The 57,671-nt window shown below is 45.2% G+C and carries 56 protein-coding genes (1 of these 56 running past the window's edge); 30 read left to right on the plus strand and 26 right to left on the minus strand.

From position 1 onward, the window contains the following. Positions 1-231 precede the first annotated feature (231 nt). Positions 232-939, minus strand: a complete 708-nt coding sequence (sfsA, locus tag C7Y66_RS07740; RefSeq protein ID WP_106545115.1) for a DNA/RNA nuclease SfsA — start codon at positions 937-939, stop codon at positions 232-234. Positions 940-1,040: 101 nt separating this feature from the next. Between sfsA and C7Y66_RS07745 the strand changes: the two genes are divergently transcribed. Continuing rightward, the gene (locus C7Y66_RS07745) at positions 1,041-1,805 is read left to right on the plus strand and encodes an HpcH/HpaI aldolase/citrate lyase family protein (protein ID WP_106545116.1); all 765 of its coding nucleotides are present in this window, start codon (positions 1,041-1,043) and stop codon (positions 1,803-1,805) included. A gap of 210 nt (positions 1,806-2,015) precedes the next feature. Here C7Y66_RS07745 and ftsH read toward each other — a convergent pair whose 3' ends face one another. Continuing rightward, on the minus strand, positions 2,016-3,962 hold the full coding sequence (gene ftsH / locus C7Y66_RS07750) for an ATP-dependent zinc metalloprotease FtsH (protein WP_106545117.1): 1,947 nt from the start codon (positions 3,960-3,962) through the stop codon (positions 2,016-2,018). Between the two features lie 178 nt (positions 3,963-4,140). Here ftsH and C7Y66_RS07755 point away from each other — a divergent pair, with 178 nt between their 5' ends. From C7Y66_RS07755 to C7Y66_RS07765, 3 genes are all read left to right on the plus strand, one after another. Beyond that, entirely contained in the window at positions 4,141-4,389 is a 249-nt protein-coding gene (locus tag C7Y66_RS07755) for a hypothetical protein (RefSeq protein ID WP_233222571.1), read from the plus strand. Between the two features lie 47 nt (positions 4,390-4,436). Further along, positions 4,437-5,672, plus strand: coding sequence for an AI-2E family transporter (locus tag C7Y66_RS07760; RefSeq protein WP_106545118.1), 1,236 nt, complete (start codon positions 4,437-4,439; stop codon positions 5,670-5,672). A gap of 341 nt (positions 5,673-6,013) precedes the next feature. Next, on the plus strand, positions 6,014-6,244 hold the full coding sequence (locus C7Y66_RS07765; protein WP_015154149.1) for a DUF2949 domain-containing protein: 231 nt from the start codon (positions 6,014-6,016) through the stop codon (positions 6,242-6,244). A gap of 232 nt (positions 6,245-6,476) precedes the next feature. Here the strand turns inward: C7Y66_RS07765 and C7Y66_RS07770 are convergent, their stop codons facing one another. Next, positions 6,477-7,628: an alanine--glyoxylate aminotransferase family protein gene (locus C7Y66_RS07770; protein WP_106545119.1), complete on the minus strand. Its 1,152-nt coding sequence runs from the start codon at positions 7,626-7,628 to the stop codon at positions 6,477-6,479. A 498-nt stretch (positions 7,629-8,126) separates the two neighbouring features. Between C7Y66_RS07770 and C7Y66_RS07775 the strand changes: the two genes are divergently transcribed. Next, on the plus strand, positions 8,127-10,448 hold the full coding sequence (locus tag C7Y66_RS07775) for a PhoD-like phosphatase (protein ID WP_106545120.1): 2,322 nt from the start codon (positions 8,127-8,129) through the stop codon (positions 10,446-10,448). A gap of 102 nt (positions 10,449-10,550) precedes the next feature. Here C7Y66_RS07775 and glp read toward each other — a convergent pair whose 3' ends face one another. Beyond that, complete coding sequence (gene glp, locus C7Y66_RS07780) at positions 10,551-11,816, minus strand: gephyrin-like molybdotransferase Glp (RefSeq protein ID WP_106545121.1); 1,266 nt, start codon at positions 11,814-11,816, stop codon at positions 10,551-10,553. A 198-nt stretch (positions 11,817-12,014) separates the two neighbouring features. Here glp and rpmG point away from each other — a divergent pair, with 198 nt between their 5' ends. The 3 genes from rpmG (at position 12,015) to C7Y66_RS07795 (ending at position 14,688) form a co-directional block, all read left to right on the plus strand. Beyond that, positions 12,015-12,209, plus strand: coding sequence for a 50S ribosomal protein L33 (gene rpmG, locus C7Y66_RS07785; RefSeq protein ID WP_015154144.1), 195 nt, complete (start codon positions 12,015-12,017; stop codon positions 12,207-12,209). 2 nt (positions 12,210-12,211) lie between these two features. Next, positions 12,212-12,427: a 30S ribosomal protein S18 gene (rpsR, locus tag C7Y66_RS07790; protein WP_015154143.1), complete on the plus strand. Its 216-nt coding sequence runs from the start codon at positions 12,212-12,214 to the stop codon at positions 12,425-12,427. Positions 12,428-12,630: 203 nt separating this feature from the next. Further along, positions 12,631-14,688 carry a ribonuclease catalytic domain-containing protein gene (locus C7Y66_RS07795; RefSeq protein WP_106545154.1) on the plus strand — a complete coding sequence of 686 codons (2,058 nt, stop codon included), beginning with the start codon at positions 12,631-12,633 and terminating at the stop codon, positions 14,686-14,688. Between the two features lie 46 nt (positions 14,689-14,734). Here the strand turns inward: C7Y66_RS07795 and C7Y66_RS07800 are convergent, their stop codons facing one another. Continuing rightward, on the minus strand, positions 14,735-15,223 hold the full coding sequence (locus C7Y66_RS07800; protein ID WP_015154141.1) for a TIGR00725 family protein: 489 nt from the start codon (positions 15,221-15,223) through the stop codon (positions 14,735-14,737). Positions 15,224-15,502: 279 nt separating this feature from the next. Here C7Y66_RS07800 and C7Y66_RS07805 point away from each other — a divergent pair, with 279 nt between their 5' ends. Continuing rightward, positions 15,503-16,018 (plus strand): response regulator transcription factor, encoded by a 516-nt coding sequence (locus C7Y66_RS07805; RefSeq protein WP_015154140.1) that lies wholly within the window; start codon positions 15,503-15,505, stop codon positions 16,016-16,018. 49 nt (positions 16,019-16,067) lie between these two features. Here C7Y66_RS07805 and C7Y66_RS07810 read toward each other — a convergent pair whose 3' ends face one another. The 4 genes from C7Y66_RS07810 to C7Y66_RS07825 all read right to left on the minus strand — a co-directional run bounded on the left by C7Y66_RS07810 (position 16,068) and on the right by C7Y66_RS07825 (position 21,068). Next, a complete protein-coding gene (locus C7Y66_RS07810; protein ID WP_106216027.1) occupies positions 16,068-16,715 on the minus strand; it encodes an acetoacetate decarboxylase family protein in 648 nt (215 codons plus the stop codon). 176 nt (positions 16,716-16,891) lie between these two features. Beyond that, positions 16,892-18,802: a molecular chaperone DnaK gene (gene dnaK, locus C7Y66_RS07815; protein WP_015154138.1), complete on the minus strand. Its 1,911-nt coding sequence runs from the start codon at positions 18,800-18,802 to the stop codon at positions 16,892-16,894. 350 nt (positions 18,803-19,152) lie between these two features. Next, positions 19,153-20,139 (minus strand): zinc-dependent alcohol dehydrogenase family protein, encoded by a 987-nt coding sequence (locus C7Y66_RS07820; protein ID WP_106545122.1) that lies wholly within the window; start codon positions 20,137-20,139, stop codon positions 19,153-19,155. A gap of 203 nt (positions 20,140-20,342) precedes the next feature. Beyond that, on the minus strand, positions 20,343-21,068 hold the full coding sequence (locus tag C7Y66_RS07825) for a DUF4198 domain-containing protein (RefSeq protein ID WP_106545123.1): 726 nt from the start codon (positions 21,066-21,068) through the stop codon (positions 20,343-20,345). Between the two features lie 585 nt (positions 21,069-21,653). Between C7Y66_RS07825 and C7Y66_RS07830 the strand changes: the two genes are divergently transcribed. The 5 genes from C7Y66_RS07830 to C7Y66_RS07850 all read left to right on the plus strand — a co-directional run bounded on the left by C7Y66_RS07830 (position 21,654) and on the right by C7Y66_RS07850 (position 28,805). Beyond that, positions 21,654-22,595, plus strand: a complete 942-nt coding sequence (locus C7Y66_RS07830) for an SDR family oxidoreductase (RefSeq protein ID WP_015154135.1) — start codon at positions 21,654-21,656, stop codon at positions 22,593-22,595. Positions 22,596-22,797: 202 nt separating this feature from the next. Further along, positions 22,798-23,163: a hypothetical protein gene (locus C7Y66_RS07835; protein ID WP_106545124.1), complete on the plus strand. Its 366-nt coding sequence runs from the start codon at positions 22,798-22,800 to the stop codon at positions 23,161-23,163. A gap of 166 nt (positions 23,164-23,329) precedes the next feature. Continuing rightward, the gene (locus tag C7Y66_RS07840) at positions 23,330-25,633 is read left to right on the plus strand and encodes an ATP-binding protein (protein ID WP_199197301.1); all 2,304 of its coding nucleotides are present in this window, start codon (positions 23,330-23,332) and stop codon (positions 25,631-25,633) included. Between the two features lie 331 nt (positions 25,634-25,964). Continuing rightward, entirely contained in the window at positions 25,965-28,451 is a 2,487-nt protein-coding gene (locus tag C7Y66_RS07845) for an ATP-dependent Clp protease ATP-binding subunit (RefSeq protein WP_106545126.1), read from the plus strand. A 57-nt stretch (positions 28,452-28,508) separates the two neighbouring features. Continuing rightward, entirely contained in the window at positions 28,509-28,805 is a 297-nt protein-coding gene (locus C7Y66_RS07850; RefSeq protein ID WP_106545127.1) for a hypothetical protein, read from the plus strand. Positions 28,806-28,911: 106 nt separating this feature from the next. On the opposite strand, the gene C7Y66_RS07855 is transcribed toward C7Y66_RS07850, so the two are convergent. Together C7Y66_RS07855 and C7Y66_RS07860 are read right to left on the minus strand one after the other, a co-directional pair. Then, complete coding sequence (locus C7Y66_RS07855; RefSeq protein WP_106545128.1) at positions 28,912-29,835, minus strand: cation diffusion facilitator family transporter; 924 nt, start codon at positions 29,833-29,835, stop codon at positions 28,912-28,914. A 484-nt stretch (positions 29,836-30,319) separates the two neighbouring features. Beyond that, entirely contained in the window at positions 30,320-31,240 is a 921-nt protein-coding gene (locus C7Y66_RS07860; protein WP_106545129.1) for a cation diffusion facilitator family transporter, read from the minus strand. Between the two features lie 382 nt (positions 31,241-31,622). On the opposite strand from C7Y66_RS07860, the gene C7Y66_RS07865 reads away from it, so the two are divergent. From C7Y66_RS07865 to C7Y66_RS07875, 3 genes are all read left to right on the plus strand, one after another. Next, positions 31,623-31,976 carry a hypothetical protein gene (locus C7Y66_RS07865; RefSeq protein ID WP_106545130.1) on the plus strand — a complete coding sequence of 118 codons (354 nt, stop codon included), beginning with the start codon at positions 31,623-31,625 and terminating at the stop codon, positions 31,974-31,976. Positions 31,977-32,042: 66 nt separating this feature from the next. Beyond that, complete coding sequence (locus tag C7Y66_RS07870; RefSeq protein ID WP_015154127.1) at positions 32,043-32,732, plus strand: response regulator transcription factor; 690 nt, start codon at positions 32,043-32,045, stop codon at positions 32,730-32,732. Positions 32,733-32,930: 198 nt separating this feature from the next. Continuing rightward, the gene (locus tag C7Y66_RS07875) at positions 32,931-33,830 is read left to right on the plus strand and encodes a hypothetical protein (protein ID WP_199197303.1); all 900 of its coding nucleotides are present in this window, start codon (positions 32,931-32,933) and stop codon (positions 33,828-33,830) included. A 78-nt stretch (positions 33,831-33,908) separates the two neighbouring features. Here C7Y66_RS07875 and aroF read toward each other — a convergent pair whose 3' ends face one another. From aroF to rpsO, 3 genes are all read right to left on the minus strand, one after another. Further along, a complete protein-coding gene (gene aroF, locus C7Y66_RS07880) occupies positions 33,909-34,967 on the minus strand; it encodes a 3-deoxy-7-phosphoheptulonate synthase (protein ID WP_106545132.1) in 1,059 nt (352 codons plus the stop codon). Between the two features lie 269 nt (positions 34,968-35,236). Then, positions 35,237-35,707 carry a PAM68 family protein gene (locus C7Y66_RS07885; protein ID WP_015154124.1) on the minus strand — a complete coding sequence of 157 codons (471 nt, stop codon included), beginning with the start codon at positions 35,705-35,707 and terminating at the stop codon, positions 35,237-35,239. A 15-nt stretch (positions 35,708-35,722) separates the two neighbouring features. Then, positions 35,723-35,992 (minus strand): 30S ribosomal protein S15, encoded by a 270-nt coding sequence (rpsO, locus tag C7Y66_RS07890; protein WP_015154123.1) that lies wholly within the window; start codon positions 35,990-35,992, stop codon positions 35,723-35,725. A gap of 157 nt (positions 35,993-36,149) precedes the next feature. Here rpsO and C7Y66_RS07895 point away from each other — a divergent pair, with 157 nt between their 5' ends. Then, a complete protein-coding gene (locus tag C7Y66_RS07895) occupies positions 36,150-36,536 on the plus strand; it encodes a hypothetical protein (RefSeq protein WP_106545133.1) in 387 nt (128 codons plus the stop codon). Between the two features lie 26 nt (positions 36,537-36,562). On the opposite strand, the gene C7Y66_RS07900 is transcribed toward C7Y66_RS07895, so the two are convergent. Together C7Y66_RS07900 and surE are read right to left on the minus strand one after the other, a co-directional pair. Next, positions 36,563-37,606, minus strand: coding sequence for a bifunctional riboflavin kinase/FAD synthetase (locus C7Y66_RS07900; RefSeq protein ID WP_106545134.1), 1,044 nt, complete (start codon positions 37,604-37,606; stop codon positions 36,563-36,565). Positions 37,607-37,682: 76 nt separating this feature from the next. Next, positions 37,683-38,486: a 5'/3'-nucleotidase SurE gene (surE, locus tag C7Y66_RS07905; RefSeq protein ID WP_106545135.1), complete on the minus strand. Its 804-nt coding sequence runs from the start codon at positions 38,484-38,486 to the stop codon at positions 37,683-37,685. A 184-nt stretch (positions 38,487-38,670) separates the two neighbouring features. Here surE and pheS point away from each other — a divergent pair, with 184 nt between their 5' ends. The 4 genes from pheS to C7Y66_RS07925 all read left to right on the plus strand — a co-directional run bounded on the left by pheS (position 38,671) and on the right by C7Y66_RS07925 (position 41,461). Beyond that, positions 38,671-39,672 (plus strand): phenylalanine--tRNA ligase subunit alpha, encoded by a 1,002-nt coding sequence (pheS, locus tag C7Y66_RS07910; RefSeq protein ID WP_106545136.1) that lies wholly within the window; start codon positions 38,671-38,673, stop codon positions 39,670-39,672. Between the two features lie 207 nt (positions 39,673-39,879). Beyond that, entirely contained in the window at positions 39,880-40,059 is a 180-nt protein-coding gene (locus C7Y66_RS07915; RefSeq protein WP_106545137.1) for a proteinase inhibitor I4 serpin, read from the plus strand. 63 nt (positions 40,060-40,122) lie between these two features. Further along, positions 40,123-40,443 carry a hypothetical protein gene (locus C7Y66_RS07920; protein WP_106545138.1) on the plus strand — a complete coding sequence of 107 codons (321 nt, stop codon included), beginning with the start codon at positions 40,123-40,125 and terminating at the stop codon, positions 40,441-40,443. A gap of 136 nt (positions 40,444-40,579) precedes the next feature. Further along, positions 40,580-41,461: a thermonuclease family protein gene (locus C7Y66_RS07925; protein WP_106545139.1), complete on the plus strand. Its 882-nt coding sequence runs from the start codon at positions 40,580-40,582 to the stop codon at positions 41,459-41,461. A gap of 147 nt (positions 41,462-41,608) precedes the next feature. On the opposite strand, the gene C7Y66_RS07930 is transcribed toward C7Y66_RS07925, so the two are convergent. The 5 genes from C7Y66_RS07930 to C7Y66_RS07950 all read right to left on the minus strand — a co-directional run bounded on the left by C7Y66_RS07930 (position 41,609) and on the right by C7Y66_RS07950 (position 45,425). Then, the gene (locus C7Y66_RS07930; protein ID WP_015154115.1) at positions 41,609-42,178 is read right to left on the minus strand and encodes a hypothetical protein; all 570 of its coding nucleotides are present in this window, start codon (positions 42,176-42,178) and stop codon (positions 41,609-41,611) included. A 7-nt stretch (positions 42,179-42,185) separates the two neighbouring features. Further along, positions 42,186-42,524 carry a hypothetical protein gene (locus tag C7Y66_RS07935; RefSeq protein WP_146149753.1) on the minus strand — a complete coding sequence of 113 codons (339 nt, stop codon included), beginning with the start codon at positions 42,522-42,524 and terminating at the stop codon, positions 42,186-42,188. Between the two features lie 48 nt (positions 42,525-42,572). Next, complete coding sequence (locus tag C7Y66_RS07940; protein ID WP_106545141.1) at positions 42,573-43,142, minus strand: HdeD family acid-resistance protein; 570 nt, start codon at positions 43,140-43,142, stop codon at positions 42,573-42,575. 159 nt (positions 43,143-43,301) lie between these two features. Next, positions 43,302-44,486, minus strand: a complete 1,185-nt coding sequence (locus tag C7Y66_RS07945; RefSeq protein WP_199197304.1) for a tetratricopeptide repeat protein — start codon at positions 44,484-44,486, stop codon at positions 43,302-43,304. A gap of 264 nt (positions 44,487-44,750) precedes the next feature. Beyond that, a complete protein-coding gene (locus tag C7Y66_RS07950; protein WP_106545142.1) occupies positions 44,751-45,425 on the minus strand; it encodes a fasciclin domain-containing protein in 675 nt (224 codons plus the stop codon). Positions 45,426-46,135: 710 nt separating this feature from the next. On the opposite strand from C7Y66_RS07950, the gene C7Y66_RS07955 reads away from it, so the two are divergent. The 6 genes from C7Y66_RS07955 (at position 46,136) to C7Y66_RS30950 (ending at position 52,093) form a co-directional block, all read left to right on the plus strand. Then, entirely contained in the window at positions 46,136-46,414 is a 279-nt protein-coding gene (locus C7Y66_RS07955; RefSeq protein ID WP_106545143.1) for a GlsB/YeaQ/YmgE family stress response membrane protein, read from the plus strand. 239 nt (positions 46,415-46,653) lie between these two features. Then, positions 46,654-47,445 (plus strand): glutathione S-transferase family protein, encoded by a 792-nt coding sequence (locus C7Y66_RS07960; RefSeq protein ID WP_106545144.1) that lies wholly within the window; start codon positions 46,654-46,656, stop codon positions 47,443-47,445. 118 nt (positions 47,446-47,563) lie between these two features. Next, positions 47,564-49,300 (plus strand): ATP-binding protein, encoded by a 1,737-nt coding sequence (locus tag C7Y66_RS07965; protein WP_106545145.1) that lies wholly within the window; start codon positions 47,564-47,566, stop codon positions 49,298-49,300. A 531-nt stretch (positions 49,301-49,831) separates the two neighbouring features. After that, a complete protein-coding gene (locus C7Y66_RS07970) occupies positions 49,832-50,824 on the plus strand; it encodes an RNA polymerase sigma factor, RpoD/SigA family (protein ID WP_015154107.1) in 993 nt (330 codons plus the stop codon). A gap of 510 nt (positions 50,825-51,334) precedes the next feature. Next, positions 51,335-51,913, plus strand: coding sequence for a hypothetical protein (locus tag C7Y66_RS07975; RefSeq protein ID WP_106545146.1), 579 nt, complete (start codon positions 51,335-51,337; stop codon positions 51,911-51,913). A gap of 36 nt (positions 51,914-51,949) precedes the next feature. After that, positions 51,950-52,093 carry a hypothetical protein gene (locus tag C7Y66_RS30950; protein WP_158265885.1) on the plus strand — a complete coding sequence of 48 codons (144 nt, stop codon included), beginning with the start codon at positions 51,950-51,952 and terminating at the stop codon, positions 52,091-52,093. Between the two features lie 12 nt (positions 52,094-52,105). Here the strand turns inward: C7Y66_RS30950 and C7Y66_RS07980 are convergent, their stop codons facing one another. The 5 genes from C7Y66_RS07980 to C7Y66_RS08000 form a co-directional block, all read right to left on the minus strand. Beyond that, complete coding sequence (locus tag C7Y66_RS07980; RefSeq protein ID WP_106545147.1) at positions 52,106-52,597, minus strand: DUF192 domain-containing protein; 492 nt, start codon at positions 52,595-52,597, stop codon at positions 52,106-52,108. A gap of 85 nt (positions 52,598-52,682) precedes the next feature. After that, complete coding sequence (nblR, locus tag C7Y66_RS07985; protein WP_106545148.1) at positions 52,683-53,366, minus strand: response regulator transcription factor NblR; 684 nt, start codon at positions 53,364-53,366, stop codon at positions 52,683-52,685. Positions 53,367-53,439: 73 nt separating this feature from the next. Continuing rightward, entirely contained in the window at positions 53,440-54,357 is a 918-nt protein-coding gene (locus C7Y66_RS07990; RefSeq protein ID WP_106545149.1) for an NAD(+) kinase, read from the minus strand. A 184-nt stretch (positions 54,358-54,541) separates the two neighbouring features. Continuing rightward, on the minus strand, positions 54,542-55,522 hold the full coding sequence (locus tag C7Y66_RS07995) for an SDR family oxidoreductase (RefSeq protein WP_106545150.1): 981 nt from the start codon (positions 55,520-55,522) through the stop codon (positions 54,542-54,544). Between the two features lie 185 nt (positions 55,523-55,707). Further along, positions 55,708-55,818 carry a PetM family cytochrome b6-f complex subunit 7 gene (locus tag C7Y66_RS08000; protein ID WP_106545156.1) on the minus strand — a complete coding sequence of 37 codons (111 nt, stop codon included), beginning with the start codon at positions 55,816-55,818 and terminating at the stop codon, positions 55,708-55,710. Positions 55,819-56,037: 219 nt separating this feature from the next. On the opposite strand from C7Y66_RS08000, the gene pdxA reads away from it, so the two are divergent. Both pdxA and C7Y66_RS08010 read left to right on the plus strand, forming a co-directional pair. Further along, complete coding sequence (gene pdxA, locus C7Y66_RS08005) at positions 56,038-57,261, plus strand: 4-hydroxythreonine-4-phosphate dehydrogenase PdxA (RefSeq protein ID WP_106545151.1); 1,224 nt, start codon at positions 56,038-56,040, stop codon at positions 57,259-57,261. Between the two features lie 93 nt (positions 57,262-57,354). After that, on the plus strand, positions 57,355-57,671 hold the 5' portion of the coding sequence (locus C7Y66_RS08010) for a hypothetical protein (protein WP_015154099.1). It continues 196 nt past the right edge of the window; 317 of the gene's 513 nt are visible here — the first part of the coding sequence; it begins with the start codon at positions 57,355-57,357; its stop codon lies off the right edge, out of view.

Consider the following 57,671-nt stretch of genomic DNA (forward strand, 5'->3'; position numbering starts at 1 on the left):
AGATACATATATCTTTTTACTATTCACAAATAAATTTAAAAATTAAACATATAATCTTGCTGCTTTAATATTTAAATTTTGGATGATTTTGATTATCGATCGCAAGTCAAAAAAAATGCAGGCAAAAAATTAGTTCTCATTGGTTATTATCGATCGATTACCATGAAAGATTGTAAAGATGAAGTCATAGATTTCAATCAAGTTAGAGTTAACTGCAAATTATCGATACATTCATATTTTTAGATCTGCCAAACCCAAATAGCGCACTCCAACCGGAGTGACCTCAAAGCGGCAAGGCAAAACCTCCAAACCTAGTTGCATAGCTTCACGCAACAGTTGACCGTAGACTGGATCGGCAGCATCACCAGGAGCAAACTGCGTACAGTCACCCCGGTTAATAGCATAAAACATGACTGCCCTTGCGTGAGGCAAAAGCGCGCTCAATTCTCGTAAATGCTTTTGTCCTCGTATCGTTTCGGTATCAGGGAACATAGCTAATCTTTGCTGCGCCCATGTCGTGCTTTTAACTTCAATATAAATCGGGCGATCGCCAGTCAATAAAAAGTCTACGCGACTTTTACGATCTGCACCATAGGGGACTTCACAGCGAATTTGGCTATAGCTACCGAGTTTGGGAAACAGTTTTTGTGCCAGTGCCAGCTTGACAATACGATTGGGTAAAGCAGTATTCACAACTACCCAGGTAGGCTCGTTGTCGTTGACTTCAATCGCCTCCCAAGTATAAGGTAATTTGCGCGTAGTAACCGAGCTATACGACACTAGTACCCGACTTCCAGGCGTACAAATCCCCGTCATCGGACCAGTATTTGCACAGTGTGCCGTTACCACTTCCCCCGTTTCCAGCTCAATATCAGCCAGAAAGCGCTTATAGCGTTTGAGCAAAATTCCAGCATGGAGAGGTGGATAGGTGTAAAGCATAAAAGAAAGGGAGCAGGGGAAAAGAGCTGAGGGAGCTGAGGGAGCTGGGGAGGCTGGGGGAGAAAAGACAAATTACCAATTACCAATTACCACTACTCACTATGTATCAAAACCAACTCAAACACAAATTACACCAGGGCGAGGTTGTCTTGGGATTATTTACCAACTGCGCTTATCCGGCATTTATCGAAATTTGCGGACATGCAGGTTTGGATTTTGTTGTTATTGATTTAGAACACGGTTCTCTTAATACTCTAATAGCGGAAGATTTATGTCGCGCTGCTGACTGCGTGGAGTTAGCACCAATTATTCGTGTCAGTCAGAACAATCCAGCCCAGATCCAAAGAGCGCTTGATGTTGGTAGTGCGGGGGTACAAGTGCCGCAAATCGAGACGAAAGCCGATGCGGAAGCAGTAGTAAAGGGAGCAAAGTTCAGTCCATTGGGGGCGCGAGGGTTGTCACTCTATACCCGTGCCGGGGTTTACACAGCCGCCGGAACGCAAAGAATCGAGCAGTTAAATGAAACATCTTTAGTTGTCGTTCAGGTCGAAGGCAAACAAGGTATTGATAACTTAGCAGAAATTGCCAGCGTTCCCCACATTGATGTTATTTTTCTCGGTCCTTACGATTTGTCGCAATCTTTAGGAATTGCCGGACAAGTACGAGATCCCCGTGTCGTTGAGTTGATGCGGACTGGAGTAGAAACTATCCGTCAGGCTGGCAAAGCAGCGGGGACATTTGCCGACACTCCAGAAATTGCCCAGCAATGGATTGCAACTGGCGTGCAGTTTGTGGCTTTAGGTGTAGATGTAGGAGTTTTCTTGCGTGCTTGTCAGGCGTTGGTTAAAGCCGTGCGATCGCAGTAAACTTTCATTGATAGTGGTTTGTAATTAGGTAAAACAGACGATCTGTAGGGGCGCACGGCTGTGCGCCCCTACAAATGTCATGCACGCAATCGAGAATTGCTATGAATTAAATTTCATTCAAAGGCAAATAAAAAACGATCGCCCCCAAAAGAGCGATCGCTAACTGATAACAATGTAGAGACGTTACATGTAACGTCTCTACATTGTTATCTACACCAAAACAGATTGCATCAAAGGCTGATCTTGAGGTAGTTTACCCGATCGCAACCACTCTTCCATATCGGCTGGAGCTTGAGCGCGGTTGAGTCGTTCCCGCAGTTCTGCACCTTCAAGAATTTCTTTCTGTAATAACAACTGAGCTGTTTCTTCCAATAACTCCTTATTATTGGACAAGGTAGCCAGCGCGATGTGATGCGCTCCATCAACTATTTCTTTCACCTCGCGATCGATCTCCTCGGCAACTCTCGGACTGACAGAACGGCGAGGATTGCCATATCCACCGAGAAACTCTTGCTGAGTCTTTTCAAACGCTACAGGTCCCAATTCATCGCTCATACCATACAGGGTAACGGCACGCTCTGCCAAGTCAGTAGCTTTTTGAATGTCGTCACTCGCACCAGTCGAGACTTTACCAAAGATTAACTCTTCTGCCGATCGCCCGCCTAATAGCGTAGCAATCCGACCGCGAATTTCATCCTCTATCATCAAAAAGCGGTCTTCTTCCGGCAACTGGAGAGTGTAACCCAAAGCACCAACACCGCGAGGCACGACAGAGATTTTCTCGACTCTACCCGCACCTGGCATCAGAGCGGCGATAATCGCGTGACCGACTTCGTGATAAGCAACCGTCTTTTTCTCGGTTTCATTGAGTACCCGCGATCGCTTTTCTAAACCACCAATAACTCGTTCGATTGCTTCGTTAAAATCCGCTTGAGTAACAGCATCGCGATTTTGTCGTGCCGCTAATAGCGCCGCCTCGTTGACTAAGTTAGCTAAGTCAGCACCAGCAAAACCGGGAGTCCGGGTAGCGATCGTACCTAAATCGACATCCTCGGCTAATTTAACGCTTCTCGCGTGGACTTTAAGAATCGATTCTCGACCGATTTTATCAGGACGGTCTACCACTACCTGACGGTCAAAACGACCAGGACGACGTAATGCAGGGTCTAAGACTTCAGGACGGTTCGTTGCAGCAATGATAATGACACCCGTATTGGCATCAAAACCATCCATTTCAGTAAGTAACTGGTTCAGGGTTTGTTCTCGTTCGTCATTACCACCAGGGAAACCATTCGCACCACCGCGAGACTTACCCAAAGCATCTAACTCGTCAATAAAGACGATACAGGGAGATTGTTGCTTCGCCTGGACGAACATGTCGCGTACTCGCGCCGCACCGACACCGACGAATAGCTCGATAAATTCCGAACCGGAGATACTGAAGAAGGGGACACCAGCTTCACCCGCGATCGCTTTTGCTAGCAGAGTTTTACCCGTCCCAGGAGGACCCACTAAAAGCACGCCTTTGGGAATTTTCGCGCCTAAACGGGTATATTTACTAGCATTTTTCAGGAAATCGACAATTTCTTGTAGTTCTGCCTTGGCTTCGTCAACCCCGGCTACATCGGTAAACTTCACGCCAGTACTACCTTCAGAGTAGATCCGTGCTTTACTTTTACCAACAGTTAAAGCTGCGGGACCGCCACCGCCTTGACGGTTGAGTAGAAAACCCCAAATCCCAAAGAAAATTAATGGAGGTACAACCCAACTGAGAAGAGTACCGATCCAACCACTATTACTTGGTGCTGGAGCAGTAAACTTAACATTATGATCGCGCAGGATCTTAGGTAAATCTAAGTCAATTGCGACTGGCGTAGTCGTGAGAACTTGGTTTGCCGGAAGGCTACTTTCCGGTTGGTTAGGATCTGCTTTAAGAGTAAACTCAATGCGATCGCCCCCTACAATAGCTCTATCTACCCGATTTGCTTCTACTTGTGCAATAAAGTCACTATAAGCAACTTGTGGCTGTCTAGCTCCAAAACTGGGAACAATAAAGTTGAGCAGTAATAGAACAGTCAACAAAATGAGTAAACTACCACCAAACTGCCGGACTCTAGGCGGTTTGAACTGGCGATTATTATTGGTTTCAACAGGCATTTTGATTAATTTTTATGCATCATTTTGTACGTATTGTAAAGATTTTCTACACTCTAACTGGTTCGGTGACTACCCCATATATCTATCGCAACAGCCGAACTTTTTAGAGGGAGTAGGGAGTAGGGAGTAGGGAGTAGGGGAAGATAAAGAGGCAATTACATCTTATCTTTTTCAACAAATGGCAAATATATTTAAGGACTTGAGAGAAAGTTATATGAATGCTTTTGAGGGATGGAAACAACAGTTATGGTTTATTGCAGAGCTGATGATTATCTCTGCCGCTCTGTCGTATCTGATTAAATATGGTGGTGCTTACTTGCCTTTGAGTGGTACATCAAGCCAAGCACTATTTATAGTATTATTACCTACCGTCGTTATCGCGATCGCGCTCTATTTGCGATATCTATTTCATAAAAAGCAGGGGTAAACAGCGAGAGCAACTACCAACTACCAACTACCCATTACCTATTACCAATGAACCTCGGTCAATGGCTCGGTTTATTAGCAATCGTTACTTCCATTTATATTCTGTGGCAAATTCGCCAAATTCTCTTATTATTATTTGCCGCAGTTATTTTATCGACTGCCTTAAATCGGTTAGCCAGAAGATTTCAGCGATCGGGAATGCGGCGATCGCTTGCTGTTATCTTATCAGTTGGTATATTTCTAGCTGGAGTTATTGGTTTTTTCTGGTTAATTGTTCCACCATTTATCGAGCAGTTCCAAGAGCTTACAGTCAGGGTTCCTAGAGGTTTAGATCGATTCAACATTTGGATAGAGCAATTAGGAACTCGCGTTCCCCAGCAAGTAGCTCCATACTTACCAAATGTAGATAGTCTTAGCAAACAAGCACAGCCATTCTTTGAGCGCGTCTTGGGCGGTTCTTTTGCTTTCGTAACTAGCTCTTTAGAATTTATTATCAAGTTTTTACTTGTATTAGTATTAACGGGGATGATGTTAGCTAATCCCCATGCTTACCGTCAGGGTTTTGTGAGATTATTTCCTTCATTTTATCGCCGTAGGGTAGATGGAATTTTACACGAATGCGAGGAGTCGTTAGGCAAATGGCTGACTGGTGCTTTAATTAGCACGAGCGTAGTTGCACTAATGAGTATGGTGGGACTATCAGTGTTGCGAATACCAGCAGCTTTGGCATTGGGAGTTTTAGCAGGGTTTCTCAATTTAATTCCCAACGTCGGTCCCACTATCAGTGTCATTCCACCTATGGCGATCGCGCTGTTAGATACGCCGATCAAATCCGTACTCGTATTCGTTCTCTATTTTGTGATTCAACAAATTGAGAGTAATTTTTTGACACCATATATCATGGCGCAGCAGGTATCTTTACTACCAGCCGTGACTTTACTAGCTCAAGTATTTTTTGCCACGTTCTTCGGCTTTTTAGGTTTATTACTGGCGCTACCTCTAACTGTAGTAGGCAAAATTTGGTTTCGCGAAGTCTTGTTAGAAGATGTACTAGACCGCTGGCAGTGGGGTGGAAAGCAAGATACTACTGGACTCGATTCATTGTGCGGGTTGCACGATCCCACCATGACAAAGGAAAATCTTTCAAATTCAGATGATGTAACTAGTCAAGAGCGATCGATTGTAGATGAATCCACAGGAGTAGATAGTAGAGCAGCAGAAGAGCAAGGGAGCAAGGGAGCAAGGGAGCAGGGGAACAATCCAAAATCCAACAACAAACTCTAAAATTAATTCACGTACCACCTTGAGCGCACCACACACCACTTCTCATCACTCAATTCCAACTTTTGGCTGACTAATCTATTCCTTTTCGTAGGTACGAATTTTTTTCTCTAGAAATATAACTGAAATGTGAAGAGGTTTAAATTATTTTTAATCATTGCACTAAGTTAAGTGAAAATCATTTAAGTTGCGCTACAATTCTATTCCACCCCCGATTTGTAACTGTGCAACAATAATGTAAATCCTAGACTAAGAGCTTGCTAATTAAGTAAGAATACTCATGACAGTCTGGGAAAAGTGACAGATAAAAGACTGGCTACTACTTACTCATTACTTAGTCTTTGATGCTTAATAATCAGTTGGAACAAAAAGGTGAAGTCCAAATGTCACCAGCAAAGTACATGCAGTTTCTGCAATTTCTACAAGAAGACTTATCAATTTCGGCAGCATCGATTGATATGGCTACCCGCCATCGAGAACAAGATCCTGGTCCTTTGCCAATGATCTTATGGCAATACGGCTTAGTCACGCTCGAACAACTAGATCGAATTTATGATTGGTTGGAAAGAGCGTAGCAGTGCCATGAACGATTTAGTCAAATTCAAGCGTGTCACAGTAGAAATTTTAAATAGCAATGCACAAACTAAAATTTCTTTTTTGGCGAAGTTGTAGAAATTTTACTCATAAATTTAAACTTACACAAAGAGAGCGGGATGAATTATCAACCCGCTCTTTTGATTTAAGTTGTCATCTGTCATCTGCCATTTGTTGTCTAGCCAATGACGAATGACAAATGACGAATGACGACTAAGAAGCAAATACGCGAGCTGCTGCTGCTACGCCAGCTCCAGGGGTAAAACCTTCATACCCCAATTCGCGTAAAGCGACTTCTAAAGCACCAATTGCACTGAGAATATCGCGATCGCTCACAAAACCTAAATGTCCGATGCGGAAGATTTTCCCCTTCAAGTGGTCTTGTCCGCCTGCTAGAGCGATGTCAAATTTCTTCTTCAAAATCGAGCGAATTTGTTCGGCATCGACTCGCTCTGGTGCTACAGAGGTAATTGCCGGACTCGCGCAATTATCCGCTGCAAACAAAGGTAAATTTAAAGCTTTTACAGCTTCGCGAGTCGCTTGAGTCAGGCGCTGATGACGAGCAAAAATTGATTCTAAACCCTCTTCTCTCATCATCTTTAACGTTGCGTGCAGTGCCACAATTAAATTCACTGGCGGCGTGAAGGGAGTCGTATTTTTCGCGGTCGATTTACGATATTTACCCAAGTCTAAATAGTACTTGGGTAGTTTAGCGGTTTTGTAAGCTTCCCAAGCCTTAGCGCTAACAGCAACAAATCCTAAACCAGGAGGAATCATGTAACCTTTTTGCGAACCCGATGCAATAACATCAATACCTAAAGTATCCATCGGGACGTTATACGCACCCAAGCTGGTGACAGCATCGAGAATCATTAAGGCTTCGCCGTGTTCCTTAACGTGACTGACGATCGCTTCTAAGTCGTTAAGTACGCCTGTAGAAGTTTCGCTGTGGGTGAGAATGACGGCTTTAATTTGCTTGTCCTTATCCGCTGCTAATTTCTGGGCAAATACTGCGGGGTCGAGGGGTTGTCCCCATTCAGCAGTAATTTTCTCGACTTGAAGACCGTAAGCCTCGGCAACTTCTCCCCAGCGATCGCCAAACTTACCATTGCATCCTACCAAAACGCGATCGCCTGGGCTGAGAAAATTAATGATTCCTGCTTCTACTGCCCCAGTGCCGCTGGCTGTTAGCATCAAAACGTCACTCTCGGTTTGGTGCAGCCATTTTAGATTTGCTGTCACTTCTGCCAAGATGTTACTAAATTCGCTGGTGCGGTGTCCGATGGGATGTTTGGCGAGGGCGAGTAACGCTGCTTCCGGTACTGGCGTGGGACCAGGAATCATCAGCATTAACTTGTCGTTCATCATAAGTTTGTCCTACTATCTATCGAGGTGAATCCATTGGCTACACGTCAATCCAAGCGCGATCTCTATTTCGTGACTTGTGGTTTGCGATCTGTAGTTTATAACTCGTAAATCGATCTTATAGACGAATCTGGCGATTGCAATTGAGGAATCTTGGTTTTTTGTATGAATAAATTTAACGATTCATAAGCTGAATTACGAATTCTTACGGCGTTTGGTTGAGTTTTCCTATCATGGCAGCCTTTCATTTTATCACCCGATCGCCGAAAACCTGCTAAAAAGCGATCGATAAGCCAAGAGGCAGAGGACAGGAAGTAGAACGTTGGACATATACTATTGGTCGCAGGTATCAAATATATCTGAGATGTCTGTATATTTGGTAGACCCAGAACGAAACTTCTGAGTGCGTAACATTTGCAGGGGCGCACATCTGTGCGCCCCTACAGATCGCGTGTTTTACCCAATTGAAAACCGCTATTGACGAGCGAATAATTTGCCATGACAGATCGAGCTTGGGATAATTTAATACAAGCATTACCAATTGTCTTGGCGGGTCCCATTCTACGACACGTAACTCCCGAATCTGTCACAGTTTGGGTAGCACTCAAACAACCTGCTGAGGTAGAACTGACGATTTACGAAACGGCAAATCAGGGTACGGCGCTAGGAACGAGCATACTGCAAGGGAGATCCCCGACCGTAGCATTGGGCAAGTTTCTGCATGTGGTGGCGGTGACTGCTAAGTCTAATGGAAACAATCTGAATAGCGATCGCCTCTATGCTTACGACCTTCGATTTTCGTTCGACGACCCACAGCAAAGCCCAAAAACCTTACAACAAGCTTTGCGATCGATCGACTTTCCTACAGTCACCATGAGCTACTTCGCCCATCAAAAACCTACCTTTGTTCTGCCACCGCATCGTTTAGAAGATTTACGCATCGTCCAAGGTTCTTGCCGCAAACCGCACGGGGGTGGATATGATGCCTTACCAATTCTTGACAGCTTAATTGAGGATAGAGCAGCTCAACCTCAACACCGTCCCCACCAACTGTTTCTCACGGGCGATCAAATCTATGGCGATGACGTTGCCGAACCTTTTTTGTGGGTTGCTAGTCCTCTAGGCGATGCTCTCTTGGGTTGGGAAGAAAAGTTACCTGTGGGTTGGCGAGAACCCGATGATGTAGAGTATTATACACCGCAACAGCTACCTTTTGGACGACGAGCTGAAGTTGCCACCACTCACGCAGGTTTTACAGCTGGACTCCGCAACAAACGTGGTAAGGTCAACAGTCACTTACTGAGTTTAGGCGAGTACTATGCTTGCTATTTGCTAGCTTGGTCGCCGACATGCTGGCTGATGCAGATTCCCCCAGGAAAACAAATTAGCGATCGCCGCCAAATTAGCCGTCGTTGGGATCGAGAAGCACGGGCATTGCGGCAATTTATCCATACATTGTGGAAAGTCCGACGCGCTCTTGCCAATATTCCTACATACACAATTTTCGACGATCATGATGTCAGCGACGACTGGAACCTCAACCGCGCTTGGTGCTTGCGCGTTTTGGGACGACCTTTGGGACGTAGGACAGTACAAAATGCGCTGCTAGCCTATGCAATGTTTCAAGCATGGGGCAACACACCCGAACAATTTACCACAGGACAAGCGGGTGCAGAACTCCTGACTGCTGCTGTCGACTGGTCGTCATCGAGCGGGACTGACACTGTTGCCTACGATCGCATTGCTCGTTATGTCGGAATGCCCCTCATCGACGCGCAAACGAATCTACCAACTTTTATAGAGGATGGTACGGTATTAATCCTCAAACGACATCCAGAAGCGATCGCGTGGCACTATACAGTACGGAGTCATTGTCATGAAACGATCGTCTTAGATACACGGACGTGGCGAGGCTATCCCATCGAAGAAAAATCGAGCGCACCACCCATGCTACTGTGTCCGACTGCCTTCGAGCAACAACTGCGCCTACCGCTGCAACAATCGGCATCTGAAACCCAAATTCAACTCACTTTCGCGATCGCACCGACTAACGTATTTCATCTCCAAGCGATCGATTGGATTCACCATTGGCAATTGCGCCGTAACAAAGTCTTCGCCACAGATGTTGGCGATGCCTGGAACATCAATTTAGAAGCTCTCGCACAACTTTTGATCGTCCTATTCGAGCAACGCCGACAAGTTGTCGTCTTATCTGGAGACATTCACTACAGCTCGATGGTTCGCCTCACCCGTAAATCTAACTTAGGCGAATCTAACTCTGTTTTGACACAGCTAACTTGCAGTGCTTTGAAAAATGAAGAAACTCTGACGCGGATCGTTCACACCCGCTTAAAAGATTGGTTGCTTCCAGAACAAGTCCGCCATTGGAAAGGTTGGAGTAACCCACCAAACATGGTCGAACTTTCAGCGCCACAATCCCGCCGCGATCCCGACTCCCATCCATCGCATCCCCCTGATTGGAACTGTACCCTAGAATGGATACCGCGACAAAATGCTCGCACCCCCAGCTTTGGCAACGACGTAACTTGGCTAATTTCACCGAGAAAACAAGCGAATAGCAGCAAGCGTCATTGGCTTCAGTTCCTCTGTTTTTGGCAATCTCCCCTACTTCAAGAAGGACGAGAAGCGATCGGCAGAAACAATTTAGCTCTAGTACAATTCCAACTCGCAGAAACGACTCATTCCTACACAGCCATTCAAGACATATATTGGTTTTCTACCTGGCAACCAACCCAAATCGTCTACAGTCGCTTTAAAAGCCATCTCGCAGATCGCCCATCCCTACCAAACAAAGCATAACCTCACAACCGCTCCCATCTACTTCGCGCTCTTCTCTCTTTGCGACTTTGCGTCTAACGCCCTATCGGGCTTCGCTTCGCTGATGCGTGACATTAAACTCACCTAACTCATGATCGGAAAACCAAACTGTAAAACCCTTACTTCATCCCCAGATGCAACCGCAGTTTGCCCCACAGGAATCATTGCCAACCCATTAGCTTGAGCAAAATTAATCAAATTGCCAGAGTTAAGACTACCGCTAGCGGGCTGAAACTCAAAATAACCATCGATCAAATGCAACTGTCCCCAAATATAAGTTTCTCGCTTGCCATCAGAACTCAAATCTTGACGCGATCGCGCTTTGACGTAAACCGGTCCCCAATTGTCAGCCAGTCCCGACAACTTCCGTAAAGCAGGTTGAACGAATCGCCAAAAACATACCAAAGCCGAAACAGGATTACCTGGTAGCCCAAAATATAGAACTGGCTTCCGTTCGGTAGCATGAGCAGGAGAAAACTTCGCCACTGTCAGCGGCTTTCCGGGTTTCATCGCCACAGCTCGAACGTGCATTTCCGCCCCCAAAGCCGTTAAGATTTCCTCTACATAGTCGTAATCACCCACAGAAACGCCACCAGAAGATAACACCACATCAGCAGTCGCGATCGCTTTAGAAAATGCTTTTTGCAGCACTAAAGGGCGATCGGGAACGATACCCATTGGGATTGGTTCTGCCCCTGTTTGCGTCACCAAAGCCGTCAACGCATACTGATTTGAATCGACAAGTTGTCCGATTTCCAATGGAGTTTCAGGGTGAACTAGTTCATCTCCCGTCGAGATAATTGCCACGCGGGGACGGCGATAGACTTTCAATTGATTGCACTGTGCGGCTGCTAGCACGGCTATTTGAGCCGCCCGCAGCATGGTTCCTGGGGCTAATAAGGTTTTTCCCGCTTGATAGTAGGATGCCTGGTGGCGAACAAAGGCTTGAGGTTGAGGAGCTGTCAAAATAGTGACGCGATCGCCCTCTCGCTGCGTTTGTTCCTGCATCACCACAGTATCAGCCCCTTCTGGCATCACTGCACCCGTGAAAATTCGTGCTGCTTGCCCTGCCTTAATCAACTGCTGTGGCGATCGCCCCGCTGGAATTTCATCAACTATCTCCAAAACCACTGGCTGTTGTGAACTAGCATATTGTACGTCCTCATAACGCACTGCATAGCCATCCATCGCCGAATTATCCCAGTGAGGAAAGTCTAAATGACCGATCGCTGGTGCTGCCAATATCCGCTCGATGGCAATTAACAGAGAAACAAACTCTGCATCTCGTTGTTTGTCCAGGGGTTTCACCAAGTCTAAAATTGTTGCCTCCGCTTGGCTGACTGGCAGCATGGTTCTTAACTCCTCTTTTTATTCAAGGTTTATGGGTAATTGGTGAGTGGCTAGCGGCTAGTAGTTGGTGGTTAACTCCTCTCTAGTCACCAGCCACTAGTCACTAGTCACTGATAACTGACTTGCACAAACCTGATGAAATATATGATAATAAACGTTTGTGTTAAATTTTGGTAAGACCCCAGAGTTAGAAAAGCTATGGCTAAAGGTAAGGGTGTCCGTATTATTGTGACACTGGAATGCACTGAATGTCGCACGAATCCAGACAAGCGATCGGCAGGTGTGTCTCGATATACGACAATGAAAAACCGCCGCAATACTACAGCGCGGCTAGAACTGAAAAAATTCTGTACCCACTGCAACCGTCACACCGTCCATAAGGAAATTAAGTAAGCATGAGTTTCTACCGTCGTCGTTTATCTCCGATTAAGCCTCAAGACCCCATAGACTACAAAGATGTCGATTTGCTGCGGAAGTTTATTACCGAACGGGGCAAAATTCTTCCCCGTCGGCTCACAGGCTTAACCGCTAAGCAACAGAGAGATTTAACTGTAGCTATCAAGCGGGCGCGTTTATTGGCTTTGTTACCTTTCATCAATCCAGAAGGGTAAATTCTTGTCATGCGTCATTTGTCATTTGTAGAGAGATAGATTGCTGGTAGAGTTTGTAGCTGCGGGCAATTCATCTGCGTTTAAATTGACAAATCGAGTATTTTTGCAAATAGTTAGTTTATTTGTATACAAGACAAATGACTAAAGAAAATGAGTAGTAGAAATGTCAATCGCCAATGACAAATGACAATTGACAAATGACAATTGACAAAGGAATGCTAGTCGAATTTAGGGTGCAAGGCGATCGCCGTTTGGGAGTGGTAGACCGTCCAGATGGTAAAACTCGTTGGTTTGTCATAGACGATCGCGGTCAATCCCACAGCCTTGCCCCGCGCCAGTTTACTTACGAAATCCGAGGTCAGTCTTACAAACCCTCAGATATTGCCAATTTTTTAGCAGAAGTACAGCCCTATCTCGACCCATCTAGCTTAGAGGTAGCGTGGGAGTTGCTGATAGAAGCAGGAGAAAGCGCTACTCCAGCACAGATGGCAAACTTATTATTCTCCGACCAGAGCCAAGCTCTGTGTTATGCCGCTCACTATTTGCTTTCTGAAGATAAGATATATTTCAAGCAAAAGGGAGATGCTTACGAGCCTCGTTCTGCTAGCCAGGTAGCAGAACGGAAACACCAGCTTGAAGTAGAAGCAACAAGAGCGCGAGAACAGCAGGAATTTCTGTTGCGTACCGAACGAGCGCTGAAGGGAGAAGCCGTAGAATGGCAGCGATACGATCGCCAGCGCCTGGATGCGATCGCCAAGTATGCAATACTTTTAGTTGAAGGGACTCGTCAGGGATTAAATCCAGATGCCCTCGTACGAGCTTATCCGCCACCAGCGATCGTGACGGAGACTATGAGTACTTTGGGGCGTAACGCGACTCCCGTAACAGCATTTCAACTTTTGGTAGATTTGGGTCTGTGGAGTCCGCATGAAAACCTTCACTTGCGTCGCAGTCAAATCCCCGTAGAATTCTCAACCGAGGTTATATCAGTGGCGCAGCAGCGGTTAGAATTTCCACCCCCCGACCCAGACACTCAACGGCTGGACTTAACTCATTTGAAAGTTTACACGATCGACGACCAGAGTACGAGCGAAATTGACGACGGTGTAAGCTGGGAAGTCTTAGCTGATGGGCGAGAACGCTTGTGGATACATATTGCCGATCCGACTCGTTGGCTCATACCAGAGGATGAATTAGATCTAGAAGCGCGGCGGCGCGGTACGACCATGTACTTACCGACAGGTATGAGTTCCATGTTTCCAGTGGCACTGGCGACGGGACCCATGAGCTTAATACAGGGTCAGGTTTGCTGCGCTCTCAGTTTTGGTGTCATTTTGGATGCAGCAGGAGCAGTCCAAGAATATACCATCCATGCCAGTTTAATCAAACCGACCTATCGGCTGACCTATGAAGATGTCGATGAGATGTTGGATCTGGGCGTACAAGCCGAGCCAGAAATCGCCGCGATCGCTAACTGGGCGCGCTGTCGTCAAGCATGGCGACAGTCTCAGGGGGCAATTAGTATTAGTTTGCCAGAAACCGCGATTAAAGTTAAAGACGACGAAATTACAATTGAAGTCTTAAACGATTCTTCCTCCCGCCAACTGGTGGCGGAAATGATGATTTTGGCTGGAGAAGTTGCCGGACGCTACGGTCAAGCACATAATCTTGCCCTGCCATTTCGCGGTCAGCCGCAGCCCGAGTTACCCCCAGAAGAAGAGTTATTGCAACTCCCGGCTGGCTTCGTACGTGCCTGTGCTATGCGCCGTTGTATGCCTAAAAGTGAAATGAGTATTACCCCTTCCCGCCATGCTGGTTTGGGCTTGGAGATGTATACTCAGGCAACTTCTCCGATTCGTCGCTATAGCGATTTGCTGACCCATTTTCAACTCAAGGCGCACCTACGGGGTGAAACTCCACCGTTTTCAGCGGAAGCACTCCGTGAAGTGATGCAATCTGTGTTTGCCATGACTCAAGAGATGTCGTTAGTAGAAAGGCAGACCAATCGTTATTGGGGTTTAGAATACCTGCGCCGCCACTCTCAAGATGTGTGGCAGGCAATCGTTTTAATGTGGTTGCGGGAAGATTCGCGCTTGGCGCTGATCTTGATTGAAGATTTAGGGCTTCAGCTACCGATGACATTTAAACGTGGGGTCAGCTTGGGCGAACAAATTTTAATTAAAGTTGCCTACGTCGATCCGCGTCAAGATACGATTCAGTTTCAAGAAGTGTCCTATTCTGAGGCTGTGGCTGCGAATTGACACAGGAAGGTGGGCAATGCCCACCCGACGCTTGAACTGACCTTTTCTATAAAATTAGGGTCTTGACAGTAGCGATCGCTGCTGCAACACTACTAACAAAATAAATATTATTTACTGATAATTTTTGCCAGAAATTTTGACTTTCTATTTCAGAATTTAACAGAATCACTGGCTTATTTGCTTTCAAAGCTAAAGCAATTTCTGATATTGTACCTGCACCCGTACCGCAGGTGATAATAACATCACTAGAAAGAACGTTAATATTATTACGAGCATTTCCCATCCCCGTTGCGATCGCGATATCTACCGCTTCAGAAGCATCATGGCGATCGCTACCAGGCAAGATTCCAACTGTTAAGCCATTTGCAGATTTTGCTCCCCGACTAGCCGCGTCCATCACGCCTACGTTTCTCCCACCAGTAAGCAATACCCATCCTTGTTGGGCGATCGCTTTACCTAATTCATAGGCAGAGGTACAGTCTATGACTGTGGCATTTTCTCCAGCTCCCATAACCCCGATCGCAATTTTTCTCATAATTACAACAACCTTCTGCTTCCTGTTTTCTGCCGTACTTATCTACTTTATTAAGAGTTCGATCGACCTCGCGCGCAGTTGTTCCACATTTAATTCAGCTACAGGCAGCAGTTATAAGTTTTGCTGTAACTAGATTTTCCCTCTTTGACTTCTAACTTTTAACTTTTGACTTGCTAAACAATCTAGAGTATTTCCCTAGCGGGAGGCGATCGGTTTACCCGAGCGGGCAAAATAGAGAAGACAGTGCAGTGAAAGCATCAATTGCACATCATTAAAATTATGAAAGACCTATTCTGCCAGCTTGATTCTAGAAAAAAGCAAGTTCTGATTGTCGATGACTTGCTCGACAACTGTTTGCTTTTGGCAACAATATTAGAAGCAGAGGGGTATGAGGTTGATACCACAGACTGTGGATATAAAGCCATTGCAAAAATCGAAGCAAATCCACCAGATTTGGTTTTATTAGATGTAATGATGCCAAACATCGATGGATATGAAGTCGCGCAGTGGATCTCGCAAAATCAACCTTCAGTCTCGATCGTGCTAGTTACGGCTTATGACACTTTGCCCCAATTAGACCCAAGAAAGGTCAAAATTGACGGCTTCATTCGCAAGCCAATAGATTTAGATGAAGTTTTGCTAAAAGTTGAAACACTTTTGGCAACCAAACAAGAGCAGGCAAAAACACAAAATTTTACAAAGATAATTCCGATTTATTCCCGAACTGATAAAAGAATACTGCTCAAGAAAAATGAAGCAGTAGACAGGAAGAGTTTCAGCCGATACGATTATTAATGCTCCATGTAAAGACGCAAAATCTTGTGTCTTTACATGTTATCTCTCGTCACACTACGTTAAATTCTAAATCTCTTTGCCCCACAATAGAAGGCTGACCAACTGTCAATTCCATTTGGTCAGCATGAACTGTCAACCAAGGTTGACCGAGATTTAATCCCCCAAAAGGACTTTCTGGGGGAATTTCTAATTGGGAACTCACTAATCCTAAACGAGCCTTTAATTGAGCGGGAAACAGGAGTAGATTAGAGTTTAGACTACTAAAGCTAGATGCACCCAAGGGTATTGGCAGACCAAAGTTCTGCTGATGGTACTTCAGACAGCAAAGAATGCGATCGCCTTGCCTCACAGTCACGTTACGGTCTGTCCAGGTAAAATCAGCTATTTCCTTTGGTAATCCCCAAATCTCGCGACCACCCGCTACAGAATCAGGGTTATCTACATAAATGTGAGAAACCCAACCGCCAATTTCTCCACCATAGCTGACAAAACCAGCAACAACGATTAACTCGCTGTATTCCAGCACGGAACCAGCACCATAGTTAGATAAATAGACACCGCCAACGGTTTTTCCAGGAAAGACAGAAACAAGATTTAATTCTGAAGGAATTAGGGGACGCACGCGATCGCACTCCAAAAGTTGCAGAGTTTGATAGGCGTAGCCTTGAAGCGTCCAGGGTGCTTGAGGGTAAGACATAACAGTGACCAGTGACCAGTTGTCAGTGTAGAGACGTTACATGTAACGTCTGTACAAAGTTATCAGTTGCAACTACCAATTACCAATTACCACAAGATAAAAAATCCCCACCTAGCTCGATACTAGTATGGGGACGATCGATTATTTTGACTTTTGACTTTTAACTTTTGACTTGTTTACTTGCTTTCGGTGAAGTCAGCGTCGATTACGTCGTCGCCACCAGGTGCGGAGGTAGAACCACCTTCGCCAGCACCAGGATCGGCTCCACCAGGCGCAGCACCACCAGCTTGTTGATAGAGGTTAGTACCGATCGCGTAGAGTGTTTGTTGCAGTTCTGGCATTACCCGTTGGATCGCTTCGTCATCTTCTTTGTTGACGGCTTCCCGCAGGTCTTTAATTAAACCTTCAACCTTAGTGCGATCGCTCGCTGGAACTTTATCACCCAAGTCTTTCAACTGCTTCTCGGCTTGGTATGACAGAGAGTCAGCTTGGTTCTTGCGATCGACTTTCTCGCGGCGGTCTTTGTCAGTCGAGGCGTTTCTTTCAGCTTCCGTCACCATGCGCTCGACTTCATTCTTATCGAGAGTAGAAGCGCCAGTGATGCTGATTGACTGCTCCTTACCGCTACCCTTATCCTTTGCGGTAACGTTGAGGATACCGTTAGCGTCAATATCGAAAGTAACTTCGATTTGCGGTACGCCACGGGGTGCGGGAGGAATGCCATCTAAACGGAAGGTTCCCAAGCTCTTATTGTCATTGGACATCTCCCGTTCGCCTTGTAGAACGTGAATTTCTACATTCGTTTGACCGTCTACAGCGGTGGAGAAGACTTCTGATTTCTTGGTAGGAATCGTGGTGTTGCGAGGAATGATCCTTGTCATCACACCACCAAGGGTTTCTACACCCAGCGACAGCGGCGATACGTCTAGCAACAGAATGCCTGTAACGTCACCTGCTAGTACGCCAGCTTGGATCGCTGCACCAACTGCTACCACTTCATCAGGGTTGACGCTTTGGTTAGGATCTCTACCCAAAACCCGCTTGACAACTTCTTGTACGGCAGGAATACGGGTAGAACCACCAACTAAGACAACTTCATTGATAGCACTCTTGTCTAGCTTGGCATCGCGCATCGCATTTTCTACAGGAACGCGACAGCGATCGATCAAGTCCGAGCAGAGTTCTTCAAACTTAGCACGGGTGAGCGTCATATCCAGGTGTTTTGGACCATCCTGGGTTGCGGTGATAAATGGCAGGTTGATTTCTGCTTGAGTGACGCTAGATAGCTCGATCTTGGCTTTTTCTGCGGCTTCGGTTAAGCGTTGCAGTGCTTGTCTGTCTTTACGCAGGTCGATGCCTTCAGTTCTTCTAAATTCTTCAGCTAGGTAATCAACAATTTTCTTGTCGAAGTCGTCACCACCTAAGTGAGTATCTCCAGAAGTGGCTAGTACCTCAAATACGCCATCGCCTACCTCTAGAATCGATACGTCAAACGTACCACCACCCAAGTCAAACACTAAGATGGTTTCGTTGCTCTTTTTGTCAAATCCGTAGGCAAGCGAAGCAGCAGTAGGCTCGTTGATAATCCGCAGTACTTCGATCCCAGCGATTTTACCAGCGTCTTTGGTAGCTTGACGCTGAGAGTCGTTGAAGTAAGCAGGTACGGTGATAACCGCTTGAGTCACCGTTTCGCCGAGATACTTGCTAGCATCTTCTACCAGCTTGCGCAGGACTTGAGCGGAAATTTCTTCTGGAGCAAACTGCTTGCCAGCCGCAGGACAATCGAGTTTGACATTACCACTGCTATCCCGCAAGACTTTGTAGGACACTTCAGTGGTTTCGTGGGTGACTTCCTCATGTTTGCGTCCGATGAAACGCTTGACAGAGTAAAAAGTATTCTCTGGGTTCATCACCGCTTGACGCTTAGCGATTTGACCCACCAAGCGATCGCCATTCTTGGCATAAGCTACTACAGAAGGCGTTGTGCGAAATCCCTCAGCGTTGGCAATTACAGTAGGCTTACCACCTTCCATCACTGCCACGCAAGAGTTTGTCGTACCTAAGTCAATTCCAACTACTTTTGCCATCGGAGGTTCTGGCTCCCTAACACTAACTACTAAAAACGATTGAATACACTACAGCTAAAAGTTGAACTAGCAGCGCTCCAGCTTCAATACAATGTTTTTGTCTTTTTGTACTGATCTATATACTGATTGTGGGTAGCTACTTGATGAAGGGTGGTTTGCCGAACAAGTGTAAGGACGGTTGGTTTGCGATCGAGCTTGTCGCTTGCGCTTGTAGCTTGTCATGCCGTTTGCCACTGTTCAACCCCTAACATAGCTGCTGTATGCTTTCACTGTGTCTAATGTAGTGAACTCAAGGCTTGGTGGTTATAGGGTGAACCGTAATCGGTTGGGTGTGTTTGCCGTCAAAACTGTTATTCCACTACAATTACAGCAGCTCCGTTAATTTTGCCGCTACGCAGGGCATCTAAAGCTTCATTTGCTTGCACTAAGGGAAAAGGCTGGACTTCAGTCCGAATTGGCACCTGCGGAGCTAAAGCCAGAAATTCTTCCCCATCACGGCGCGTCAAATTAGCAACGGATCGCAATACTCTTTCTTCCCATAAAATTTCATAAGGAAAGGCAGGAATATTACTCATGTGAATTCCCGCACAGACAACCACACCCCCCTTAACCACCGCACGTAAAGCAGTCGGAACCAAAGAACCAATCGGGGCAAAAATAATTGCTGCATCTAAAGGGACTGGTGGTAAATCTTCTGAACATCCAGCCCAGACAGCACCTAAATTTAGAGCAAATTCCTGCCCTTTTACGTCTCCCGCACGAGTAAAAGCATACACTTCTCGCCCTTGGTAGCGAGCGAGTTGAATCAAAATATGGGCGGCTGCACCAAAACCATAAAAACCAATTTTTTCTGCGTCCTCTGCCATTCTATAGGAGCGATAACCGATGAGTCCGGCACACAACAGCGGTGCAGCTTGCAAGTCGGGATAGCCTTCAGGAATAGGAAAGCAGAATTGGGCATCGGCTACAGCATATTCGGCATAACCACCATCAATTTGATATCCCGTAAACTGGGCGTAGTCGCATAAGTTTTCGCGTCCACTCAGGCAATAACGACAGCAGTTACAAGTATGCCCTAGCCACGGAACGCCGACGCGATTACCGATTTGAAATTGTTGCACCTGTTCCCCTACAGCAGCAACGGTACCAACAATTTGATGTCCCAGTATGAGGGGAAGTTTGGGTTGCGTTAATTCTCCATCAACGATATGCAAGTCAGTGCGACAGACACCGCAAGCCCGAACCCGAATCAGCACTTGTTGCGAATTAGGCTGTGGTATTGGTCGTTCTGCTACTCGTAGCAGTTTACCCTGTGCCTCTAGTATCATTGCTCGCATAGAACAGTTATCAGTTATCAGTTATCAGTTATCAGTTATCAGTTATCGATGACTAATAATCATTAACTAACAACCAATAACCCTCTATTTACTGTTTTATACTATAGAAATGTGAAATATTGTATTTGTATAAATAACTTGCGATCGCACAAGATTTTAGAAGTAAAGTTCAAGCGTAGGGTGGGCATTGCCCACCACTCTATTTATTTCTTCTGAATTGCTAGCGAGGCAGCGTAAGCAATTTCATCTGTAGCTGGATCGTCGGTAGAAGGAACTCTATACTCTGCTTCAACAATTTGTATGTCTTTCTGTGTCAGAGTAATTGTAGCAATACCGCGATCGTTTACTGGTACTTCTTTCCCTTCATATTCTACAGTTACATCTGTTACGGGTTTGCCTTCAAACAAGACTTGCACGCGCAATGAGCCACCTGCACCAACATCAAACGGCTCTTGCAAAGGTACAATTTCCATTTTCATTCCAAATGGTTGGGTGGCTAAACCCGTAGGCTGGAAAAAAGATTTGGTGTATTTGTATGTGTGAGTAACTTCAGTCGCTTCGTTGTTAGCTGCTAAAGCATCTGGTCGGAAAACATTTGTGTATTCATCGTCATTAGAAACAATGAAGTAACCGTTGTTATTGACGGCAGTAATGACAGCAATATCTCCTGGGGAAACTAGGGTTACACCTTCATATTTTCTTTTAACTTCTAGCGGCTGAGGAAATCCATAACTATTGTAAGCCGTAGCTTCTTGAAATTTGATTGAATCGTATGCTTCTGGTTTATCCTCCTCTGGATGTCCGTATAAAACTTCGTACTCTCCTTGCTTTTCGCCCTTGATTACCCAGATAACGTGGGCGAAAACTGGCTGACTAATTAATGGTAAAATTGTCAGAGCTAGCATCAATGCGCTTAGTTGTTTCCTCACAATCGCTTCCTCATTTAGTAATTCATAAATTACTATTTCTTACTGCGGAAATACTTGAACATCTGCACAGGTATCGAGTAAAAAATTAGTAACTATTAGATAGTTTCAGTAAACTTTTTTTATTGAGAAAAAACAATGCCCCATCTGGGCATCCACACGAAAATTTTATTAAAATAAAGTAAATTTTGAGCGGGATCTTATGCAATATCAATAGCGCAACTACACTATTACGTGCTGCTTGAAAATAGTAAAATACAAAACGATAAACAAAGCAAAATTATTTAATGCGAAAATGATAGAGTTCTCATTAGAGCAGAAGGTTAAATAAAAAGTTGGAAGTCGTTCTTTAAATAGATTTATTAAATATAAAATACGATATTTCCTCCCTTAGAGTGATGTCAGAAAGTTAATGCATTCTCAAGAGTTTGAATAACGGTCGATCGCAACCAATCTTTCGGCTGATGTCTCACTTCTCGAACTTAATTACATTAATTAATAAAAGTTCAAGATTAATAATTTAAACTCGATATTTTTCCTAGCTTCGATGGATTTGAGCGGAAAAACGAGTCATATAAAGGAGACACAGTGACAAAACTCAAGCCGATCGCGCAACAAGTTGTGGCAATTGTTGGTGCATCTAGTGGAATTGGAAGAGAAACAGCATTAAAGTTTGCTGCAAAAGGTGCAAAAGTTATCGTGGCAGCCCGTAGCGAACCAGGGTTGCTCTCCTTAGTAGAAGAAATCGAAGCGGCAAAAGGGGAGGCGACTTATATTCTGGCGGATGTTAGCGACTTTCAACAAGTCAAAGCGATCGCAGATAAAGCAGTAGCAACCTACGGCAGACTCGATACTTGGGTTCATGCGGCTGCTACAGGTATTCTTGCCCCGTTTGAACAAATTACGCCAGAAGAATTCAAACGTGTCATTGACGTTGTATTGATGGGACAAGTGTATGGCGCAATGGCAGCTCTACCATATTTAAAGCAAGAAGGACGGGGGGCGCTAATTCATATTTCTTCATTAGAAGGTAGGCGATCGCTCCCTTTGCAAAGTCCTTATTCGTCAGCTAAGCACGGCTTAGAAGGCTTTCTCGAATCTCTGCGCGTCGAATTACAACACGAAAACATCCCTATCAGCGTCACCAGTATCCTACCTGCTGTGATCAATACTCCCTACTACAACAAAGTCAAAACCAAACTGGGAGTAAAACCCACGGGTATACCTCCTTACTACCAGCCGAGCCTGGTTGCCGATGCCATCCTCTACGCTGCCGAACATCCCACCCGTGACTACATTGTAGGAGATGTAGGTAGAGTCCTAGATCTGCTGCAACGGCTATCACCATCTCTAGTAGATACTCTTCTGGTACTGGTAGGTTTTCAAGGACAACGTACTAAGGAAGTGAAGTCAGAAGATGCACCTAACAACGTCTTTGCCCCGATTACAGGCTACGACAAAGTCGAAGGCGATTTTCGCCACTGGACGATTCCCAGTTTTACCGAGTGGCTAGAGAAAATTTTGCCTTAAATGTAGAGAGGTTACATGCAACGTCTCTACATTTAACGTCTCTACAACGTAATCTCTACCCTGTGCTTTGGCACTTTAATTCTCGCGAAAGAGACAAAGCCAAAGCAAATTCAGATATCTTCATAAAAACGCGAACAATAGTAGAGACGTTACATGTAACGCCTCTACCGCGATCGCAACGAAAATTTGGAGGGTAAAAAATATGATTAACGATCCAGCCAGACCACCAAAAGAAGACTCGCGGGAACCCGAAGCTGCTGTGAGTCCGACACAACAAGAAGACCCAAGAGCAGCCGAACCTGGTAGAGGTGCGCCAGGAAACGACCACATTGGCGTACAAACCGCTCAAACTACAGCGGTTAATGCACCTGATGCGGTGATTCCAGCTAATACTCCAACCGAACAGAGCAAACAACAACTCGAAGCCTTTAAGCAACAGGAAGAGGAAGAGGGCGAGGGCTTTACGACCACAGATGGTTATGTTGTTGATGAGTCTGGAAGGCTTGATAACTTCGCGATCGAACCACCAATGTATGTGGAGGGTGAAGAACCTCCTACGAAACGATAACAGTTTTTAGGGAGCAGGGAGCAGGGAGCAGGGAACAGGAAAAATGACTTATGACTTGTGCCTTGTAACTTGTAACTTGTCCTTCCCTTACCCATAAGTTTGCATTTTTCTCGCTAAAAATGGGCAGACTATGAATAACAATTTATAGATATGCTGCCTTAAAACAGTGCCAGAGAAAGAACCACAGCAAACTCAGCATTGGCTGGAGATCGAAGATAACGCAGGTAAGCGCGTAGTCGTTTTGGAGGCTGCCACCTGCACTCTGGGGCGTGACTCTTCTAACTCGATTGTATTGCAGTCTAAGCTTGTCTCTCGCCAGCACGCGATCTTGTTGCGCGTCACAACTCCTGGTACTGCCAACCATTTTTTTCGCATCATTGACGGTAATTTACAAGGCAAGCCCAGCACGAATGGCATTCGCATCAATAAAAAATCTTGTTTCTCGCACGACCTCAAACATGGCGATGAAATTGAATTTGCCGGAGATGTAAGTGCTACTTACTACTGCAATAGCGATCGCGAATCTGATTCTAGTGGACTAAATTCTAGCTCCCATCACAGCCCACCCACGCAAATTGTTGAAAATATTGAGTTTGCTAATTCTAAAGAGTCAGTACTCGTTCGCTTGGCTTCCTTTCCCGAACTCATATCAAATCCAATCTTAGAGTTCGATCTCACTGGCGATATTACTTACATTAACCCCGCTGCTGTGGCTCAATTTCCCGATCTGCGGGAAGTGAAACTCCAGCATTCAATTATGGCTGGAATTGTAGAAAGAGTACAAGACGATCGCGACACGTTTTTTGTTCGTGAAATAGAAGTTCTTGACAAAATTTTCGAGCAATCCGTCCACTACTTACCTGAAAATGAGCTGGTCAGAAGCTATATCGTCGATATTACCGCGCGCAAGCACACCGAGCTAGCACTGCGAGAAAGCGAAACTAAAAACCGGGCTTTGCTCAAGGCAATCCCCGACTTGATCTTGCGGATCGGTGCGGATGGAACGTATCTGGACTACATACCAGCTAAAGACAGCGAGTTTTCTGCCACCAGCAGTCAAATGATTGGTAAGAACGAGTACGACGTGTTACCAATGGAAGTCGCCGAACAAAGAATGCGCTACGTCCATGCTGCTTTAGAGACAGGTAAACCCCAGCTTTTTGAGTACCAACTACAGGTTAACGATAGAATTCGCGTGGAAGAAGCACGCATCGTTGTTAGCGGCGATCGCGAAGTACTAGCTATCATCCGAGATATTACAGAGCGCAAGCGGGTAGAAACTTTATTACAACAAGCATACGACGAACTAGAGCTGAGAGTAGAACAGCGCACGGCAGAATTAAGATTAGCCAACGAGCAACTACGCAGAGAAATTACCGAACGACAGAGGGTAGAAGAGGCTTTGCGTTCCAGTGTCGCTACCAATCGCGCCCTGCTGAATGCAATTCCCGACTCCATGTTTCGCCTCAGTCAAGATGGCACTCTCCTCAACTACAAAGCAGCAAAGGATGATTGGCTGATTGCTTCTCACACTGAGCCAGTTGGCAAAAAACTCTCTGACCTATTTGTACCAGAGATCGCTCGACCATTAGTAGAATGTGTCGAGCAAGCGATCGGTACTGGTGAAATTCAAATATATGAATATAGATTGACAATAGCAGAGCAATCGCGAGATTACGAAGCACGAATTGCTTTAAGCGAAGAAGACGAAGTAATGGCGATCGTGCGCGACATCACCGAACGAAAAGGAGCAGAAGCAGAAATTAGACAAGCCCTAGCAAGAGAAAAAGAACTGAACGAACTCAAATCTCGCTTCGTCACGATGGCATCCCACGAATTCCGCACGCCATTAACGACTATTTTATCTTCAGCAGAGTTATTAGAAGATTACAGTTCCAAGTGGACAGAAGAGAAAAAACGCCATCATTTTCAACGCATCATTACCGCTGTCAAACACATGACTGGTTTGCTGGATGATGTCCTCTTAATTGGCAAAGCAGACGCAGGTAAACTCGAATTCAATCCATCATCCATAGATCCGATCGAATTTTGCCGCGAACTGGTTGAAGGGATACAAATCACAACCACCGCTCATAAAATTCTTCTGCGCACGCAGGGAGAGATTATCAATGCTTGTATGGATGAAAAGCTGTTGCGACAGGTACTAGGAAATTTACTCTCTAATGCAATTAAGTATTCACCTAATGGTGGAAGTATTTATTTCGACATTATTTCAAGGGAAGGAGCAGCAATCTTCCGAATTCAAGACGAAGGCATCGGCATTCCGATGGGCGATCGCGATCGACTCTTCCATTCTTTCCACAGAGCTAGCAACGTCGGTAATATCTCTGGTACGGGATTGGGGCTTGCTATTGTCAAAAAATCTGTCGATGCTCACGGCGGTCAAATTTACGTGAAAAGCGAAGTCGGAGTCGGCACGATCTTTATGGTGAAAATACCGCTTTGTTAGAAATAAGGGGCGAGGAGTCAGGAGCGAGGAGTAAGGGAATTTTAGATTTTGGATGCGTGGATGCGGGATTCTTTCTTTGCACACCTGCTTCCTTGTCCCCCTAGTCTCCCTTGTCCCCCTTGTCCCCCTAGTCTCCTCCTTCCTCTCACTCCTCACTCCTCGCTCCTTATCAGGGTGGCTACTACGCCTTTGGCATTACGGCTATTACCAATGCAGAGTTGTACTTGGGAAGGATACATTAACGGAAGAAACTACATAAAAGTTTATGTAGAGAGGGTGAAAGTGAAAACCTCTTCACCTTTTCAAACAGCTCGGTAGAGGAAAGCCCGTTATGTTTGAGCATTTCACTGATAAAGCAATTAAAGCAGTTATGCTTGCCCAGGAAGAAGCACGTCGCCTGGGTCACAATTTGGTAGGAACCGAGCAAATTTTATTAGGCTTGATTGGAGAAGGCACGGGAATTGCAGCAAAAGTATTAACCGAGCTGGGAGTGACCCTTCAAGCAGCCCGCGCCGAAGTGGAAAAAATTATCGGTAGAGGAAATCGTCCAGCGATGGCTGAAATTCCCTTTACACCAAAAGTCAAGCGCGTATTCGAGCAAGCTTTCACAGAAGCACGCACTTTGGGGCATAATTACATCGGTCCAGAACACGTGTTGTTAGGTTTGCTCCAAGAGGGAGAAGGTGTCGCTGGAAAAGTCTTGCAAAACTTGGGGGTCGATCTAGACGAAGCCCGTGGTAACACGATTCGCAAGTTGGGTGAAGTTGCAACTGTTGCTAGTGCTGGTAGACAAGGACGCAAGGGTTTTGGCACAGCCCCCAGTAAAACTTCGACGTTGGATGAGTTTGGGACGAATTTAACGAAGCTAGCGGCGGAAGGTAAGCTAGATCCTGTCGTCGGTCGTGAAAAAGAAGTTCAACGAGCCGTGCAAATTTTAGGTCGGCGCACGAAGAATAACCCCGTATTGATTGGCGAACCTGGTGTTGGTAAAACCGCGATCGCGGAAGGCTTAGCGCAGCGCATTGCTAACAACGACGTACCTGATACTCTCATAGACAAGCAGCTATACAGTCTTGACATGGGTTCGTTAGTTGCCGGAACTCGCTATCGCGGTGACTTTGAAGAGCGGATCAAATCTGTTTTGGATGAAGTGCGATCGAATAGCAGTGTTATCCTATTTATCGACGAAATCCATACTTTAATTGGCGTAGGTGGTGTCGAAGGCGGAATCGATGCGGCAAATATGCTCAAACCTGCCTTAGCTAGAGGCGAGTTGCAGTGCATGGGAGCTACTACCCTTGATGAGTACCGCAAGCACATCGAACGGGATGCAGCACTAGAAAGGCGTTTTCAGCCAGTGATGGTAGATGAACCTAGTGTTGTCGAGACAATCGAGATTTTGTTTGGATTGCGCGATCGCTACGAGCAACACCACAAAGTTAAAATGTCAGATCTAGCTTTGGCTGCTGCTGCTCAACTGTCCGATCGCTACATTAGCGATCGCTTCTTACCCGATAAGGCGATCGATTTGATCGATGAAGCAGGTTCTCGCGTCCGCTTCCGCAACTCGAAGCAGTCTCCCGAAACCCAAGCACTCAAGCAAGAATTGGTGCAGGTCACGAAAGAGAAAGAAGCCGCAGTCTCGGCACAAGATTTTGACAATGCTGGTAAATTACGCGATCGCGAGTTGGAAATCGAGCAACAGTTAAAGGCGATCGCTGAAAATAGAAAGCAAGAAATCGAAAACGCTAGCGTTCCTGTAGTAGACGAAGAAGACATTGCTCAAATTGTCGCTGCTTGGACGGGCGTACCAGTCAGCAAGCTGACGGAATCCGAATCAGAGTTGCTGTTGCACTTAGAAGATACTCTGCACCAGCGTCTAATCGGACAAGAAGAAGCTGTTACAGCTGTTTCTAAAGCTATCCGTAGAGCGCGAGTTGGATTGAAGAATCCCGACCGTCCGATCGCTAGCTTTATCTTTTCTGGTCCTACTGGTGTAGGTAAGACGGAGTTAGCCAAATCCCTTGCTGCATACTTCTTCGGCTCTGAAGAAGCGATGATTCGCTTGGATATGTCGGAATTCATGGAACGGCATACTGTTTCTAAGCTCATCGGTTCGCCTCCTGGTTACGTTGGCTACGACGAAGGTGGACAACTAACGGAAGCCGTGCGCCGCAAACCATACACAGTGTTGCTATTCGATGAAATTGAGAAAGCACACCCCGACGTGTTTAACATGCTGTTGCAAATCATGGATGACGGTCGTTTGACTGATGCCAAGGGGCGCACGGTAGACTTTAAAAACACGCTGATTATTCTCACCTCTAATATTGGTTCGAGAGTCATTGAAAAAGGTGGCGGTGGGATTGGGTTTGAATTGGGTGGCGATCGCGCTGACGCACAATACGATCGCGTTCGCAACTTAGTCCAAGAAGAACTCAAGCAACATTTCCGTCCTGAGTTTCTCAACCGCCTTGATGAGATTATCGTCTTCCGTCAACTCAACAAGAATGAAGTCAAGCAAATTGCTGACATCATGCTTCAAGAGATCTCTAGCCGCTTGACCGAGCGTTCTATTACCTTGAAAGTGACAGAGCGTTTTAAAGATAAAGTTGTCGATGAAGGCTACAATCCCAGCTACGGTGCTAGACCGTTACGTAGAGCAATGATGCGGCTGTTGGAAGATTCTTTAGCCGAAGCTATGTTATCCGGTCGCATTAACGATGGCGACACAGCTTTAGTTGATGTTGATGCTGACGGTCAAGTCCAAGTCACCAAAGTAGAAGCGAAAGAATTGATGCTGTCTTCTGCTAGCTAGAATGTTTTTGAATAAACCATAAATGTAGGGTGGGCAATGCCCACCCTACTTTGTACTATGAGAGCAAAAATTGAGGATACAGTCCTGTTTCTCCACCGCGAGGACGTACCGACTTATAAAAAAGGCGGTTCTGTGGTTCGCAACAGCTATTTCTGGGCGCTGCGTTCTATTGCTGGTAGATCGGTGCGCGATCGCGATTGGGAATATGAATCAGAAGTTTGGTTTGCTCTGACGCGAATGCTACTATCCTTCAGTGAATCGGGTTATCTCGGTTTGCGAGAAACCATCCTCGAATTTCCCCCGACTCAAGAAAAAATTCCTGAGATCCTACGTCCTGTTGCTACTTGGGAGTGAGCGGTTGTCAGTTGTCGTAGGGGCGGGTTTTGAGGGAAAATTTCGGGTCGCCAGCGGTGAATCGTTGGCTAAACCCGCCCGTACAAGAGTTGGGAGGAACTGCAAATCACTCTGTTGCTGACTCGTAGCTAATTTGGTCGGATTGGCAATTGTGCGGTTCGACGCGGATAGCGACTCTGACCGAACCGTATCGGTCTCGTAACCGTGCTTCTACTTCTTCGGCTATGTAGTGGGCGGTTTCGATGTCAGAAGAGTAGATGACTAAATGCATCTCGATAAAAACTTGCCGACCGACTACGCCACGGGAGGCGATATCGTGACAGTTGATGACTCCAGGTACGGACATGGCGATCGCGTGAATTTCTTCAGGCGCGATCGCGATTTCATCGACTAACCAAGGTAAATTTTCTTTCAGAACTTCCCAGCTACTGCTAAATACTAAAAAAGCGACGGGAAAAGCCAAAATTACATCAAGCCACGGTAGTAGAGGAATACCCGATTCCTGTCCCTGCCAAACGCCAATTAATCCCGTCAATACCGTGAGCGTAATCCACCCATCGCTCATCGTATGTTTGGCATCAGCAATCAAAATCGGACTGCCCAATCGTTGTCCTTCACCATCCTCGTAATAGGCAAGAAAAATATTCACGCCCAATACGATCAGCAACAACCACAATTCTGGTGCAGAAACCTTAACTAACTCTGCACCTTTAAGCATTCGCTCTATAGCTGTTTGTAAAATTTCAAAACCTGCAATGCTAATAAAACCCGCGATTCCCAAAGCTCCTATCGCTTCAAATTTTTGATGTCCGTAAGGATGATCGCGATCCGGTTCTGGTGAAGATAGGTTATTGGCAACTAGCCCCAAAATGTTGTTACTACTATCTGTCACGCTATGTAAAGCATCCGAAAACAAGCTGAGAGAACCAGTCCACCAAGCCAGGATTGCTTTGAGTATTGTCACACTCAAATTCAGCAGTAGGGTAACGAGCAATACCTTCCGCACTGCTACACGGTTATCATTTCCCATACCATTCCATCTTATTTGCTCTTAAGTAGTTGTTTTTTGTGGTCTTAATTGACACATGGCAATACAAAATTACTAGATAATAAAAGACTGCTATTGTCTAGTTTTACTTATTAGCTCAAATCACCCATTTTTAACCTACGATACGTTGTTATTCCCCAACTTGAATGATATGGTTTAAATTCTCTCAGGGTAAAGTCAACTTTTACATACTATTACAACAATCAGTCTGGCTTATTGAAAAAGATTGTTGTTTAGCTCCGATTCTAAGGCTAAATCTAACAGCGATCGCACCGCTTTAATAAGTAGAGCTTTTCAGAATCGTGAATTAAATTCAATTACGATAATTGGCTGTAATCGTAGTTGGTTGCTAGTGTTGGTAAAAAAAGTGATGCGTGATGCGTGAGAAGAAGTTACTACCGCTCGCTGATAACTGTGTAGAGACGTTACATGTAACGTCTCTACAGTGACAACCGATCGCTGCTCCCTAAGATGCCGAATCAAAGCTAATACTGTTTGACTTGTATTCAGGTGGCTCAACGTGAATTAAAACCCGCACGGGGCTAAATTTCTCTTCCAGCTTGGCTTCTACGGCTTCAGTGATCCGATGGGCAGTATCCACATCAACAGCATCGACAATTAAGTGCATTTCAATAAAGACTTGTCGCCCTAGTAAACCACGGGAGGCGATATCGTGACAGTTAACTACCCCAGGTACGGATAAGGCGATCGCGTGGATTGCTTCGGGGGCGATCGCGATTTCATCGACCAACCAAGGTAAATTTTCTCTAATCACCTGCCAACCACTCCAAAACACTAATAAGGCTACGGGAAATGCCAAAATTATGTCTAACCATTGGAGTTGAGGCAGATTTAAAACTCGTCCCTGCCAAATACCAATCAATCCTACTAACACGGTAATCGTCACCCAGACATCGCTCATAGTGTGTTTAGCATCGGCAATCAAAATCGGACTGCCTACCCTTTGACCCTCGCGACGTTCGTAAAAGGTCACGAAAATATTCACTCCCAAGACAATCAGTAGCAACCACAACTCTGATTCAGTAATTTTTACTGGCTGAAGCCCACTAAAAATTCGCTCGATCGCTCCTTGTAAAATTTCAAAGCAAGCAATGCCCAAAAAGGCAGCTATACCTAAAGCTCCTACAGCTTCAAATTTTTGATGCCCGTAGGGATGATCTCGATCTGGTCTGGGAGAAGAAAAGCGGCTGGTAATTAATCCCAAAACGTTATTGGCGCTATCCGTGATGCTATGCAAGGCATCGGCTAATAAACTGAGCGAACCCGTCCACCAACCTATTGTGGCTTTCAACGTCATCACAAATAAGTTGAGCAATAAAGTTATCAGTAAAACCTTACGAACTACAGAACGATTGTCTAAAATCATATCTAAAAAAGCTGAATTTTAAATACCAAATTCGGAGTCACAAACAATTGAATTATAGGAAATAATCTTTTAGTTTGTGGTTTTTATATAGAATTGAGACAATAAAAAAAATTGGTAAACTGTATACTTAATGAATAGAATTAGCAGTTAATTCTAGATTTTTTCGGATTGTTTTGAAAAATGTTCTTATTAGGGATAAATCAAAATAGCTCCCGAGAGACGAAGGAAGGACGAAAGAATTGCGGAGCAGCTATCAAGTCGTAAGTTGCTCCTTTGCAGTCGCAAGTTGCAAGTCAGAAGCATCTAGCCACCAGCCACTAGCCGCTATCCACGGATAACTGATAACTGTTAACTGATAGAATCAAATTTTAATTACCCGATCGTGACTCCTACACAATTAACCTTAAATTTAGTTGAAGGCTCGGTTTCCTTCAGCTTTTCGCCAACGGCAGCACGGGAATTACAGGCTGCGATCGCTCAGTTGATGGATCGTCTCAAAGCAGTTGCAGTCAAAAGTACACCGATTGGCAAAGCCACTCCTCAACCTCCGATGGAATATCGCCACATGGGAGAAGTTTTTCTTGAAGTATTTTGTAATCCTAATATTTGGGCGAGTCCCTTTGCGGCAAAGGTTCTGCTAACCGTCAAAGATAGTAACATTCGCTTAACTAGCGAAGCCGAACTCACTCGCATCAGCGAAGACTTAGAGCGATATTTAGCAGAAACTGAGGGCTAGAGAACAGATGAGGGAGCAGTCTAAAATCCGCTAAAGTGGTACTAAATATCAAATGCAAGAATTGGAATGTCACCACGTCTTTTACTAGTCGATGATGAACCTGGACTGCGGGAAGCCGTCAAGGACTACTTAGAAGAAAGCGGTTTTGCCGTGCAGGTTGCAAGTAATGCCCGCGAAGGTTGGGATTTATTGCAGCAAAATACTCCTGACTTGGTGATTTCAGATATCATGATGCCCCAGGTAGACGGCTATCAATTTCTGAAGCAAATGCGCGAAGATCCCCGCTTCAAACGCCTACCAGTGGTATTTTTGACTGCTAAAGGGATGACAACCGATCGCATTCAGGGCTACAACTCTGGTGTAGATGCTTATATTCCCAAGCCTTTCGATCCCGATGAGTTGGTGGCAATTGTTGAAAACTTATTAGACCGTCGCCCCGTCAGTCAACCCTTAGCAGAAGGTGAAGCCCCCGACATCGCTGAATTAGCCAATCAAATCGCTCAAATTAAGGCAATGCTAACTCAGCGTAGTGCAATTAATACGACTCCCGCCCCAATAAAAATCGATCTAACCCCGCGAGAACAAAGCGTCTTAAATTTGGTGACAGAAGGATTGATGAACAAAGAAATCGCTCGCCGCCTGCAAACGAGCGTCCGTAACGTAGAGAAATACGTCAGCCGCCTTTTTAGCAAAACTGGTACAAATAGCCGTACTGAATTAGTTCGGTTTGCCCTAGAACATGGCTTGATTGAGTAGGTGGTAACTTATGGCTAGAAAGGCGATCGCCAGTGCGTGAAAGTATTATCTACTAAAGTTTTTAGCCTACTCTACTTGAGTAAAAAGAGATAGGTGCGATCGCTTCAAGGGGCAAAAAGTTCCTAGCTAGCGGAGGAATTCCCTTGCATCTGAACTTGCTAGAGTTATGATGAAAGCTCAATTCAAGTGGATTGCTCCATGTTGCGTAAATTCACAATCTTGTTTTTAACCTTAACTTTATGCTGGACAACTGTAGCTTGTGGAGGACCAAATGAAGCGAATAATCCCCAAGCTACTAGGAATGTAGCCACGCGAGAAAACGTTTCTACCCAGCTCGCCGATGGTGAGTATCCCGTACAGCAGGCTGAATATAATGATGTTGATGGGACATATAGTTTAGTCTTACTCAATACCCCTCCTGGCACGCCCCCGGTTTACAATACTCAAAACTTACAAATGGCACGGCTGACCGACGAACAAATTAAAGCAGGTCAAAAGAGTTATTTGAAAGTAGAAAACGGACAGCCAGCTTTATATCTAACTGAAGATTTTCGGATTCAGTACGTCCATAACGTAACGGAAACGCAGACAAATCCGCAAACAGGACAGCAAGAAGCTGTAGTTGTCCGCCGAGAAACGAGTTTCTGGACACCATTTGCTGGAGCCTTAGCGGGTAATATTGCTGGTCAGGCGATCGGTAGTTTGCTATTTAGACCTCAGTACTACGTTCCACCCGTCTATCAACCAGGGGTAAGCGTTCTCAGAGGCTATGGCGGTTATGGCAATACATACGATCGCGCCGTAAGCAGCTATCGCACCCGTTACAACGCAGCCCCAGCAGCAGTTAGAAACAGACAAACCTTCCGTACTACTGGTAGAATTAGAACTCCTTCGGGTAGCACGGTACGCACACCCGCACGCACGACTAACCGTCCCACTGGATCGGGTTACGGTACTAACATTCTGCGCCCATCGGGCAATCGTAACTCCACATACAGAAGACCATCTTCTGGTAGTTTTGGTAGTGGTAGTCGCAGCCGGGGTTCTTTCGGTAGTGGTAGCCGCAGCCGGAGTTCTTTCGGTAGTAGAAGACGCTAGACGTTAAATTTATCTGCGGTAGGGGCGCACAGATGTGCGCCCTGACGAATTTTGGGGATGGGCGTTGCCAGCCCTAAGTTATGTCAAAGCAACAACTGGCGGCTGCCAGCGCCCTACTGCTCTGCCAATAACGCTGAGTTCTTGCATGAGGCGATCGAATCTTTGCGGTGTGAGGGATTGAGGTCCATCAGATAGGGCTTTAGCAGGGTTTGGATGGACTTCTATCATCAGCGAATCTGCACCCGCCGCGATCGCCGCCATTGCCATTGATGGTACGTATTCTGCCCTTCCCGTGCCGTGGCTGGGATCGATCGCGATTGGTAGGTGAGTCAGCGATCGCAATACGGGAATAACTGATAAATCCAGGGTATTTCGCGCATACTGGCGATCGAAGGTACGAATACCCCGTTCGCATAAAATCACGTTGGGATTCCCCGCAGCCATGATATATTCAGCTGCCATCAACCATTCTTCAATTGTGGCTGACATCCCTCGTTTTAAGAAAACTGGTTTGGGTTGCGCTCCCACTTTTTTCAACAGCGAGAAATTTTGCATGTTCCGCGCCCCAACTTGGACGACATCGGCGACTTCTACAATCTTGTCCAAATCTTCCGCGTCCATTACTTCAGTAATGATGCCCAAGCCCGTAGCCTCCCGTGCCGCAGCCAGCAAGCCTAAAGCACTTTCACCATGTCCTTGGAAAGCATAAGGAGATGTCCGAGGTTTGTACGCTCCACCGCGCAACAGTTTAGCTCCTGACGCTTTGACATACTGCGCCGTAGCCACGATCATCTCTTCATTTTCAACCGAGCAGGGACCCGCAATTGTCACCACTGGATGATTTTGACCGATGTGAACTGCTCCGTCGGGCGTTTCTATGACGACTTCCGTAGGCTGTCCGTGACGAAATTCTAAACTCGCACGTTTAAATGGTTGTTCTACTCGCAAAACTTGTTCGATCCAAGGACTAATTTCTTGCATTTGCAACGGATCGAGGGCGGCTGTTTCCCCTACTAATCCGATCACAACTTTATGTTTCCCCACAATTCTTTCAGGCGTCAGCCCTCGACCGCACATTTCTTCACTAATGCGATCGATCTCTTCTTGTGGCGAACCAACTTTCATCACAATAATCATGCCAAATTCCTTATTCAGTTATCAGTTATCAGTGGCTAGTGAAAGCGTGGCTGGTGACAAGAGTTGAGTCTAACAACTAACCACCAGTCACTAACCACTCACGACTCGCTGCTCGCTAAATAAATACTTAAATGAAATTTTTATATAACGAAGGGATGAAAAGTTAAAGGTGGTGCGATCGCCATGCAAAAGCCCTGTTCGTCTCCTTTTCACCCACTCGCCTCGTTCAAGTTAGGTCAAGTACTAAAAGTTGGTGGCTGACATTTTAGTTAAACATTCTTTTGCCGATTCGCTCGCCAAGCTTCTACCATACGCCCCCAGTTAGTCTGGAACTCTTGTCCGCCCCAGATGCCTCCGATTCTATCTTCATCCCAAGAAGCAGAGAGAATACCGTAGGTAATTCCTAACACGCCTAAGCCAAAACATCCCATGCTTACCATCAACACGGCTATGGGAGGCAATCTCAACCAGCCGTTGCTCACAACTATGTAGCTGACAAAAAATGTAGATACCCCGAAAAATGTTGGTATCCCAGCAAACGCCGCCATCCGCCGTGCCATCCGACTGCTAACAACTTTAGGAATAGCGATTTCTTCCTTTTCCCGCTTCGTTAACTTGCGGTTCGGTTGTGCTTTGGTTTCTTGAGTCGCAGAGGCTTGTACCTTGGGGGGTTTTTGGCGCTTCCTAGCAGGTTCAAACGGGAGGCGATCGCTTTGCTTTTGCGGTTCTTCAGCTGCCATAGTTTCCAACCCTTTCTAACCTCGGATACCGAGACGAGCTAATAAATTCTGATATTTTTGTTTGTCTTCGCTTTGCAAGAAGCTTAACAGCCGCTTGCGCTGTCCGATTAATTTTAACAAACCCCGTCGGGAAGAGTGGTCTTTCTGATTGCTGCGTAGATGCTCGCTGAGACGGCTAATCCGCTCTGTTAGCATTGCTATTTGCACTTCAGTCGATCCCGTATCGGTATCGTGAACTTGATATTCGGAAATAAGCTCTTGCTTGCGCTGTTGTGTCAGTGCCATGATTTACTCTTTAGTCATAAAATGCCGCGATTTTTCATTGTACCACAGGCTTTTATAGTGACCAGTTATCAGTAGAGAGTGGTGCGTGGTGCGTGAGGTAATGTAGCGCCATCCTTCAGTTCTACAATGGAAGTAAGCCACATTTGAGGAATAAGCCATGATTTGGCGCTACATTCTGGCATGGATTCCTATGGTATTTCTTGGCATTATCAATGGTTTCATTCGGGAGGTGACATACGGAAAATATTTCAGTGAGTTACGCGCCCATCAAATTTCAACTGCTACTGGTGTCTTGTTGTTAGGTCTTTACATATGGGCGATCGCACATCTGTGGGGCTTTGATTCACCCAAGCAGGCGATCGCCGTTGGATTGCTCTGGCTGGGACTTACTGTTATCTTTGAATTTACTTTTGGTCACTTCGTTGCTGGACATTCATGGAGCAAGCTGCTGAGCGACTACAACATTTTGGCAGGACGAATTTGGCTCTTAATCCTCATCTGGGTTGCGATCGCTCCTTGGTTGTTTTCCCGGTTTCTAGCTTAAGCAACAATACACAGCGCATCCATAAATCAATTTACTTTTTCATGTGTGGTATCTGGTGATAGCAAATTTCTTGCCTTGGCGGAATCAGCTGCAATTTGTGCTTTCAGTTCATCCAGGGAAGCAAACTTTTTTTCCGGTCGGATAAATTCCTCTAATTGAACGGCGATCGCTTTACCATAAAGATCGCCCGACCAATCAAACAAATGTACTTCTACCGTTAGCCCAATTCCGTTAACAGTAGGACGATAGCCAAGATTCATCACTCCAGACGCTAGAGGTAAAAGGCAAGAGGTAAATTCATCGTTTGATATTCCCCCTTGTCTTCCTTGTCTTCCTTGTCTTCCTTGTCCATCATGTCTCTCACCTTCTATTAAAACCCTGACGGCATAAACACCAAGGCGGGGTAAAAACTTATTTTCGGGTAATTCAATGTTAGCTGTAGGAAAGCCAATGGTTCTTCCTAACTGCTGCCCTTTGACGACCTTACCTTGAAGAGTATAAGGACGAGCCAATAACAACTCGGCGCGTTTGACATTGCCTTCAGTTAATGCTTGTCGAATCGCAGAACTGCTAATCCTCTCGCCTTCACAATTGTAGTTTGGCAAAATCGCCACAGGAATACCAAATCGAGCCGCGATCGCCTGTAAATCTGTTGCCGTACCGCTCCGCTGCTTGCCAAAGCGAAAATCTTGTCCGATGCTAATCGTTTTCGCTTGCAGTTGTTGTACTAATATTTGCTCGACAAAATCTTCAGGGCTTAAAGCTGCTAGCTCTCGGTTGAAAGGCAGCAATACCAACTGCTCGATCCCCCAATTGGATAACTGCTGGACTTTTTCTGGTAGTGGTGTCAGCAGTTGGCGAGACTGTCCGCTAAAAAACTCCTGCGGGTGAGGGTTAAACGTCACCACTGTTGAATGGAAAGCCGTTAATTCCGAATTCTGACTTCCGAATTCCGAATTCTTCACGACAGGCTGAATCACTTGCTGATGCCCGCGATGCAAACCGTCAAAATTTCCCAGGGCAACAGCAGTTGGAGTTAGAGCGTTAGTAGTAGATTCAGTTATCCACACGCTTTACATTTTGACACAAACTACACTTTGGCACAAATGATTTGCTTGCCGTAAATCGCTCGTGACTTACCGATCGCTACCCAGATGGAAAATTGATTTGCCGTTGACTTAATTGTCGTAAACCCGATGCACAAGTCAGGTTATATTGCAACGGCGTGACGGTAATGTAATTTTGGCGAATCGCATCCACGTCGGTAGGAATGTTTTGAGGCAAATGCAGATCCGGTTCTGGTTCCACTTCTTCTAATAGTTCCCCTGCCAGCCAGTAATAAGTTTTGCCACGGGGATCGACTCGTTTTTCAAAGACATCTACATATCGTCGTATGCCCTGACGAGTGAACGTGACTCCAGTAATCTCTGCTTGTGGCACGGGAGGAACGTTAACGTTGAGTAAAATCAATTGTGGTAGCGGTTCCCGTTCCAACTGCGCAACCAAAGACCGAGCAAAGTTAGCTGCGACTTGAAAATCTTGATGGGTGAAACTAGTAAGGCTAAAAGCAATACTAGGGATGCGCTCGATGATCCCTTCCATTGCGGCGGAAACCGTACCGGAATACAAAATATCAGTACCTAGATTCGCCCCTTGATTGATGCCAGACAGAACTAAATCGGGGGGACTGTCGAGTAAAGCCCATAAAGCCAACTTCACGCAGTCAGAAGGAGTGCCAGAACACGCCCAAGCTTTAATTTTGGGATGAAAAATCGATTCGATCGATTCGGCGCGGATTGGTTGATGCAGGGTCAAACCATGTCCGGTTGCCGATCGCTCGCGATCGGGGCAGACGACAAATACATCGTGTCCCGCCTCAGCTAAAGTATTGGCAAGGGTGCGGACACCAAGAGCGTAAATGCCATCGTCATTGCTGATCAGTAGTTTCATTGGGAGAGTAGGAAGTGGCTAGTGGCTGGTGGTTGGTGGCTGGTGGCTGGTGGCTGGTGGTTGGTGGCTGGTGGCTGGACTCTTTTCTAGTCACTAGCCACTAGTCACTAATCACTGATAACTGCTTTACACTGATAGAATAGACGCAGTTAGACATTTTATAATTGTTAGCAGCTAAAAGAGCATGACCGAACAGCCTAGTAACTTAGTCACTCAACTAGAAACGCTACGACAGGAAGCGCAAACCGCGATCGCTGCTGTTGATAATTTGGAGCGATTGGAAGAACTTAGAGTAGCGTACTTAGGCAAGAAAGGTCAATTGTCTGCAATTATGCGGCAAATGGGTCAGCTCTCAGCTGAAGAACGTCCGCAATTTGGCGCGATCGCCAACACCGTTAAAGAAGCGGTACAAGCAAATTTAGACGACCGACGTACAAAGCTTCAAGCAGCCCGACTCCAGGCGAAATTAGAATCTGAAACTATAGATGTGTCTATGCCTGGGGTTTTTCGTCCCCTCGGTCACGCCCATCCCCTCAACAGTACTACTGACAGAATTATTGATATTTTCGTCGGTGTGGGTTACACCGTAGCGACGGGACCGGAAATCGAATCGGATTACTACAACTTCGAGGCACTGAATTTCTTACCCGACCATCCAGCACGGGATATGCAGGATACATTATATCTCCCCGATGGAAACTTGCTGCGGACTCATACATCAAACGGGCAAATTCACTATATGGAAGACAACGAGCCGCCCGTGCGAATTGTGGTTCCAGGTCGCTGCTATCGGCGGGATACTGTAGATGCTACCCATGCCGCAGTTTTCCATCAAATAGAATTTTTTGCCGTAGATGAGGGCATAACTTTCACCGACCTTAAAGGTACGATCCAAATATTCTTACAAGAAATGTTTGGTGACGTGCCGATCCGCTTCCGTGCGAGTTATTTCCCCTTCACCGAACCTTCGGCTGAGGTAGACGTGCAATGGAAAGGGCGTTGGTTGGAAGTCATGGGTTGCGGCGCGATCGATCCGAACGTGTTGAAAGCAGTAGGCTACGATCCAGAGGTCTACACGGGTTTTGCCGCTGGTATGGGTGTGGAACGGTTGGCAATGGTACTCCATCAAATCGACGATATTCGTCGCTTTTACAGTAGCGATCTGCGGTTTTTGCGACAGTTTTAATTGAATACATGGGTTGTCTGTCATTTGTCTTTGTGACTCGGCGAATGACAGATGGTTAGTGACGAATGACACATCTCGTTTCCAAAACTGTAACCGCAGTAGGAAGACTTATCGGAGGTGTCATACTTAGAATTTAAGTTAAGCAATAACAAACAGATAGTTGCTTACTTTTCCTAAGGGAACGAAAATTTCGCACGCAAAATATTTATGATTGTTATCGAGAATACTATGAATGACAGAGAATTTAACCGTGAAAGAGCCAGTTTTTGGCAGAGGCGATATGCTGCTCGTTTGGGTAGACTTTACGTACAACTGGCAGCGAATAACGTCTTCTTGAAGTTGTTTGAAGGTTCGGATAGAGATCGCTTCAACTGTTCGGCTTCCTAGCTCGTTCCGGTACTATGCTATTTTTGTAGGCAGAGCTTCACAGAATTTTATTTTGGAGACGAGATGATGCGCCCAGTCTCATTTATAACTCTAGCTCTCCTGATCATTAGCGTGCTTTCTACTACAGCACAGGCAGAGAATCGGCGAATAATTACTCAGCTAGAATTGCGCGATCGCATTGTCAAGATTACTTCTGGTTCCCAAGGATTAATCTACTCCGTTATTTCCCCAGATGGCACGGTGTTGGATGCAAATTTGAACGAAACTCAATTGGCACAGAAGCATCCCGAACTGTACGAAAAAGTTCGTCCTGCTGTTGCTAAAGATGCTAATATTTCTGAGGCAATGCTGTGGATGGGTGAGTTTCCAGATAATTCTAAATAAGTGGAGCAGAGAATTCTGAATCAAGCAAATCCCATCGAACTTATCAAAGACAAACTATCGATAATCTGTCCATAATCTATCGCTGCTAGTCTGAGACACTAATTGGCTAGCAGCATTCATATGGAGGACAGTTTGCATGACATCACCTTTTTATCTCACTATCAAAGGTAAATTTGTCATTGCAGGCAAAGAACCAGACGGAGATTCTGTACGCTTTATTGCTGACGATCCAGAGTTATATCAAGAACTCCAACGTAATTATCGAATTAAACCTTCTCGCGATCGCAGCGTTCAATTGCGATTTGAAGGTATAGATGCTCCAGAAGTACATTATGGCAGGTATGCCCAACCTCTAGGAGACGAAACCCGCGATTTTCTCCTCAAAAAGATGGGTTTTGCCAAGATCGAATTTCAAGGCGATCGCGTCCAATCTGCCGATCCTGATACTATATCTGGAGTTATTTTAACTCAGGCAGCTGATGTCAACGGACGACCTATATCTTATGCACTAATTGGAAAGAATGCCGCAAAGCTAGAAAATGGAGACTGGACGCAAGTTGAACCAGAACTTTTGCGACAAACTCTTAACTTTCTAATGATGGCTGAGGGCAGAGCTTATTATACTGTTTATACTTCTACACCGCGATCGCATCGTCAAGTCCTACGGGAAGCAGCTTTAGCAGCGCGGGAAAAAGATTTAGGAGTATGGGCAGCAGATAGTACTAGTATTTTCAGATTAGTAGACTTCGATTCTATTACTCCTCCCAACGGTCAATTAATTCTACCAAAGTTATTTCGGCGCTGTACAGATTATCTTAAAGCTGTCGCTGACGGTTATAGCGGTAATCTTGCAGATTGGCTAGAAGGTGTTTCTCTCCAGCGATCGCGCAATGAAAATGATGCAGTTATTATTCGCGATCGGACTCAAGTTTCTCTGAGTAGCCTGATCGAACAATATAACAGTCAGATCGCATTTCAAGAAGATTTATTAGATATTACTTTCGTAGAAAAGACGTAACCGATTATCAATTATCAGTGTAGAGACGCTACATGGAACGTCTCTACACGTTGTCAGTGATGCAAGGGAGTACGCGAGCAGCGATCGATAACCATCAACTGTCTCCTCAATTTTAACTTTTGACTTTTAACTTTTAACTTTATTTATCTAATGCGTCATTGCTATTTCTATCCATTTAGGATAAGCATAAGATTTTTGAACTTTTAACTGCGATCCAGTGTAAGTTGTACCTATCAACTCAAATATACTTTGTAGTTTATCCATTTTCTGTGGTTCTGTTCCAAAGGTTTCTAAAGCCAGACTCCACCAGGCATTATTTTGGATAGTTAACTGAGTGAGTTCTAAGGCACAACCGTCATACAGACGTTGCGATCGCACTTTACCGATCCTCACCCAAGATTTTTGGCTCAATACATGCTTTGGTTGAAAACTTTCAGTGGTTGGATCTTCACACAACCATTTGCCCCATTTTTCTAACTTACCCTCCACCCGTTCAAAATGCAAACTCTTTAATTCTGCTTGTCGCCACTTAATTTCCAAACGTCCCTGGCGCAATTTTAATCCCATATATTCGCATTCAGGAACGTAGAGATACACGTCTTCTCTTGTTTCTGGTGCTTGCAATTGTCCGCCTAATTTATCTCGCTCAAACCAAGAGGAAACCTCTAAAGGTAACTCTCCTGAAATAAACCAACGCAGTTCCAAACTATTTAGCATATGTCATCTATTTGGGAACTGTATAACCTGCCTCTTGTGCTGCTAATGTGTTAGGAAAACACCTTAACGGTTCGACTTTATCGTATACGGGAGATTGGGGAGTGAGAGCAATTTTTCCTAATCTTTTGCTATTAATCCCTTTGATTGGATTACCATCAGCACAACTTGTTTTTTGTGCTGTATTCTTTCGATCTAATGTAGTAGATGTAGGTGCAGTATTCGGATTAGGTGAGCTTTTGGTATTATTCGTTAACTCACCAGATTGATTATTACAGCCAGAAAGAATTGCAGCTGCAATGGTAATTAACATAGCAGCTGCTCTGCGAGAAGAAATTGAAAGTTTCATCAGCCTCAGCTTTTGTAGTGCGGACGACGCTATTGAAAATGCAACAGTTTATGCTGAAGTTGGTTGATTAGTTCTATCTAAGCTCGAACGTCCGCTTAGCGACAGCATTACCCGTGAAATCCCTGTAAACAAAATGCTAGCACCAACTAAAGTACCAATTATCCACGGTGCATCGAAGGGATACTGAAACCAAATCATCCCACCTAAGATTAAGGTGATAATACCGTCACCGAGTACCCAAGTCCAGTTTTGTTGCGGACGCAAACGGAGAGCAAGAATAGTTTCAAAGACACCTTCCGCGAGTAGGAAACTACCCAGCAGTAAAGTTAGCGTTAATACACCTGTTAAGGGGTAAACAAACAGCATTATACCTGTAGCGATATACAGAATGCTCAACACGAGCTTCCAAGCAAAACCCCCATCGTTGCGAGTCTGAAACGCATAAAATAGCTTAGCAGCTCCAGAACTAATTAAAATCAGTGCTACCCAAGTCTCAAAAAATATTGTCGAGACAGCAGGTAAAGCGATCGCAATAACTCCGAAAATAGTGAGTAGTATGCCGACGAGCAAAGAGCGATCGATACCTTTGTTACTGTTAGAAGAAATATCTGTTGTCATTTCAATTTTCCCGTACTGGAAACAATACCATCACGCTAGTTAATTTCTCTAGTACTTGGGTAGGATCTTAGGGTAGAGTTATCAGGTATCAGTTGTCAGGGAGCAGTTAATCTCGACTTACAACTTACGACTTCTTCTCTTACCATTACTCACTGTTGACTAAAATCCCATTTCCTGTAATTTTTGGGACAATTGCCTTGCTACAGCAGGATTGCTCGATTCGTAAAGTGCGATCGCCTGTTGAAATGCTGCTAAACTTTCTCTTACCTGCCCTAGTTTCAGTAATGCGACTCCTAAATTCTGATAAGCTTGGGCATATTCAGGATTGAGTTGAATGGCGCGTTCGTAAGCTGCTATCGCTTCTACAAATTGTCCCATTGCCTTTAAAGTAATACCTAAATTGTAGTAACCTAAAGTGAAATTAGGGTCGATTTGTAAGACTTTTAAATAGTTAGACTTGGCTTGAGGTAAGTTTCCTATTTTTTGCCATAAGTTCCCTAAATTGTTATAAGCACCAATTTTTAAAAAGGAGGATACATTTAACTGAGCTGCTGTTTGATATGATGCAATTGCCAGCGATATTTGGCGCTCGTAACTATAAGCAAGTCCTAAATGATAGTGGAGTTCGTACAAAATTTCCTTATTGTTTGCCGCAGATTTCAGTCCTCGTTCTAATAATTCAATTCCTGGCACAACTTTTCCTGTTTGTACGTATAAAGCTCCCAACTTACTACAAACATAAGGATCGTCAGGATGACTAGCCAAAAAGCCTGACATGATCTTCTCAGCTTGGACGAACTTATCTTTTTGTGCAATTTGCTGTTGTTGATATCCATAGTGTAAGATAGCAACCCGATCTAAGTTAGCAATTTGCCAGTGGGTTTCGCGACGAAGAATTTCCGTAACGCTATCATCAATCATGGCGTGATAGGGACGCGCAAAATAGATATCTTGATGGCGGCGAAACAAACGAGAGACTAGAGAGTAAGGTGATTGTACTGCACCAACTTCTTGCCTTAGTAAATTAATTACCAAGAAGCGATCGCCGTCCATTGCCTGTTGTAAGTTCGGGATAATTTCTGGTACTAAAATCTCATCTGCGTCTAGTACTAAAACCCAGTCACCAGTCACGTACTTAAGTGCCTCATTTCGAGCTGCACTAAAATCATTACACCAGTTAAAGTGATATATTTTTGCCCCAAATTGCCGAGCTACTTCTACCGTGCGATCGCTAGATCCAGTATCTAAAACAACTATTTCCTCTACAACATCTTTAACACTATTGAGACACTGAGGTAGCGCTATTTCTTCATTTTTAACAATGATACAAAGGCTGGTTGTCATTTGTCACTTGTCATTTGTTATTTGTCATTTTTATCGATCGCGTCCATCTACGGTTGTAATTTCCTGAACGAGAGATTGCCTATAAATTAAGTGCGATCGCCATAAATAATAAATGGTAATAAAAATCCGTTCAATTTCAAATTGAACGGAATTACAAGATTATCCTATCAGTTGTTGCTCGTTTGACTCAAAAGCAAAAAGCAACCACAAGCCATCAGTTTAATGCTTTCCCATTTTGACTTTTAACTTTTGACTTTTGACTTCTTACAAGTCAGGAGGTAGCATCACTTTATCAATCGCGTGGATGACACCATTACTCGCTTTAATATCGGGTTGCACTACACTAGCATCGTTCACAGACACACCCTTGCTGGGATCGGCTTGTACGTTTACAGCACCCCCTTCTACTGTCTTGACTTCCCCAGATTTTAAGTCGCTAGATGTGACATTACCTGGTACTACGTGGTAGGTCAGGATTTTGACCAAAATATCTTTATTTTCAGGTTTCAACAACTCTTGCAAGGCATCTTGAGGTAATTGAGCAAAAGCTGCATCTGTCGGCGCAAACACAGTGAATGGTCCCTGTCCAGAAAGAGTTTCTGTCAAACCTGCTGCTTTGAGAGCTGCTGTCAAGGTTTTAAAGGAGTCATTAGCGGCGGCTAGAGCCACTAAGTTCTCCGTTGAAGGCTCAGTTGCTCCTGGTGCAGGAGTCACAGGACTAGGCGCTGTTTCTGGTGGCTGAGTTTCTGATGGGGGTGTAGTCGGTGTTGTGGGTGGCGTACCAGTACGACGGTTGTAAGGGGGTTCGTTGAAAATACTAGGTCTGGGATTAGTTGCTCCTCCACTCGACTGTTGCGCTTCCACAGGAAGTCCGATGAGGATACTAGCTCCTATAACTCCTATCAGGCTTGCTAGTAGCTTGAGCGTCTTATTGCACATTAAGCTAGTGTGACTAATAGTGTGACTTGGAATTTTTCTCACTGTTGCGTTCCTCTATTGCTCCAAGAATTGTTAGACTATCGTTTCTTTGTCGTGTTCCGAGAATCTTAAGTTTTATAACATTCTCCGATCTTTTTGACAAACTGCACAAACATCCACTCTGCGAAAGGCTTTGGGTCAGCGGGGATTTTTAAGAATGGCTCGTTATAGAGACTTTGCTATTAACAGGCATTTTGAGTCAGCTCGCTAGTGTACCTCTAATAAAAAGTGGAAAAAAGATATTCGAGCTTGCATTGCGTTCGTTCAATTGCGTTCGTGCATGAGTGTCACTTCTATCAAGCTAGATTGACTTGATTTATTGCATTTAAAAAATATCGATCCCATCTGCTTGCTACTCGCGATCGCTACCCCTTTCTAAAAAATCGCTGGAATAATTGGGACTATATCAAAAGATATACTATTATCCCAAAGGAATAATTTCAAAATATTAAAATCTAATGTGTTTCGTTTCATTTTTAATCGCTCCACTTGACAGATTGCATTTAGATTTCTTAAAAGTGAATATATCAGCAGACTCAAAAGTTTATATAGTTTAATTGTTGCGTTCATATTTCTTTAGGTTATTACCTGAGGTAGAGGGAATTACAAGTTTGAAAGTGATAGATTGCACTTGAATAAATGATGGATGAGTAGAAACAGGAGTTAATGATATGTGGAACATCATTGCTTGGATTGTTTTAGGACTAATAGCTGGAGCGATCGCTAAAGCCATCTACCCCGGTCATCAAGGTGGTGGTATCCTAGCAACAATTATTCTCGGAATTTTAGGCGCATTAGTAGGGGGCTGGCTAGGGTCTGTCATCTTCCCGGGTAGCGCAGGTGCGGCGGCTGGAGTAGGCGCACTAACCATACCCAGCATTATTTTCGCCGTTCTTGGTGCAATCATCTTACTGTTCATCTGGGGCTTGGTAACTCGTCGAACTGCGTAAAAACTCGATAAGAAGTTGTGAGTTTTGAAATACCTAAACTTTCCTTCCCCAAAATCTCTGCTGGGGAAGGATTATTTTGTTATTAAGTAGTGAGTGGCTGGTGGCTGGTGACTGGGGACTAGATTCTTAGTTTTGGTCTAGCCACAAGTCACGAGTCACCGATAACTGGTAGCAGGGGACTAGATTCTTAGTTTTGGTCTAGCCACGAGTCACTGATAACTGTTTCAAGGAGCAGGCAAATGATAGAACTGTATCAATTCGAGCTATCGCAGTACTCAGAAAAGGTGCGTTTAATTCTAGATTACAAAGGATTAGAGTACCGTAAAATAGAAGTCACACCAGGTATAGGACAGGTAGAACTATTCCGCATGTCGGGACAGCGACAAGTCCCAGTACTGAAAGATGGCAGTACATTTGTAGCAGATTCTACCGAAATTGCTAAGTATCTCGATCGCCAATATCCAGATAGACCTTTATTTCCCAGCGATCCAGTTCAACGAGCATTATGCCTGATAATGGAGGAATGGGCAGACTCATCTATTGGGATCAAAAGTCGTCAAGCGCTATTTGGTGCAATTAGCCAAGACCAAGGTTTTCGTAAATCTCTCCTTCCAGAGACGACTCCCGATATTGTCAAAAGTTTAGTTGAGTTCATCCCCAGCGAAGTGCTGAAAGTTTTAGGAATTGGCGTGGGTTCTGGTCCTGATAGCGTTAAATCTGCCACGACGGACTTAAAACAAGACCTAGAAGCACTATGTTTGTTGTTAGTAGAACGTCCCTACTTGCTGGGTGACGAACCTTGCTTAGCCGATTTAGCTGTTGCAGGCTTGTCCATGCTGATTAAATTCCCTGATGGACCTTACCTCGACTTGCCGCCAGCCGTAAAAGGAAAAGGTATCCCAGGATTAGCTGACAGCATTGTATACGAACCATTTTTCATTTGGCGCGATCGCCTCTACGCTCAATACCGCAAATCTACCTTCAGCTACAGTACTGCACCCTCAGCACCCACTTCGATTAGTATTGATTAGCTTTGTTGATAGTTTTTTGCTAGGCAAAAAACTATCAATCAATCTTTTTGTAGCCACGATCGAAAATTCGACATAAGATAAGCCAAGGGAAATTGCAAATTTTGCCGTCATTAATACTATGAATTCGGCGCAACCACCCTTGGGTTCTGTTATCCAAGGTTCTCTCAGTCAAGGCTTAGAAGTAAGACTCCATCCAGATGTCTCGGTGGAAGATATGCGGGTGGGTAAATTTCTAGTTGTTGAAGGGGCGCGATCGCGTTTTTTCTGTATGCTGACAGATGTATCGCTCGGTACTTCTAGCAACAGAATTGTTGCCAACCCCCCCCATCCAGACGATGATTTTTTACGGGAAGTGTTAGCTGGTAGCGGCACGTATGGGACGATAGAACTTGCTCCCATGCTGATGTTTACTCCCGAAGAATATGTAGAGACAACCAACGGCGTATCTCTACAAGGCAAAAAAAACGACTCGAACGGGCAAAATGGATTGGCATCTTATCAGCCGCAAAGTAGCAGCAGTATCGAACTGATGCCAGTTAAAACAATTCCTCGCCACTTCAGCCAGGTGTATGATGCTAGCGAACGAGATTTCCGCGCTGTCTTTGGCTGGGAAGATGACCCCCACCGCCGCAATTTTGCCATCGGTCAACCGTTGGATATGGATGTCCCCATCTGCATCGATTTAGACCGCTTTGTAGAGCGCAGCAACGGTGTATTCGGTAAGTCTGGGACGGGGAAATCATTTCTCACCCGTTTGCTGTTGTGCGGCATCATTCGCAAGCAAGCAGCAGTCAACTTGATCTTCGATATGCACTCGGAATATGGCTGGGAAGCAGTGCGCGAAGGCAAGCAATTTAGCACCGTTAAAGGCTTAAGACAGCTATTCCCCGGACAAGTCCAAATCTATACCCTCGACCCCGCATCCACTAGGCGGCGAGGCGTGCGGGATGCGCAGGAACTTTACCTCAGCTATGACCAAATTGAAGTTGAAGATTTGATGCTGGTGCGAGATGAATTAAATTTGTCTGAAGCCAGTTTGGAAAATGCGATTATTTTGCGCAACGAGTTTGGCAATGCTTGGATTAGCCAACTCTTAAGCATGACAAACGAGGAAATTCAATTTTTCTGCGAAGAAAAGCGGGGTAACAAATCGTCAATTATGGCGTTACAGCGTAAGCTGAACCGCCTAGAAGACATGAAATATATGCGCCCCGTCTGCCCGCAAAATTATATTAAACAAATATTGGAGTCTCTAACAGCTGGTAAGCACGTTGTGATCGAGTTTGGTGCGCAATCGAATATGCTGTCTTATATGCTGGCAACAAATTTGATCTCGCGCCGGATTCACCAGCATTACGTCCACCAAGCCGAGAAATTTTTGCAGACCAAAAATCCTTGCGATCGCCCCCGGCAATTAGTGATTACAATCGAAGAGGCACACCGCTTTCTCGATTCTGCCACCGTCCGCCAAACTATTTTTGGGATCATCGCCAGAGAGATGCGTAAGTACTTCGTGACGCTGTTAGTGGTTGACCAGCGCCCCTCTGGAATTGATAATGAGGTGATGTCTCAGATCGGTACGCGGATCACAGCTTTACTCAACGACGAAAAAGACATTGATGCTATCTTCACGGGGGTTTCTGGAGGGCAAAGCTTGCGATCGGTTTTGGCTAAACTTGATTCTAAGCAACAAGCTCTCATTATCGGTCATGCCGTACCCATGCCAGTCGTGGTTCGTACCCGTCCCTATGACGAGAAATTTTATACGGAAATCGGCGATGTTGCTTGGGAAGAAAAGCCTGATGACGAAGTTTTTGCCGCTGCCGAACTAGCGAAAGCCGATCTAGGTTTTTAATTTGTAGAGACGTTACCTGCAACGTCTCTACGAAAAAAAATGTATTCGGAATCTACACCAAAACTTCATCTGTTGCAGTTCGGATATCCGGAACCTGCGGCAGGGGGAGTGATGTCATCATATATAACATACCCAATAAAAATGCTTTTGGTCGAAGTGGATAAGCGAAACACTGCGCGAGATTGCCGGAATGGTTCTAGTGTAAGCCCAAAATAAGGCTTTACGTAACCTGGGATCTATTCTAAGATGAGAGTAAGAGTAAACTCATACTGACTTTAAGTTATTGGCAGAGATAGGCAAACGGAGCCAAGCCCAGATAGAGACTAAGGGTTTGCTAACCACTTATCAATTCTGAACCGATCGATCTCGGCGGTAGGAGAAACTTTCTAAAATCAATCCACGTCTCTACATCTTCCGTCAGATGTTAATCCCAATTTACTCGGATAACCTCCAAGTAGGGATAACTGATTACTTCTTGCAGCCGTCCAGCCATTAAGCATTCGTTTTGTTTACGGAGTAGACAACGCACAAATGCCCACCGAAAACACCACCACAACCACCACCGAAAATAACAATACCAGATTCACGGCTGATATGGTACGTACCTATCTGCGCGAGATCGGGCGCGTGCCATTGCTGACTAGGGAACAAGAAATTGTCTACGGCAAACAGGTACAGCAAATGATGGCGCTGCTGGATGCTAAGGAAGCTTTAGTCAAGAAGCTACGCCGCGAACCAACTATGGAAGAATGGACGGCTAAAGTCAACACGTCAGAAGCCGAACTCAACGACCTCATCCGTAAGGGACAGCGGGCTAAGCAAAAGATGATTGAAGCTAACCTGCGGTTAGTTGTCGCGATCGCCAAAAAGTACCAGAAGCGTAACATGGAATTCTTGGATTTGATCCAAGAAGGAACAATGGGTTTGGAACGCGGAGTCGAAAAATTCGATCCCATTCGCGGTTACAAGTTCTCCACTTACGCCTACTGGTGGATTCGTCAAGCGATTACTCGCGCCATTGCCCAACAAGCACGGACGATTCGTTTGCCCATCCATATCACCGAAAAACTTAACAAGATTAAGAAAGTGCAGCGCGAACTAGCACAAACCTTAGGACGCAGCCCGAATGCGGTTGAGATTGCCGAAGCGCTAGAGTTAGAACCAGCCCAGATTCGGGAGTATCTTAACCTTGCCCGTCAACCAGTTTCATTAGATGTCCGCGTCGGCGACAACCAAGATACAGAGTTGCAAGACTTACTGGAAGATGACGGCATATCGCCGGAAAACTACATGACTCAGGAATCTTTGCGTCAAGACTTGGATACCCTGCTGTCAGAGTTAACTCCACAACAGCGAGAAGTCTTGAATCTACGCTTTGGCTTGCAGGATGGCAATGAACTTTCTTTAGCTAAAGTTGGAGAAAGACTCAATCTCTCCCGCGAAAGAGTTAGACAACTCGAACATCAAGCTTTAGCGCACCTGCGTCGTCGTCGTGCCAACGTGCAAGAATACATCGCCAGCTAAATTTAGTAGAGGCGCAGTGTATCGTGCCTCTGTAGATTTTTAGCCTGCTGACTTTTGACTTCTGTACGGGCGGGTTTTGAGCAAAAATTGACGGCTTTGGTGGTCGATTGATTGACTAAACCCGCCCCTATCTCTGTCTCCACGTACTAGTGCTTTTGTTTGTAATTTAGATTACAATCTATTTAGGTGGCGCTAGTATAGTTAACAGTATTCATCCCATGTAAAGGTTGTACGTGCTTGTAAAATCTTTACTCTACAAACAAATATTCGCTCTATAGCAAGAACGCCTCCCGGATTCAGGAGGCATTTTTGTCTGTATGAAGAAAGTAGAAACGTAAGTCAAACTCATACTGGTAAAGGTTTTGAATTGAATTCCCTTGTTTGCTAGTTATACCTAGCAGGAAAGAAATTTCAGACCTTTGAAAGAACCAGTGACGGTTAGTAATTATCTATATTTTCTTTAATAGCTGCTGCCAATATTATATATAGAAGCCCCTTAAAGGAGGCACAGTGAAGAATTCTATTTGTTATATTTGCGATCGCTTCAATCATAAACTCGGGCAGCTAAAATTTGTGCTATCTGCTGTAGTAACATTTATAGCGCTCGATCCTACAGCAGCTACCAGTAGCGATCGCCAGCTCGATCCCCTCGCTTCAAGAGTGACATCCACTCCGGTTAAAATTGCCAAAAAAGATAGCGCTCTCAATTCCAAAGGAAAGCTACCAACAGCAGACGGAATATATTTATACGGTCAATCACCCCAAACAAATCAGCTCGGACAAGAGTATATGATCTTTGAAATGCAACAGGGTAAAGTGACTGGAGCATTGTATTTACCACAGTCAGAGTTTAGCTGTTTTGAAGGTTCTCTAAAATCAGATCGACTATCTGTAACAGTTGCCGCAGATGCTACTTCTGAAGCTGATGCGGCACAAGTAGCTGCGGTAGGTAATTCACAAATAGAAGATGATTACAGTCAAATATCATCTCCCTATGCAGTAGGGTTGCAAAACTATTATCAATTACAAAATATTACTGACAACGATCGCCGCATTCTTACTGCTTGCCAGCACAATAATCGACAATGATTCGCTACTGAATTGAATTTATATTTAAGCTCGAATGTGTTAAAACAACTGGATTTTGCCATGCGATCGCCTAACACAAAAATAGCTGCAAAACTGCTTTTGCGCATAGTTAGTGGAATTCTTATTTTAGTTCTAGCTTGTCTGTGGTTGCTCTTAACAGCAAAGCCAGCGTTGGCATAGTTTGAGTTATGCTCAATTGAGATACTGAATTTCAACGCGATCGCCGACTTTCAAGCCAATTTGAGCCGTCATTCCACTGCGGAGTTCGAGAACTTTGTCGATTTCGGTATCAGTGCCGTAGGTTGGACAAGTCGTCGTTTTACACGGAGGAACATCAGCCGCGATCTCTATGACTCGTCCTTCCCGTAAAAAAATCATATCGAGGGGAATTAGAGTATTCTTCATCCAAAATCGAGTTGGTTGCGGCGACTCAAAGACAAACAACATACCTCGGTTATCTGCCAAACTCGTACGATACATTAATCCGGTTTGCTGCTGCTGTGGTGTTTTCGCAACTTCTAACTCAAACCTCCGTCCCGCGATCGTGGCATAAGCTGAAATTGGTAAGTTTTGTCCTCTCACCTCTTTTGCTGGCGCTTGAACTACATGCATTGGTTCTGTGGCGATTATCGGCGTACATCCTAGCAACAGAAAACTTATTACTATTCCCAGCCATTGATTCATAGAGCGGTCATTGGTTATCAGTTATCAGTGTAGAGACGTTACATGTAACGTCTCTACACAGTTATCAGTCACTTACGACTTCTCACTAAGCTTCTCGCAACACGTATCCAACACCGCGCACGGTTTGAATTAATCGCTTTTGTCCTTCATCTTCGAGCTTGAGACGCAAGTAGCGAATGTAAACTTCAATCACGTTAGATTCGCCCATAAAATCATAACCCCAAACATTTTCCAGAATTTGCTCGCGCGTTAAGATTTCTCTAGGATGCTCGATCAGATACTTAAGCAGTTCAAATTCTTTCATTGTTAAATCAATAGCACGTCCGTGGCGCAAAGCTCGACGAGTTGCCAGATCTAAAACTAAATCTCCAAATCTTAACTGTTCTGTACCAGCAGGATCGGGATGCAAATAGAGCCGAACGAGCCGTAAAAAATCTTCCGTGCGGTAGGGTTTGAGAAAGTAATCATCTGCTCCTGCTTCCAAACAAGCAACGCGATCGTCAACTGTATCGCGCGCCATCAAGACTAATATTGGTACGTGCGTACCCATCCGCCTCAAACCAGTACAGACTGTCAATCCCGATTCTACCCCCAACATTCGATCGATCGCGATTAAATCTGGTTGGCGATCGCGACTGCGATCGATTCCCGTTGCAGCGTCGTGAACTACAATCGGTTCGTAGCCAGATTCTCGCAGATCTAAATTTAACTGCGCCGCCAAGCTTTCATCTGGCACGATCGCTAATACACAAGGGCGATGTTCGTTCATAGTTTGTCATTGGTTAATAGTTAATGGTTAATTGCCAACGGCAATTAACCATTAACTATTAACAATTAACCATTTAAGGTAATTCTACCGAAGTTGGTTTTGCAATGTGAGGTAAACCCCAGCCCAATTTCTCTCGTAAAATGCGGAAAAACTCTGGCGGTTGCAGGCGAACGAACTTAGCCGAGTAGGGCGATCGTTCCAAGTATACTTTGTCTTCTGGAAAGACATAGCAGCCGCCATTGCCATCTACCACCATAACTAACCGCGTCGCGCCAGCGGGATAGACTGTCACAGGTTCGCTATCGGGAAACACTAATGCTCGCGAAGCCAGAGAATGAGGACAAATGGGTACGAGTTGCAGTACTGGTACTCCTGGGGTGACAACGGGACCTCCGGCACTCAGCGAATAAGCGGTCGAACCAGTTGGCGTAGAGACGATCACTCCGTCAGCTGCGATATCGACTGGCGCATGACGACCTACAGCGATTTCAAAATGGCACATACACGTCAATGGTTCTCGGTGTAGCACCATTTCGTTTAAGCATAGAGCTTCCCATAGTACGCCTTCGCCACGCAAAACTTTTACGACTAGCATGGCTCGTTCTTCAACTTCGTACTCGCCTGCTAAAACTTTTTCCAATGCTTGGGGCAATTGATTCAAGTAAGCTTCGGTTAAAAAGCCCATGTGACCCGTATTGAGAGACAGCATGGGAATGCCACTCGGAGCGACCAAGCGCGCTGCCGCAAGCACCGTACCATCTCCACCCAGCACGAACGCCAACTTCATCTCAGAATCAAAACCAGGTGGTGTCAGTCCTTCAATAGGGGTGTGACAGACAGGACTTTCGGGATTAGAATACCCTAACATTCCTCCCACGCCAGTTGTCATACAAACATCCCAGCCAGCAGCGATGAGTTTATCACTCAGCTCAGTAGCAACCCGCTGTGCTATGGGTTTAACGTCGTTATAAATAATGCCTGCTTTCGGCACGTTTGTAGTCAAGGTTGCAGCACTTTAGCTAGATCGTTGCACATTTTTTCGTTACTTGTCATACCCTTCGGGAAGGGCTATTCTTCGAGAAGCCACCCTTCGGGTGTCTACGCCCTACTCATTTGTCATTCGTCAATTGTTTAACACTCATGAGCTGTGACAGATGACTGATGACCAAATGGTACTAGTTACTCTTTTTAACGGGGATTTTGGCTGTTTTTTTCTTAGTTTTGTTTTTTTCGTATTCCAATTCCTTGAGTTTTTTCAGCATCCGTCCGAAGTATTCTTGCAAGTAGCTTTCTAAAGTCGTCGTCTCTTGGGGATCTAACCCAAAGGTCTGATAGACTTCATCCATAGGAGCTGTCAGAGGTACGCCAGTTGCGAGTACTTCAGCAAATGCTAAACGATCTGCAACATTCCATCCCCATTGGAAGAACCGCGTGACGTGCCGCATCGTGCGCAAAAAGTTGACTGGCAAACGAGACACTTTTGCTGGTTTTCCAGTCAATCGCTCGCACAAACTCGTTATCTCTTCTGCACTCCAAGCGCGGGAACCAACTACAGGAAAAGTTTGTTTTTCCGTTGCTGGTACGGAGAGAGCGCGAACGGCAAATTTGGCAATGTCTTGGGTGTCCATGTAGGCAACGGGAGAAGATTCACCCGTCACCCAAATTGCTTGTCCCTCTAAAATCGGAATTGCGTACTGACCGATCAAGCCTTGCATGAAGCCACAAAGCCGCAGGATAGTATAATTCATCCCCGCTTCACTCAAAAATAGCTCCGTACAGCGCTTGATTTCCATCAGAGGCACTTGGGGATATTTCTCTGCTTCTAAAATAGAGAAGAAAATGTAGCGATCGACACCAGCAGCTTTTGCTGCCTGAATCAGCGCTACCTTACCATCCCAGTCTATCTGCTTGATACTCAAGCTATCTGTTGCTCTTGCTGTAGCAGCGTCAATCACCACATCCATCCCTTCCAGAGCGGCTGGTAGAGTGTCCGGTTGACTGAGGCTGCCAGAGACAAGCTCAGCGCCCCATTCTTTTAAAAAGGTAGCTTTTTTTTGACTGCGGACGAGACAGCGCACCTTATACCCCTCATCGAGAGCACGACGAGCTACCTGTCTTCCCAAGGTGCCAGTAGCACCGACAATCAAGATATTCATGAGGGATTAGTAACGATTCTTAAGCTTTATTAAAAGAATGGTAACAAAAATCGGTTTATTAAGAAAGGTTACGAAAATTAGTGAGTCGTGAAAAGAAGTGGCGAGAGGCGAGAGTTGGTAAGTTGTCACTTATCTACTTGTCTTTCTTGTCCCCCGACTCCCGACTCCCGACTCCCAACTCCCGACTACAGAGCTTCTTCTTCATCTCCTTGAATCTTGAGTAGGAGATAACCTAGAACTATACCGACGAAGATTAAGCTGAAGGATAAGATAGCAGCAGTAAACATTTCGCTCATGGCGATAATTCTCCTAACGTGTTGCTTGCTCAAGATTACAGTGAGCCTAGTGTAAAGTATTTTAAAACAATTCGCGCTTGGCTTGGACACTCACCAGTTATCAGCTCTCAGTGGCTAGTGACTAGTGACTAGTAATCTAGATGAAGAATTTAGATGCTAGCCCACTAGCTGCTAACCACTAGCCACTACCCACTCACAAATGACTAATGCACCGCTAGTATGGATATCTCAACGACAACCTACAAAACAAGCGATCGCCCCCGTATTGCAATTGCTATGGGAGATCCGGCGGGAATTGGTGCGGAGGTAATTTTGAAAGCCTTGGCAGACCGACAATTATGGGCAGCTTGTCAAATTACGGTGGTTGGTAACAAGCAAGTCTTGCTGGATACATACGATCGATTGCGTCAAAGCCCCTATTGCCCGCTAGATAGTTATGTCCACCCAGATGAGTTGAACATTCTTGAGGTGGAAGTTGTGAGGAAAATGGTAGGCGCAGTCAAGCAGGGTACGGGTAATGCAGCTAGCGGAGCGATGAGTTTTGCTTATTTAGAAACTGCGATCGCCCGAACTCTGGTAGGAGAGTTTCACGGGATCGTGACAGCACCGATTGCCAAATCAGCATGGAAAGCCGCAGGATACGATTATCCAGGGCAAACAGAATTACTTGCCGAAAAAGCTGGAGTCGAACGATTTGGGATGCTATTCGTCGCGCGATCGCCTCATACTGGCTGGACGCTACGCGCTCTCCTTGCAACCACCCATATCCCCTTGCGCCAAGTCTCAGAGGCACTCACACCGCAATTATTGACTCGCAAGCTAGATCTGCTAGTGGAATGCTTACAACGGGATTTTGGCGTAGAACAACCAAGAATTGCGATCGCGGGTTTAAACCCTCACAGTGGCGAGCAGGGACAACTGGGACGAGAAGAAGTTGACTGGTTAAATTCTTGGTTAGAAACAGAACGTCAAAATCGCCCCAATCTTCAATTAGAAGGCTTGCTACCACCCGATACTATGTGGGTTAAGCCAGGGATGGCGTGGTATGGGAAGGGACTAGGGAGCAGGGGGCAGGGAGCAGGGGAGACTAGGAGACTAGGAGCAGAGGAGACTAGGGGCAAAGGGGCAGAGGAGCAACTACCAATTACCAATTACCAATTACCAATTACCAATTACCATCCTGCTGATGCATACTTGGCACTTTATCACGACCAAGGACTCATTCCAGTTAAGCTAATGGCGTTCGATCGCGCTGTTAATACTTCCATCGGTCTTCCCTTCATCCGCACTTCTCCCGATCACGGCACGGCTTTTGATATTGCTGGCAAAGGTATTGCTGATGCAACTAGCATGAAAGCCGCAATTCAACTCGCTACAGAATTAGTCCACACCAGAAACAGCGCCACACCGACTACCAACTACCAATTACCAATTACCAATTAGTTAAGATACATCCTAAGATAGATGCCACGGTTTTGTAATCTACCAACAGTCTGATAGTATTTATCGCGATCGCAGTAGATTATCAAAGAAATCATGAGCAATCAACTTCGTAACCTACTAATCGGCGCTGGAGTCGCTGCTGTTGGCGCAATTGGCACTAAAGTAGCGGTTGACTATTTCAAGAATCGCGGTCAAGAAGAAGTCGTAGATGCCAACCAAGGCGATGCTGAGGCAACCTCGGCTGAGGAAGTGGCTTACGCAACTGTAGAACCCAGTTCCGTTCAAGCATTTCTCGATAAAAGTTTTGGTACTCCTGGTCGTTACACGCCTAATCGCCCGCCAAAAGTATTTGATTATCAGGGTAAGCAATACATGGTGATTTGGGCTTACGATAACAAACAGCAAAAAAA

It is taken from the genome of Chroococcidiopsis sp. CCALA 051 (assembly GCF_003015105.1).
Lineage (GTDB): Bacteria > Cyanobacteriota > Cyanobacteriia > Cyanobacteriales > Chroococcidiopsidaceae > Chroococcidiopsis > Chroococcidiopsis thermalis.

Coding starts and splice junctions, on each gene's coding strand:
- C7Y66_RS07935 (WP_146149753.1), bottom strand. CDS start 42,524: ATGAAACTTTCAATTTCTTCTCGCAGAGCAGCTGCTATGTTAATTACC.
- rpmG (WP_015154144.1), top strand. CDS start 12,015: ATGGCTAAAGGTAAGGGTGTCCGTATTATTGTGACACTGGAATGCACT.
- C7Y66_RS07950 (WP_106545142.1), bottom strand. CDS start 45,425: ATGTGCAATAAGACGCTCAAGCTACTAGCAAGCCTGATAGGAGTTATA.
- glp (WP_106545121.1), bottom strand. CDS start 11,816: ATGCTGCCAGTCAGCCAAGCGGAGGCAACAATTTTAGACTTGGTGAAA.
- C7Y66_RS07940 (WP_106545141.1), bottom strand. CDS start 43,142: ATGACAACAGATATTTCTTCTAACAGTAACAAAGGTATCGATCGCTCT.
- rpsO (WP_015154123.1), bottom strand. CDS start 35,992: ATGGCACTGACACAACAGCGCAAGCAAGAGCTTATTTCCGAATATCAA.
- C7Y66_RS07800 (WP_015154141.1), bottom strand. CDS start 15,223: ATGAGAAAAATTGCGATCGGGGTTATGGGAGCTGGAGAAAATGCCACA.
- rpsR (WP_015154143.1), top strand. CDS start 12,212: ATGAGTTTCTACCGTCGTCGTTTATCTCCGATTAAGCCTCAAGACCCC.
- C7Y66_RS07805 (WP_015154140.1), top strand. CDS start 15,503: ATGAAAGACCTATTCTGCCAGCTTGATTCTAGAAAAAAGCAAGTTCTG.
- C7Y66_RS07945 (WP_199197304.1), bottom strand. CDS start 44,486: ATGACAACCAGCCTTTGTATCATTGTTAAAAATGAAGAAATAGCGCTA.
- pdxA (WP_106545151.1), top strand. CDS start 56,038: ATGGATATCTCAACGACAACCTACAAAACAAGCGATCGCCCCCGTATT.
- C7Y66_RS07860 (WP_106545129.1), bottom strand. CDS start 31,240: ATGATTTTAGACAATCGTTCTGTAGTTCGTAAGGTTTTACTGATAACT.
- C7Y66_RS07980 (WP_106545147.1), bottom strand. CDS start 52,597: ATGAATCAATGGCTGGGAATAGTAATAAGTTTTCTGTTGCTAGGATGT.
- C7Y66_RS08000 (WP_106545156.1), bottom strand. CDS start 55,818: ATGAGCGAAATGTTTACTGCTGCTATCTTATCCTTCAGCTTAATCTTC.
- C7Y66_RS07995 (WP_106545150.1), bottom strand. CDS start 55,522: ATGAATATCTTGATTGTCGGTGCTACTGGCACCTTGGGAAGACAGGTA.
- C7Y66_RS07970 (WP_015154107.1), top strand. CDS start 49,832: ATGCCCACCGAAAACACCACCACAACCACCACCGAAAATAACAATACC.
- pheS (WP_106545136.1), top strand. CDS start 38,671: ATGACCGAACAGCCTAGTAACTTAGTCACTCAACTAGAAACGCTACGA.
- C7Y66_RS07875 (WP_199197303.1), top strand. CDS start 32,931: ATGTTGCGTAAATTCACAATCTTGTTTTTAACCTTAACTTTATGCTGG.
- C7Y66_RS07845 (WP_106545126.1), top strand. CDS start 25,965: ATGTTTGAGCATTTCACTGATAAAGCAATTAAAGCAGTTATGCTTGCC.
- C7Y66_RS07870 (WP_015154127.1), top strand. CDS start 32,043: ATGTCACCACGTCTTTTACTAGTCGATGATGAACCTGGACTGCGGGAA.
- C7Y66_RS07770 (WP_106545119.1), bottom strand. CDS start 7,628: ATGAACGACAAGTTAATGCTGATGATTCCTGGTCCCACGCCAGTACCG.
- surE (WP_106545135.1), bottom strand. CDS start 38,486: ATGAAACTACTGATCAGCAATGACGATGGCATTTACGCTCTTGGTGTC.
- C7Y66_RS07760 (WP_106545118.1), top strand. CDS start 4,437: ATGAACCTCGGTCAATGGCTCGGTTTATTAGCAATCGTTACTTCCATT.
- C7Y66_RS07925 (WP_106545139.1), top strand. CDS start 40,580: ATGACATCACCTTTTTATCTCACTATCAAAGGTAAATTTGTCATTGCA.
- sfsA (WP_106545115.1), bottom strand. CDS start 939: ATGCTTTACACCTATCCACCTCTCCATGCTGGAATTTTGCTCAAACGC.
- C7Y66_RS07820 (WP_106545122.1), bottom strand. CDS start 20,139: ATGCGAGCAATGATACTAGAGGCACAGGGTAAACTGCTACGAGTAGCA.
- C7Y66_RS07810 (WP_106216027.1), bottom strand. CDS start 16,715: ATGTCTTACCCTCAAGCACCCTGGACGCTTCAAGGCTACGCCTATCAA.
- C7Y66_RS07775 (WP_106545120.1), top strand. CDS start 8,127: ATGACAGATCGAGCTTGGGATAATTTAATACAAGCATTACCAATTGTC.
- C7Y66_RS07850 (WP_106545127.1), top strand. CDS start 28,509: ATGAGAGCAAAAATTGAGGATACAGTCCTGTTTCTCCACCGCGAGGAC.
- C7Y66_RS07755 (WP_233222571.1), top strand. CDS start 4,141: ATGGCAAATATATTTAAGGACTTGAGAGAAAGTTATATGAATGCTTTT.
- C7Y66_RS07960 (WP_106545144.1), top strand. CDS start 46,654: ATGATAGAACTGTATCAATTCGAGCTATCGCAGTACTCAGAAAAGGTG.
- nblR (WP_106545148.1), bottom strand. CDS start 53,366: ATGAACGAACATCGCCCTTGTGTATTAGCGATCGTGCCAGATGAAAGC.
- C7Y66_RS07745 (WP_106545116.1), top strand. CDS start 1,041: ATGTATCAAAACCAACTCAAACACAAATTACACCAGGGCGAGGTTGTC.
- C7Y66_RS07835 (WP_106545124.1), top strand. CDS start 22,798: ATGATTAACGATCCAGCCAGACCACCAAAAGAAGACTCGCGGGAACCC.
- C7Y66_RS07915 (WP_106545137.1), top strand. CDS start 39,880: ATGATTGTTATCGAGAATACTATGAATGACAGAGAATTTAACCGTGAA.
- ftsH (WP_106545117.1), bottom strand. CDS start 3,962: ATGCCTGTTGAAACCAATAATAATCGCCAGTTCAAACCGCCTAGAGTC.
- aroF (WP_106545132.1), bottom strand. CDS start 34,967: ATGATTATTGTGATGAAAGTTGGTTCGCCACAAGAAGAGATCGATCGC.
- C7Y66_RS07955 (WP_106545143.1), top strand. CDS start 46,136: ATGTGGAACATCATTGCTTGGATTGTTTTAGGACTAATAGCTGGAGCG.
- C7Y66_RS07885 (WP_015154124.1), bottom strand. CDS start 35,707: ATGGCAGCTGAAGAACCGCAAAAGCAAAGCGATCGCCTCCCGTTTGAA.
- dnaK (WP_015154138.1), bottom strand. CDS start 18,802: ATGGCAAAAGTAGTTGGAATTGACTTAGGTACGACAAACTCTTGCGTG.
- C7Y66_RS07765 (WP_015154149.1), top strand. CDS start 6,014: ATGCTTAATAATCAGTTGGAACAAAAAGGTGAAGTCCAAATGTCACCA.
- C7Y66_RS07965 (WP_106545145.1), top strand. CDS start 47,564: ATGAATTCGGCGCAACCACCCTTGGGTTCTGTTATCCAAGGTTCTCTC.
- C7Y66_RS07930 (WP_015154115.1), bottom strand. CDS start 42,178: ATGCTAAATAGTTTGGAACTGCGTTGGTTTATTTCAGGAGAGTTACCT.
- C7Y66_RS07855 (WP_106545128.1), bottom strand. CDS start 29,835: ATGGGAAATGATAACCGTGTAGCAGTGCGGAAGGTATTGCTCGTTACC.
- C7Y66_RS07920 (WP_106545138.1), top strand. CDS start 40,123: ATGATGCGCCCAGTCTCATTTATAACTCTAGCTCTCCTGATCATTAGC.
- C7Y66_RS07895 (WP_106545133.1), top strand. CDS start 36,150: ATGATTTGGCGCTACATTCTGGCATGGATTCCTATGGTATTTCTTGGC.